Annotated in this window: 55 protein-coding genes and 1 tRNA gene (2 of these 56 only partly in view); 25 read left to right on the top strand and 31 right to left on the bottom strand. The window is 68.9% G+C overall.

All coding sequences use genetic code 11. The features are described from left to right. From J2W78_RS19255 to J2W78_RS19240, 4 genes are all read right to left on the bottom strand, one after another. On the bottom strand, positions 1 to 667 hold the 5' end (the start) of the coding sequence (locus J2W78_RS19255; protein WP_253373127.1) for a type I polyketide synthase. The gene continues 6,740 nt to the left of window position 1, outside the view; only the first 667 of its 7,407 coding nucleotides appear in the window; its start codon is at positions 665 to 667; the stop codon falls past the left edge of the window. 520 nt (positions 668 to 1,187) lie between these two features. Then, on the bottom strand, positions 1,188 to 2,492 hold the full coding sequence (locus J2W78_RS19250; RefSeq protein ID WP_253373126.1) for a UDP-glucose dehydrogenase family protein: 1,305 nt from the start codon (positions 2,490 to 2,492) through the stop codon (positions 1,188 to 1,190). A 99-nt stretch (positions 2,493 to 2,591) separates the two neighbouring features. After that, positions 2,592 to 4,745 carry a glycosyltransferase family 2 protein gene (locus J2W78_RS19245; protein WP_253373125.1) on the bottom strand — a complete coding sequence of 718 codons (2,154 nt, stop codon included), beginning with the start codon at positions 4,743 to 4,745 and terminating at the stop codon, positions 2,592 to 2,594. A gap of 6 nt (positions 4,746 to 4,751) precedes the next feature. Further along, positions 4,752 to 5,798, bottom strand: a complete 1,047-nt coding sequence (locus tag J2W78_RS19240; protein ID WP_253373123.1) for a hypothetical protein — start codon at positions 5,796 to 5,798, stop codon at positions 4,752 to 4,754. Between the two features lie 238 nt (positions 5,799 to 6,036). Here J2W78_RS19240 and J2W78_RS19235 point away from each other — a divergent pair. Beyond that, positions 6,037 to 6,111: transfer RNA gene (locus tag J2W78_RS19235), tRNA-Val, on the top strand. Positions 6,112 to 6,295: 184 nt separating this feature from the next. Here the strand turns inward: J2W78_RS19235 and oxlT are convergent. Continuing rightward, a complete protein-coding gene (gene oxlT, locus J2W78_RS19230; RefSeq protein ID WP_301288615.1) occupies positions 6,296 to 7,594 on the bottom strand; it encodes an oxalate/formate MFS antiporter in 1,299 nt (432 codons plus the stop codon). A 622-nt stretch (positions 7,595 to 8,216) separates the two neighbouring features. On the opposite strand from oxlT, the gene J2W78_RS19225 reads away from it, so the two are divergent. The 4 genes from J2W78_RS19225 to J2W78_RS19210 all read left to right on the top strand — a co-directional run bounded on the left by J2W78_RS19225 (position 8,217) and on the right by J2W78_RS19210 (position 13,428). Then, positions 8,217 to 9,599, top strand: a complete 1,383-nt coding sequence (locus J2W78_RS19225; protein WP_253373121.1) for an ethanolamine ammonia-lyase subunit EutB — start codon at positions 8,217 to 8,219, stop codon at positions 9,597 to 9,599. After that, positions 9,596 to 10,378 carry an ethanolamine ammonia-lyase subunit EutC gene (gene eutC / locus J2W78_RS19220; RefSeq protein ID WP_253373118.1) on the top strand — a complete coding sequence of 261 codons (783 nt, stop codon included), beginning with the start codon at positions 9,596 to 9,598 and terminating at the stop codon, positions 10,376 to 10,378. Before J2W78_RS19225 ends, eutC begins: the two co-directional genes overlap by 4 nt. Before the next feature lie 445 nt (positions 10,379 to 10,823). Further along, positions 10,824 to 12,554 (top strand): dihydroxy-acid dehydratase, encoded by a 1,731-nt coding sequence (ilvD, locus tag J2W78_RS19215; protein ID WP_253373116.1) that lies wholly within the window; start codon positions 10,824 to 10,826, stop codon positions 12,552 to 12,554. Next, positions 12,541 to 13,428, top strand: a complete 888-nt coding sequence (locus J2W78_RS19210) for a tetratricopeptide repeat protein (RefSeq protein ID WP_253373114.1) — start codon at positions 12,541 to 12,543, stop codon at positions 13,426 to 13,428. Before ilvD ends, J2W78_RS19210 begins: the two co-directional genes overlap by 14 nt. A 41-nt stretch (positions 13,429 to 13,469) precedes the next feature. On the opposite strand, the gene xth is transcribed toward J2W78_RS19210, so the two are convergent. After that, positions 13,470 to 14,264, bottom strand: a complete 795-nt coding sequence (xth, locus tag J2W78_RS19205) for an exodeoxyribonuclease III (RefSeq protein WP_253373112.1) — start codon at positions 14,262 to 14,264, stop codon at positions 13,470 to 13,472. 85 nt (positions 14,265 to 14,349) lie between these two features. Here xth and J2W78_RS19200 point away from each other — a divergent pair, with 85 nt between their 5' ends. Then, a complete protein-coding gene (locus J2W78_RS19200) occupies positions 14,350 to 15,009 on the top strand; it encodes a ceramidase domain-containing protein (protein ID WP_253373110.1) in 660 nt (219 codons plus the stop codon). 128 nt (positions 15,010 to 15,137) lie between these two features. On the opposite strand, the gene J2W78_RS19195 is transcribed toward J2W78_RS19200, so the two are convergent. After that, a complete protein-coding gene (locus J2W78_RS19195; RefSeq protein ID WP_253373108.1) occupies positions 15,138 to 17,069 on the bottom strand; it encodes a propionyl-CoA synthetase in 1,932 nt (643 codons plus the stop codon). A 217-nt stretch (positions 17,070 to 17,286) separates the two neighbouring features. Then, a complete protein-coding gene (locus tag J2W78_RS19190) occupies positions 17,287 to 17,463 on the bottom strand; it encodes a YdcH family protein (RefSeq protein WP_003603176.1) in 177 nt (58 codons plus the stop codon). Between the two features lie 251 nt (positions 17,464 to 17,714). Between J2W78_RS19190 and J2W78_RS19185 the strand changes: the two genes are divergently transcribed. Beyond that, positions 17,715 to 17,936: a YdcH family protein gene (locus tag J2W78_RS19185; protein WP_003603178.1), complete on the top strand. Its 222-nt coding sequence runs from the start codon at positions 17,715 to 17,717 to the stop codon at positions 17,934 to 17,936. A 69-nt stretch (positions 17,937 to 18,005) separates the two neighbouring features. On the opposite strand, the gene J2W78_RS19180 is transcribed toward J2W78_RS19185, so the two are convergent. Further along, on the bottom strand, positions 18,006 to 18,182 hold the full coding sequence (locus J2W78_RS19180) for a DUF3606 domain-containing protein (RefSeq protein WP_082482298.1): 177 nt from the start codon (positions 18,180 to 18,182) through the stop codon (positions 18,006 to 18,008). 289 nt (positions 18,183 to 18,471) lie between these two features. Here J2W78_RS19180 and purE point away from each other — a divergent pair, with 289 nt between their 5' ends. The 4 genes from purE to J2W78_RS19160 all read left to right on the top strand — a co-directional run bounded on the left by purE (position 18,472) and on the right by J2W78_RS19160 (position 22,171). Beyond that, positions 18,472 to 18,969, top strand: coding sequence for a 5-(carboxyamino)imidazole ribonucleotide mutase (gene purE / locus J2W78_RS19175; protein WP_253373106.1), 498 nt, complete (start codon positions 18,472 to 18,474; stop codon positions 18,967 to 18,969). Between the two features lie 17 nt (positions 18,970 to 18,986). Further along, positions 18,987 to 20,099: a 5-(carboxyamino)imidazole ribonucleotide synthase gene (locus J2W78_RS19170; RefSeq protein WP_253373104.1), complete on the top strand. Its 1,113-nt coding sequence runs from the start codon at positions 18,987 to 18,989 to the stop codon at positions 20,097 to 20,099. 377 nt (positions 20,100 to 20,476) lie between these two features. Then, positions 20,477 to 21,337, top strand: coding sequence for a tetratricopeptide repeat protein (locus J2W78_RS19165; protein WP_253373102.1), 861 nt, complete (start codon positions 20,477 to 20,479; stop codon positions 21,335 to 21,337). Between the two features lie 453 nt (positions 21,338 to 21,790). Further along, entirely contained in the window at positions 21,791 to 22,171 is a 381-nt protein-coding gene (locus J2W78_RS19160) for a response regulator (protein ID WP_253373100.1), read from the top strand. A gap of 59 nt (positions 22,172 to 22,230) precedes the next feature. Here J2W78_RS19160 and glpX read toward each other — a convergent pair whose 3' ends face one another. Continuing rightward, positions 22,231 to 23,226, bottom strand: a complete 996-nt coding sequence (gene glpX, locus J2W78_RS19155) for a class II fructose-bisphosphatase (protein ID WP_253374088.1) — start codon at positions 23,224 to 23,226, stop codon at positions 22,231 to 22,233. Positions 23,227 to 23,402: 176 nt separating this feature from the next. Beyond that, positions 23,403 to 24,725 (bottom strand): homoserine dehydrogenase, encoded by a 1,323-nt coding sequence (locus J2W78_RS19150; RefSeq protein ID WP_253373098.1) that lies wholly within the window; start codon positions 24,723 to 24,725, stop codon positions 23,403 to 23,405. A 367-nt stretch (positions 24,726 to 25,092) separates the two neighbouring features. Here J2W78_RS19150 and J2W78_RS19145 point away from each other — a divergent pair, with 367 nt between their 5' ends. Further along, complete coding sequence (locus J2W78_RS19145) at positions 25,093 to 25,392, top strand: hypothetical protein (RefSeq protein ID WP_253373096.1); 300 nt, start codon at positions 25,093 to 25,095, stop codon at positions 25,390 to 25,392. A gap of 39 nt (positions 25,393 to 25,431) precedes the next feature. Here the strand turns inward: J2W78_RS19145 and J2W78_RS19140 are convergent, their stop codons facing one another. The 6 genes from J2W78_RS19140 to J2W78_RS19115 all read right to left on the bottom strand — a co-directional run bounded on the left by J2W78_RS19140 (position 25,432) and on the right by J2W78_RS19115 (position 30,457). Next, on the bottom strand, positions 25,432 to 26,415 hold the full coding sequence (locus tag J2W78_RS19140; protein ID WP_253373095.1) for a hypothetical protein: 984 nt from the start codon (positions 26,413 to 26,415) through the stop codon (positions 25,432 to 25,434). Positions 26,416 to 26,522: 107 nt separating this feature from the next. Continuing rightward, a complete protein-coding gene (locus J2W78_RS19135; RefSeq protein WP_253373093.1) occupies positions 26,523 to 26,849 on the bottom strand; it encodes a hypothetical protein in 327 nt (108 codons plus the stop codon). 75 nt (positions 26,850 to 26,924) lie between these two features. After that, on the bottom strand, positions 26,925 to 28,175 hold the full coding sequence (locus J2W78_RS19130) for a NupC/NupG family nucleoside CNT transporter (RefSeq protein ID WP_253373091.1): 1,251 nt from the start codon (positions 28,173 to 28,175) through the stop codon (positions 26,925 to 26,927). Between the two features lie 78 nt (positions 28,176 to 28,253). After that, positions 28,254 to 28,904 carry a class I SAM-dependent methyltransferase gene (locus J2W78_RS19125; RefSeq protein ID WP_253373089.1) on the bottom strand — a complete coding sequence of 217 codons (651 nt, stop codon included), beginning with the start codon at positions 28,902 to 28,904 and terminating at the stop codon, positions 28,254 to 28,256. A 64-nt stretch (positions 28,905 to 28,968) separates the two neighbouring features. Next, positions 28,969 to 29,277 carry a hypothetical protein gene (locus tag J2W78_RS19120; protein WP_253373087.1) on the bottom strand — a complete coding sequence of 103 codons (309 nt, stop codon included), beginning with the start codon at positions 29,275 to 29,277 and terminating at the stop codon, positions 28,969 to 28,971. 31 nt (positions 29,278 to 29,308) lie between these two features. Next, the gene (locus J2W78_RS19115) at positions 29,309 to 30,457 is read right to left on the bottom strand and encodes a glycosyltransferase family 4 protein (protein ID WP_253373085.1); all 1,149 of its coding nucleotides are present in this window, start codon (positions 30,455 to 30,457) and stop codon (positions 29,309 to 29,311) included. 83 nt (positions 30,458 to 30,540) lie between these two features. Between J2W78_RS19115 and J2W78_RS19110 the strand changes: the two genes are divergently transcribed. After that, positions 30,541 to 31,743 (top strand): DNA topoisomerase IB, encoded by a 1,203-nt coding sequence (locus J2W78_RS19110; RefSeq protein WP_253373083.1) that lies wholly within the window; start codon positions 30,541 to 30,543, stop codon positions 31,741 to 31,743. A 7-nt stretch (positions 31,744 to 31,750) separates the two neighbouring features. Here J2W78_RS19110 and J2W78_RS19105 read toward each other — a convergent pair whose 3' ends face one another. Beyond that, the gene (locus J2W78_RS19105) at positions 31,751 to 32,209 is read right to left on the bottom strand and encodes a hypothetical protein (protein ID WP_253373080.1); all 459 of its coding nucleotides are present in this window, start codon (positions 32,207 to 32,209) and stop codon (positions 31,751 to 31,753) included. Positions 32,210 to 32,376: 167 nt separating this feature from the next. On the opposite strand from J2W78_RS19105, the gene J2W78_RS19100 reads away from it, so the two are divergent. Then, positions 32,377 to 33,792, top strand: coding sequence for a cytochrome ubiquinol oxidase subunit I (locus tag J2W78_RS19100; RefSeq protein WP_253373078.1), 1,416 nt, complete (start codon positions 32,377 to 32,379; stop codon positions 33,790 to 33,792). Between the two features lie 60 nt (positions 33,793 to 33,852). On the opposite strand, the gene J2W78_RS19095 is transcribed toward J2W78_RS19100, so the two are convergent. From J2W78_RS19095 to J2W78_RS19080, 4 genes are all read right to left on the bottom strand, one after another. Then, complete coding sequence (locus J2W78_RS19095) at positions 33,853 to 34,548, bottom strand: response regulator transcription factor (RefSeq protein WP_253373076.1); 696 nt, start codon at positions 34,546 to 34,548, stop codon at positions 33,853 to 33,855. 194 nt (positions 34,549 to 34,742) lie between these two features. Beyond that, positions 34,743 to 35,639 (bottom strand): GGDEF domain-containing response regulator, encoded by an 897-nt coding sequence (locus tag J2W78_RS19090; protein WP_253373074.1) that lies wholly within the window; start codon positions 35,637 to 35,639, stop codon positions 34,743 to 34,745. Between the two features lie 105 nt (positions 35,640 to 35,744). Continuing rightward, positions 35,745 to 36,182, bottom strand: a complete 438-nt coding sequence (locus tag J2W78_RS19085) for a hypothetical protein (RefSeq protein ID WP_253373073.1) — start codon at positions 36,180 to 36,182, stop codon at positions 35,745 to 35,747. 171 nt (positions 36,183 to 36,353) lie between these two features. Next, a complete protein-coding gene (locus J2W78_RS19080) occupies positions 36,354 to 36,599 on the bottom strand; it encodes a hypothetical protein (protein WP_253373071.1) in 246 nt (81 codons plus the stop codon). 453 nt (positions 36,600 to 37,052) lie between these two features. Here J2W78_RS19080 and J2W78_RS19075 point away from each other — a divergent pair, with 453 nt between their 5' ends. Next, complete coding sequence (locus J2W78_RS19075) at positions 37,053 to 37,883, top strand: FTR1 family iron permease (protein ID WP_253373069.1); 831 nt, start codon at positions 37,053 to 37,055, stop codon at positions 37,881 to 37,883. Between the two features lie 200 nt (positions 37,884 to 38,083). Here the strand turns inward: J2W78_RS19075 and J2W78_RS19070 are convergent, their stop codons facing one another. The 4 genes from J2W78_RS19070 to J2W78_RS19055 form a co-directional block, all read right to left on the bottom strand. Further along, positions 38,084 to 38,557 (bottom strand): low molecular weight phosphatase family protein, encoded by a 474-nt coding sequence (locus tag J2W78_RS19070; RefSeq protein WP_253373067.1) that lies wholly within the window; start codon positions 38,555 to 38,557, stop codon positions 38,084 to 38,086. Positions 38,558 to 38,864: 307 nt separating this feature from the next. Beyond that, on the bottom strand, positions 38,865 to 39,389 hold the full coding sequence (locus J2W78_RS19065) for a UPF0262 family protein (RefSeq protein ID WP_253373065.1): 525 nt from the start codon (positions 39,387 to 39,389) through the stop codon (positions 38,865 to 38,867). 170 nt (positions 39,390 to 39,559) lie between these two features. Then, on the bottom strand, positions 39,560 to 40,855 hold the full coding sequence (gene hisD, locus J2W78_RS19060; protein ID WP_253373063.1) for a histidinol dehydrogenase: 1,296 nt from the start codon (positions 40,853 to 40,855) through the stop codon (positions 39,560 to 39,562). A gap of 31 nt (positions 40,856 to 40,886) precedes the next feature. Then, positions 40,887 to 41,342, bottom strand: coding sequence for a DUF2948 family protein (locus J2W78_RS19055; RefSeq protein WP_253374087.1), 456 nt, complete (start codon positions 41,340 to 41,342; stop codon positions 40,887 to 40,889). Positions 41,343 to 41,647: 305 nt separating this feature from the next. Between J2W78_RS19055 and J2W78_RS19050 the strand changes: the two genes are divergently transcribed. Continuing rightward, positions 41,648 to 42,028 (top strand): hypothetical protein, encoded by a 381-nt coding sequence (locus J2W78_RS19050; protein WP_253373061.1) that lies wholly within the window; start codon positions 41,648 to 41,650, stop codon positions 42,026 to 42,028. Between the two features lie 93 nt (positions 42,029 to 42,121). Here J2W78_RS19050 and murA read toward each other — a convergent pair whose 3' ends face one another. Together murA and J2W78_RS19040 are read right to left on the bottom strand one after the other, a co-directional pair. Then, complete coding sequence (gene murA, locus J2W78_RS19045; RefSeq protein ID WP_253373059.1) at positions 42,122 to 43,411, bottom strand: UDP-N-acetylglucosamine 1-carboxyvinyltransferase; 1,290 nt, start codon at positions 43,409 to 43,411, stop codon at positions 42,122 to 42,124. A gap of 317 nt (positions 43,412 to 43,728) precedes the next feature. After that, positions 43,729 to 43,878, bottom strand: coding sequence for a hypothetical protein (locus tag J2W78_RS19040; protein ID WP_253373058.1), 150 nt, complete (start codon positions 43,876 to 43,878; stop codon positions 43,729 to 43,731). 573 nt (positions 43,879 to 44,451) lie between these two features. Here J2W78_RS19040 and hemA point away from each other — a divergent pair. The 3 genes from hemA to J2W78_RS19025 are packed head-to-tail and all read left to right on the top strand — an operon-like array spanning position 44,452 to position 46,910. Beyond that, positions 44,452 to 45,840, top strand: a complete 1,389-nt coding sequence (gene hemA / locus J2W78_RS19035; protein ID WP_253373056.1) for a 5-aminolevulinate synthase — start codon at positions 44,452 to 44,454, stop codon at positions 45,838 to 45,840. A gap of 39 nt (positions 45,841 to 45,879) precedes the next feature. Then, positions 45,880 to 46,446, top strand: coding sequence for a hypothetical protein (locus J2W78_RS19030; RefSeq protein WP_253373054.1), 567 nt, complete (start codon positions 45,880 to 45,882; stop codon positions 46,444 to 46,446). After that, a complete protein-coding gene (locus J2W78_RS19025) occupies positions 46,443 to 46,910 on the top strand; it encodes a hypothetical protein (protein ID WP_253373053.1) in 468 nt (155 codons plus the stop codon). Before J2W78_RS19030 ends, J2W78_RS19025 begins: the two co-directional genes overlap by 4 nt. Before the next feature lie 6 nt (positions 46,911 to 46,916). On the opposite strand, the gene J2W78_RS19020 is transcribed toward J2W78_RS19025, so the two are convergent. Next, on the bottom strand, positions 46,917 to 47,471 hold the full coding sequence (locus tag J2W78_RS19020; RefSeq protein WP_253373051.1) for a DUF2059 domain-containing protein: 555 nt from the start codon (positions 47,469 to 47,471) through the stop codon (positions 46,917 to 46,919). A 205-nt stretch (positions 47,472 to 47,676) separates the two neighbouring features. Between J2W78_RS19020 and J2W78_RS19015 the strand changes: the two genes are divergently transcribed. Then, positions 47,677 to 47,985 carry an alkylphosphonate utilization protein gene (locus J2W78_RS19015; RefSeq protein WP_253373049.1) on the top strand — a complete coding sequence of 103 codons (309 nt, stop codon included), beginning with the start codon at positions 47,677 to 47,679 and terminating at the stop codon, positions 47,983 to 47,985. Between the two features lie 25 nt (positions 47,986 to 48,010). Here J2W78_RS19015 and J2W78_RS19010 read toward each other — a convergent pair whose 3' ends face one another. Next, entirely contained in the window at positions 48,011 to 48,742 is a 732-nt protein-coding gene (locus J2W78_RS19010; RefSeq protein WP_253373047.1) for an MBL fold metallo-hydrolase, read from the bottom strand. 380 nt (positions 48,743 to 49,122) lie between these two features. On the opposite strand from J2W78_RS19010, the gene J2W78_RS19005 reads away from it, so the two are divergent. From J2W78_RS19005 to J2W78_RS18995, 3 genes are all read left to right on the top strand, one after another. Beyond that, entirely contained in the window at positions 49,123 to 50,286 is a 1,164-nt protein-coding gene (locus tag J2W78_RS19005) for a helix-turn-helix transcriptional regulator (RefSeq protein WP_253373045.1), read from the top strand. Between the two features lie 137 nt (positions 50,287 to 50,423). Beyond that, entirely contained in the window at positions 50,424 to 51,806 is a 1,383-nt protein-coding gene (locus J2W78_RS19000; protein ID WP_253373043.1) for a class II 3-deoxy-7-phosphoheptulonate synthase, read from the top strand. A 282-nt stretch (positions 51,807 to 52,088) separates the two neighbouring features. Continuing rightward, positions 52,089 to 52,238 (top strand): hypothetical protein, encoded by a 150-nt coding sequence (locus J2W78_RS18995; RefSeq protein ID WP_253373041.1) that lies wholly within the window; start codon positions 52,089 to 52,091, stop codon positions 52,236 to 52,238. 109 nt (positions 52,239 to 52,347) lie between these two features. On the opposite strand, the gene J2W78_RS18990 is transcribed toward J2W78_RS18995, so the two are convergent. Beyond that, positions 52,348 to 52,893 carry a hypothetical protein gene (locus J2W78_RS18990; RefSeq protein WP_253373039.1) on the bottom strand — a complete coding sequence of 182 codons (546 nt, stop codon included), beginning with the start codon at positions 52,891 to 52,893 and terminating at the stop codon, positions 52,348 to 52,350. A 382-nt stretch (positions 52,894 to 53,275) separates the two neighbouring features. Between J2W78_RS18990 and J2W78_RS18985 the strand changes: the two genes are divergently transcribed. Beyond that, a complete protein-coding gene (locus tag J2W78_RS18985) occupies positions 53,276 to 54,166 on the top strand; it encodes a YicC/YloC family endoribonuclease (RefSeq protein ID WP_253373037.1) in 891 nt (296 codons plus the stop codon). Positions 54,167 to 54,200: 34 nt separating this feature from the next. Continuing rightward, positions 54,201 to 54,380 carry the 5' portion of a guanylate kinase gene (gene gmk, locus J2W78_RS18980; protein ID WP_253373035.1) on the top strand. The gene runs 492 nt beyond the window's last position, so 180 of the gene's 672 nt are visible here — the first part of the coding sequence; the start codon lies at positions 54,201 to 54,203; its stop codon lies beyond the right edge, outside the window.

The following is a 54,380-nucleotide window of genomic DNA, read 5'->3' as shown; positions in this document are numbered from 1 at the left end:
TGCGCGACAGCATCTGCGCGTTGGAGAAGGAGATGAAGTTGAACGGGCTCGCCAGGATGTTGGCACCCGCCACCACGGCGGTGTCGACCTGCCCCGCCTCGATCGCCGCGATCGCCGCGTTGAGCGCGACCAGCGACGACGAGCAGGCGGTGTCGAGGGTGAAGCTCGGGCCCTTCAGGTCGTAGATGTAGGAGATGCGGTTCGAGATGATCGAGAGCGTGTTGCCGGTGGCGGCGTAGGCGTCGCCCGAGGACGGGTCGAGGATGCGCAGGTTGCCGTAATCGAGCGCCGAGGCGCCGACGAACACGCCGATATGGCTGCCGGCCACCGCGGAGGGACGCAGGCCCGCATCCTCGAACGCCTCCCAGGTCAGTTCCAGCAGCATGCGCTGCTGCGGGTCCATCTGCTCGGCCTCGCGCGGCGAGATGCCGAACACGCCCGGATCGAACGACCAGATGTCGTCGAGCACGCCGGCGGCCCAGGTGTAGCTCTTGCCCCGCTCCTGCGCGCGCGGATGCCCGAAGGCCAGCAGCGACCAGCGGTCCTCGGGAATGCGCGAGACGGCGCAGCGCCCCTCCGTCAGGAGCTGCCACAGCCCCTCGACGTTCTGAGCCCCGGGCAGGCGGCAGGCGCGGCCGACGATCGCGATGTTCTTGCGGTTTGTCACGTCGATCCGTTTATGCTCGTGAAGCAGGGACCGGGGGTCCGTCCGGCGAAGGCGTTTCACCCCCACCGCGAATGTCTCTTGAAACCTCGGCTTCACCGTGGCGCCCCGAGAAAAAGCGGCCGACGACCAGAGGTTTTAAGAGGCATCCTTTAATCTGACCGTCAGGACCGTCCAACCCGCTTGGCTGCAACCTCTCCCTTAATCATGAGAGATTGGGAGATTGTGTGGCACGTATTCATCAGTGAATCGTTGACCGCGAAAAATCTGCGAGGTGCCGTGGCCAACAAATATCAGTACGGGCGCCGAGGTAAGTTTAAAAATTGCCATCACTCTGCCGCGCTTGTGGCAAAGATCATGCGAATATTGCAGTGAGCCTTCAATAATCGTTCTCGCACGGCTTGTATGATCGATCCCTTTGGCTACTGCTGGATTGCTGCGCTTGTAAGTTGCAGCCTTCCTGTTCGGCAGATGAGATCGGTTCGAAAGTCCGCCCGGACCGGTGACGGGCCGGAAGCCGTGATCAGGCAACGCCGATGCCAGAATAGGCGAAGCCGTGTTGTTCGGCATCCGCCGATGCGTAGACGTTGCGGAGATCGACGAGGACCGGGGCGCGCATCAGAGCTTTCAGCCGCGCGAGGTCCAGCGCCCGGAACGCGTTCCACTCGGTGACGATCACCAGGGCATCCGCGCCTTCCGCGCAGGCATAGGCGTCCTCGGCATAAGCGACGCCCTGCAGCAGCGGCCGGGCCTGCTCCATCCCCTCCGGATCGTAGGCGACGATCTGTGCACCCGCATCCTGCAACCCGGCGATGATCGACAGCGAGGGCGCGTCGCGCATGTCGTCGGTGTTCGGCTTGAACGTCAAACCCAACAGTGCCACCCGCTTGCCCCGGACGCTCCCGCCGCAGGCCGCGATCACCTTGCGCGCCATCGCCCGCTTCCGCTGGTCGTTGACCGCCACCACCGTCTCGACGATCCGAACCGGCCTGCCGTAATCCTGCGCCGTCTTCACCAGCGCCAGCGTGTCCTTCGGGAAGCACGAGCCGCCATAGCCCGGCCCGGCATGCAGGAACTTGCTACCGATGCGGTTGTCGAGGCCGATGCCGCGGGCGACCTCCTGCACGTTGGCGCCGACCTGCTCGCACAGATCCGCGATCTCGTTGATGAAGGTGATCTTCGTGGCCAGGAACGCGTTGGCGGCGTACTTCGTCAGCTCGGCCGTGCGCCGCCCGGTGAGCAGGATCGGCGCGGCGTTGAGGTAGAGCGGGCGGTAGACCTCCTGCATCACGGCGGCCACTCGGTTGTCCTCGGCGCCGATGACGATGCGGTCGGGCCGCTTGAAGTCGTCGATCGCGGCGCCCTCGCGCAGGAATTCGGGGTTGGAGGCCACACCCACGTCGAGGTCGGGCCGGGCCTCGCGAATGATGCGCTCGACCTCGTCGCCGGTGCCGACGGGGACGGTCGATTTGGTGACGATCACGGTGTAGCCGGTGAGCGCCTCGGCGATCTCGCGGGCCGCGGCGGTGACGTAGGAGAGGTCGGCAAAGCCGTCGCCGCGGCGGGACGGGGTGCCGACCGCGATGAACACGGCCTGGGCGCTCGCTACGGCGGGTCTGAGGTCGGTGGAGAAGGTGAGGCGTTTGGCGCGGACGTTCTCGGCGACGAGGGTGTCGAGGCCGGGCTCGTAGATCGGCATGCGGCCCTCGTTGAGGGCGGCGATCTTGGCCGGATCCTTGTCGATGCAGACGACCTCGTGGCCGAAATCGGCGAGGCAGGCGCCCGACACGAGGCCGACATAGCCCGAGCCAATCATCGCGATGCGCATCGATGTCTCCGCCGGGCCGGCCGGAACGCATCCGGCGTGTTGCAGTGCGGTGTTTAGCCCGGTTCGGGACCGGCGCAAACCGTCGCTCGCGCCGCCAGCCTACAGGCGGTAATGCGCCGCCGCTCGCGAAAGGTTCGGGTTGTAGTAGGGGTCGGCCCGCAGCACAGGCTCCCAGCGCTCGCGCATCACCCGTGATTCGGCCTCGAAGCGGGCGCGCTTCTCCGGCGTGTCCTCGGCGCCCCGGCTCTTCGATTCGTGGTGGACGAGGCGGGCCTGCGGCGTCCAGACGATGCGGTAGCCGGCGGCGCGAATCCGCAGGCACAGATCGACGTCGTTGAAGGCCACGGCGAGATGCGCGGCATCGAAGCCGCCAACCTCGGAAAAGACCGCTGCGCGCATGGCGAGGCAGGCGCCGGTCACCGCCGAGACCTCCTGCGACAACTGCATCCGCGCGAAGTAGCCGGGCTCGCTGCCCGGCAGGCCGAGATGGCTGTGTCCGGCAATCCCGCCGATCCCGAGCACGATCCCCCCATGCTGGATCGTGCCGTCGGGATAGAGGAGCTTTGCACCGACCGCGCCGATCTCGGGGTCGCTCGCGATCGAGGCGAGTTCGGTGAGCCAGCCCGGCTCCAGCACCTCGATGTCGTTGTTGAGGAACAACAGGATCGGGCCTCGCGCCGCGGCCGCTCCCTGGTTCGACAACTCCGAGAAGTTGAACGGACCCGGTGCCGGCAGCACGCGCAGGCGCGGCTCGGACGCATAGCGCGCGAAGAGATCCCGCGTCGCCGGCTCGGTGCTACCGTTATCGACGACGACGACCTCCACGGCCGGATAGTCGGTGCGCGCGAAGAGCCCGTCGAGGACGACGCCGAGCAGTTCCGCCCGGTCGCGGGTCGGGATGACGACCGAGACGAGAGGCGCCGGCTCCGGCAGGGGGCGGACCAGCCGGTTGAACCCCTGCGGTCCTCGCTCGGCCCGGGCGCCCCTGCGCGCGGCCACCTCGGCAAGCGCCCGCAGGCGCGCCGCCTCGGCCCGCGCCAGGGCCCGGTCCGAGAAGGTGCCGGAGCCGGCCGCCGCCCGCCAGTGATAGAGCACCTTCGGGATGTGGCGCACCCGCTCCGCGGCCAGTCCCTCGGTCAGGCGCAGCAGCAGATCGTGATCCTGGCTGCCCTCGAAACCGGGCCTGAGGCCGCCGAGCCGGCGCAGCGTGTCGGTGCGGACCACGCAGAGATGGTTCACGTAGTTCTGGGCCCACAGCAATTCGCGGTCGTAGCCCGACTTGAAATGCGGCTCGAAGCGGCGGTCGCGTCCATCAACCTTGTCCTCGTCACTGTAGATCAGCTCCAGATCCGGATCGGTCCGGATGGCTCCGGCGACCTCGAACAGGGCGTTTTCCGAGAGGAGGTCGTCGTGGTCGAGGAAGGCGGTGTAGGCGCCGCTCGCCAGCGTCAGGGCGTCGTTGGTCGCGCGGGCGATGTGGCCGTTCTGCGATCGGCGCACGGTGCGGATGCGCGGCTCCTCGGCCGCGTGACGGGCGATGAGCCGCGGAATGCGCGGGTCGGTCGAAGCGTCGTCGGCGATGCAGAGTTCCCAGGCCGGGTAGAGCTGGTTCCGCACCGAGCGGATCGCCGCCTCCAGCACGCGCGGATCGGGATCGTGCACCGGCATCAGGACGGAGATCAGCGGCGGCGCCTCCCACTCCGCGATCTCGGCGCGGATGCGCGCCCGCTCCGTCGCCGTGAGACGGTCGAACCGAGCGATCCAGGCCGCGTAGCCGGTCTCGGCCCGGTGGGAGAGGGCCCGCGCGATCAGCCCGCGGGCGCGGACCTTCAAGCCGAGGATACGCCAGTAGACCGCCTGCGCCGTGAGGCCGGGCTGGCGCGTGCCCGCCCGCGCCACGATCCCGAGGCGACCGCGGCGGCGGATGGCGAGGTCCTGCAGCACGAACGGATTGGTCCGCGACAGGGTGCTCAGTCGCAGAGCCGCGACGCCCGGCGGCAACCGGCCGGTCCAGGCGAAGGCGTCGCCGCCCAGCGGCTCCTCGGCCAGCGCCACGTTTCCGCCATCGCCCGAGACCGCGCTGACGAGGGCGCGGGCGATGCCGCCGCTGCCGGCATCGCGCCACGTCACGCTCACCCAGGCACCGCCGAGACCGGCGCCGGAGAGGTCGATGCGTAGCTCGGCCCCGTCCGCACCCGTCACCGGCAGCGCCCGACCCGCGAGCGACGCTATGGCCCCAGCCTGAGCCGCCATCGCCGCTCAGCTCTCCCAGCTCTTCGAGACGGAGGCCCGCACGGCGTCGCTGAGCACGGTGTCATAGACCACCATGTCGCGGGCAAAGCGCATGCCGCGCAGCAGTTCGGCGAGCGCCAGCGTCTCGTTGGGGATCGGCAGGGGGAGCGGTAGCGGCGCCTCGATCCCGATATGGTGGAACGCGGAGGCCATGAACGCCTCGAAGTAGTCGCGGTGGCCGACGACGTCGATGCGGGACAGCACCTCGACCGCGATGATGGAACTGCCCGGCATCAGCCGGTCCTCGGGCACGTGGGTGCTGAGCTGGCGGGTCAGGGGGTTGTAGAGCAGGTGATAGGCCGGCTCCGGCATCATCCGGAACAGCCGCTTCAGGCTCTTCACGTCGGTGAAGTCGTAATCGAGGGTGAAGGCCGCCGCCTCGACGAGATTGCCGAGACGCCAGTGCTGCTCGGCGTTGGCGGCAAGGCTGGCCCGCTCGCGCAGCCAGTACAGGCGGCTCGCCAGTTCCACGAAGGGGTCGTGGATCATCAGCATGGTGAGCGCGCCGCTCTGGACGAAGTGCCCCTCGTAGCGCGGGAAGATGATCGAGCCGGCCATCAGGCAGGAATCGAGGGTGACGGTGTCGAACATCGCCCGCAGAATCTCGTCCGGAAAGCGGCCGATGCCGAAATACGACTGCCGGAAAGAGGGATACAGCGCGGTCTGGATCACCGTTTCCGGGCGGATATGCCCGTTGAGCAGGATGACCTTCTTGTCGGTGAGGCCCGTCCGCGGCAGCCGCCGGTAGATCAACACATTGGTGTCGACATCGTAGATCTCGAGCCGCTCGATGCCGGGAAGGCCCGGCACGTCGGTCTCGCGGACCTCGAAATGGCACTGCCCGGTCGCGTGCCAGCCGAATCGGACGAAGTTCGGGTCGGCGTGGATCGCAGAGACCTCCGCCACGCGGCGCCCCTCGATGCAGATGGAGACCCGGCTGATCGCCTGCGGGTTGTCCGGCACCACCCAGCCCCGGATCACGTCGCCCTCGTCGGACGAAAGGAGAAACCGCATCCCTAGCTCGCCGTCCTCGGCCCCGTGCTGATCGGGCCGCGCGTCCCGCGGCGCACTCTTAGCCGATTTTTGCCGCTTGCGTGCAATGGGCCGCGACGGGCCCCCGGCATCCACGAGACGGCGGCGGGTGTTTCGACGGCGGGCAAACGATTCCGCCAACGTCCCGCTTGCGGAGCCGCGCGGCACCGGCTATAGCCGCGGCCTCGCAGGACACCGGGGCCACCCGGACGGCTTGCAGGGGCGCGTAGCTCAGCGGGAGAGCACTACCTTGACATGGTAGGGGTCACAGGTTCGATCCCTGTCGCGCCCACCATCCCCCCTCCAGGGGATGATCGAGTAGACCAAGGCTCCGGAGACGGGGCCTTTTTCTTTGGCTCGAACCTTCGGCGGATTTTTGCGGGTGCGGGCCTTGGCGCCGGTTCCGCTCGAACGAAAAAACCCCGCCGTCTCCGGCGGGGCTTTCTCACTCTGGTTTCCGATCCCGAGGGAGCGAAGGTTCAGGCGTGGGCGAGGGCCGCGTTCGGCACCGCCGCGTTGTTGTTGAGGTGGTGCTGCTTCAGCATCGGCCGCAGCACGGCGATGGCGAGCGCCGCCGCGATCAGGTCCATCACCGCCACGGTGTAGAGCACCGTCGACCACGTGCCCGTCGCCTGCATGATCAGGTTCCCGACCGGCACGAACAGCGCGGCAAAGCCCTTGGCGCAGTAGAGGACGCCGTAGATCTTGCCGATATGCTTCGAGCCGAAGGTGTCGGCGGCCGTGGCGCTGAACAGCGAGTAGACCTCGCCCCAGGCAAGGAACACGATGCCCGACAGGATCACGAAGGCCCAGGGGTTCGAGCCGAAGTAGCCCAGCGCCACGATGCCGATGCCCTCCATCGAGAAGGCGATGAACATCGTCTTCTCACGGCCGATCCGGTCGGAGATGAAGCCGAACAGCGGACGCGAGATGCCGTTCATGACGCGGTCGAGCATCAGGGCGAAGGGCAGCGCGGCCATGGCGAAGAAGTACAGGTTGACCTGGAAGTTCTTCACGCCGAGGTCGGTCGCGATGACGCCGAGCTGCGCCACCGCCATCAGGCCGCCGGTGACCGTGCAGGTGAACATCAGCAGCATGACGTAGAAGACCGGTGTGCGCAGGGCCTCGCCGAGGGTGTAGTCGCGGCGGGTCTGCAGCACCTTGGTCGAGAACTTCACTTCGTCCTTGGCCGGCGAGCGCATGAACAGCGAGGCCAGGATGATGACCGAACCCTGGATCAGGCCGAAGGTGAAGAACGCCTGGGCGTAGCTGCCGGCATCGATCATCTTGGCGATCGGGATGATCGTCAGGGCCGAGCCCGCGCCGTAGCCGCCCGCAGTGAGGCCGACGGCGAGGCCGCGCTTGTCCGGGAACCACTTCAGGGCGTTGTTGATGCAGGTGGCGTAGACGCAGCCGACGCCGATGCCGCCGAGGACCGAGCCGATGTAGAAGCCGGTCAGCGAGGTGGCGTAGGAGTTCATCACCCAGGCCGCGCCCGTCATCAGGCCGCCGAACATCACGACCCGGCTCGGGCCGTACTTATCGATGAAGTAACCCTCGATCGGCGTCAGCCAGGTCTGGACGACGACGAAGATCGTGAAGGCCACCTGGATCGCGGCGCGATCCCAGCCGAAGGTCTTCTGGATTTCGGGAACGAACAGAGTCCAGGCGTACTGAATGTTGGCTGCAGCCACCATGCAGACGACGCCGAAGATGATTTGCAGCCATCGGTTCGAAGACGGTACCGGCCGATCCGGGGCAATGGACGACAATGCCATGAGCGTGCTCCCTCGTTCCTGCACAGACGTGAAGGCCTGTTGCGTAGGTTTGGCGTGATGGGCTTGAGAGGTGTCGGTGCAGGTTGTTGCGATTCCTCGGTCTGCCCGATGAATTCGAGGGGCTATCTCGTCCCGGGCAGTGGTATGCATTATTTGGTATACCAGCCATGCAGGCAAGCGAAATAATGCGCAATCTGACACGAAAGTGACGGCGCGGAAGGATGAAAAGCCGAGGCTCAACCGGAAACGCGCGCGGCGGCTCGCGAGAATGGCGCTTCACTGCCCGTGAAATGCCGGATCTAAAGCGATCCGGCGCCTATTCCGTGAGCAGTCGCGGCCTATGGACGAGGGTGAGGGCCGAATCGTTGAGGGGCCAACTCTTCGATTCGTCTTGGCGAAGACCGTTCCGGTGGGGCCGTCGCCTCCCTCGTTACGCTGGTGTCGGTTCGCAATAGACAGATCGTTCGGAGCGGCCTGCGCTCGACCTCGAAGGGTCTCGCGCGGGCGCCGTTCTTGCTTGAGGGCGCGGGCGGAGCGGGCCGGGTGCTCATGACCGCACGAAACCACCTCGACAGGCCGCGCGATCCTTGCATCCTGTCGAGCGAGGCCAAGGAACCCGTCGATGCCCTATCGCCACACCGTCGGCCCCCGCACCCACGTCTTCGCCGATCTGGCGACGCTGATGGCCAAGGCGACGCCGGTGCGCTCCGGCGATTGCCTCGCGGGCATTGCCGCCGAATCGGCCGAAGAGAACATGGCCGCCCGCTGGTGCCTCGCCGAGGTGCCGCTCAAGGAGATCCTGGCCCGTCCGCTGATCCCCTACGAGGAGGACGACGTCACCCGCCTGATTCTCGACGACCACGACGAGGCGGCGTTCGCCGAGATCGCGGGTCTGACAGTCGGGGATTTCCGCGAGTTCCTGCTCACCGCCTCCTCCGGGACGCTGGCGCGGATCGCGCCGGGCGTCACGCCGGAGATCGCCGCCGCGGTCTGCAAGATCATGCGCAATCAGGATCTGATCCTGGTCGCGAAGAAGTGCCGCGTGGTCACCCGCTTCCGCAACACGATCGGCCTACCCGGCACCCTCGCGGTGCGGCTCCAGCCCAACCACCCGACCGACGATCCGGCGGGCGTCACCGCCTCGATCCTCGACGGCCTCTCCTACGGTTGTGGTGACGCGGTGATCGGCATCAACCCGGTCTCCGACTCGATCCAGACGATGGGGACGCTGCTGAGCCTGTTCGATGGCATCATCGACCGGTTGGAGATCCCGACGCAGGCCTGCGTGCTCACTCACGTCACGACGACCCTCGACGCGATGAACCGCGGCCTGCCGGTCGATCTCGTGTTCCAGTCGATCGCCGGCACGCAGCGGGCCAATGCCAGCTTCGGCGTCACGCTGCCGATCCTGCAGGAGGCGCATGAGGCGGCGCTCGCGCTCAAGCGCGGCACGCTCGGCGACAACGTGATGTATTTCGAGACCGGCCAGGGTTCGGCCCTCTCGGCGGACGCCCATCACGGCATCGACCAGCAGACGCTGGAGGCGCGCGCCTACGCGGTCGCCCGCCGCTACCGGCCGCTCCTCGTCAACACGGTGGTCGGCTTCATCGGGCCGGAATACCTCTACAACGGCAAGGAGATCATCCGCGCCGGGCTGGAGGACCATTTCTGCGGCAAGCTGATGGGCGTGCCGCTCGGTGTGGACGTCTGCTACACCAATCACGCCGAGGCCGATCAGGACGACATGGACACGCTGCTGACCCTGCTGGGCGCGGCGGGCTGCACCTACGTGATGGGCATTCCCGGCGCCGACGACGTGATGCTGAACTACCAATCCACCTCGTTCCACGACCAGCTTTACATCCGCGAGGTGCTCGGCCTGAGGCGCGCACCGGAATTCGAGGAATGGCTCGCCCGCATCGGCCTCACCGACGCGGACGGCGCGCTCCTGCCCGGCGGGGCCGACGCCCGCCTGCTCACCGCCGCGCCGGGGCTGGCCGCATGAACGCCGCGAGCGACGACCTTTGGCAGCGGCTGGCCCGCCTCACCCCCGCTCGGATCGGTCTCGGCCGCGCAGGCGCCGGCCTGCCGACCCGCGAAGTGCTGAAATTCGGCCTCGCCCACGCCCAGGCGCGCGACGCCGTGCATACGCCGATGGACGCCGCCGCGATCGCCGAGGCCATCGAAGCGCTGGGCCTGCCGACCGTGACCGTGACCTCCGGTGCGGAGGATCGCGCGACCTACCTGCGCCGCCCCGATTACGGGCGCCGCCTCTCCCCGGAGAGCCGGAAGGCCCTGTCCGGCTCCGCATCCGAGCCCGTCGATCTCGCGATCGTGGTGGCAGACGGTCTGTCGGCACGCGCGGTCCACGAGGGTGCCGCCGCGCTGCTCGCCGCCTTCAAGCCCCACGCGGAGGCGGCCGGCTGGCGCCTTGCCCCGGTGACCATCGCGACCCAGGCGCGCGTCGCGCTGGGGGACGCGGCCGGCGCAGCGCTGCGAGCCCGCGCGGTGGTGGTGGTGATCGGCGAACGTCCCGGCCTGTCCTCGCCCGACAGCCTCGGCCTCTACGTCACCTTCGATCCGAAGCCCGGACGCTCGGATGCGGAACGAAATTGCATCTCGAACGTCCGGCCCGCCGGCCTGAGTTTCGAGCTTGCCGCGTTCAAGCTGAACTGGCTCCTGAGTCAGGCCTACTCTCGCGGGCTGACGGGCGTGAATCTCAAGGACGAGAGCGATCGGTTGCTTGAGGCTGCCGCGCCGGATCCTGCCATCGGCGGACGCTGAGTGATTTCATCGGAGATTTGGGCGGCGCCCCGCGAAAGGGTCGTCGGCTTTCAAGAGAAGACAAGTGTCGGCACTGTCGAGGTTGTTCGCGAAGCCTGAATTGCACGCGCCGATGCCGCTAAAATTTTATCTGAAAATAGCCCTTTTGCAGGACCGCGCGAGGGTGTGCGCGCGTTGATTTCGCGAAGTCTTCCCAGAGCCGACGCAAGCTCGGCTGTTGCGGCCCTGACACACCGCGAAAGCAACCTGACTTTGCCTTGAGCTGTGCCTTTGAGCGCCGCAATCCCACCATAAACCGGGACGACTTCCGGGGTCGCGGTAAACGCTGTCGCTCCAACGCCTTACCGCAGAGTTTCGAGGACGTCGAAGGACGTTTTTCCACGCTGGACCGTAACGGTCCGCGCGGACCTCGGGGGCGTAACGGGACCGGGGCACGAGATCAGCGATGGACGCGCGTCAGACCGACAAGTCGAAGCTGCCGAGCCGGCACGTGACGGAGGGGCCCGAGCGGGCGCCGCACCGCTCGTATCTCTATGCTATGGGCCTGACCACCGAGCAGATCCACCAGCCGCTCGTCGGCGTGGCCTCGTGCTGGAACGAGGCGGCGCCCTGCAACATCTCGCTGATGCGCCAGGCTCAGGCCGTGAAGAAGGGCGTGGCCGCCGCCAAGGGCACCCCGCGCGAGTTCTGCACCATCACCGTCACCGATGGCATCGCTATGGGACACGGCGGCATGCGCGCCTCGCTGCCGTCGCGCGAGGTCATCGCCGACTCGGTCGAGCTGACGATCCGCGGCCATTCCTACGATGCGCTCGTGGGGTTGGCCGGCTGCGACAAGTCCCTGCCCGGCATGATGATGGCCATGGTGCGCCTCAACGTGCCCTCGATCTTCATCTATGGCGGCTCGATCCTGCCGGGCTCCTTCCGCGGCCGGCCGGTGACCGTGCAGGACCTGTTTGAGGCGGTCGGCAAGGTCGCCGTCGGCGACATGAGCCTCGACGACCTCGACGAGTTGGAGCGGGTCGCCTGTCCCTCGGCCGGCGCCTGCGGCGCGCAGTTCACCGCCAACACCATGGCGACCGTCTCGGAAGCCATCGGCCTCGCGCTGCCCTACTCGGCCGGCGCCCCCGCGCCCTACGAGATCCGCGACCAATTCTGCGCCGCCGCCGGCGAGAAGGTCATGGAGCTGATCGCCAAGAACATCCGCCCGCGCGACATCGTCACCCGCAAGGCGCTCGAGAACGCCGCCGCGACGGTCGCGGCCTCGGGCGGCTCGACCAACGCGGCGCTGCACCTGCCGGCGATCGCGCATGAATGCGGCATCGAGTTCACCCTGTTCGACGTCGCCGAGATCTTCCGCAAGACGCCCTACATCGCCGACCTGAAGCCCGGCGGGCGCTATGTCGCCAAGGACATGTTCGAGGTCGGCGGCATCCCGCTGCTGATGAAAACGCTGCTCGATCACGGTTTTCTGCACGGCGATTGCCTGACGGTGACCGGCCGCACCATCGCGGAGAACCTCGCCAAGGTCGCCTGGAACCCCGATCAGGACGTGGTGTACCCGGCCGACAAGCCCATCACCGTCACCGGCGGCGTGGTGGGCCTTCGCGGCAACCTCGCGCCCGAGGGCGCGATCGTGAAGGTCGCCGGCATGCCGGCCGAAGCCCAGGTCTTCACCGGCCCCGCCCGCGTCTTCGACGGCGAAGAGGCCTGTTTCGAAGCGGTGCAGAACCGCGCCTACAAGCCCGGCGAGGTTCTGGTCATCCGGTACGAGGGCCCGAAGGGAGGCCCCGGGATGCGCGAAATGCTCTCGACCACGGCCGCCCTCTACGGCCAGGGCATGGGTGACAAGGTGGCGCTGATCACCGACGGGCGCTTCTCCGGCGCAACCCGCGGCTTCTGCGTCGGCCATGTCGGCCCCGAGGCTGCCATCGGCGGGCCGATCGGCCTCCTGCGCGACGGCGACATCATCACGCTGGACGCGATTCATGGCACGCTGGACGTGGCGCTCTCCGACGAGGAGTTCGCTCAGCGCCGCGCGGAATGGACGCCGCGGGGCAATGCCGCGACCTCCGGCTATCTCTGGAAGTACGCGCAGACCGTCGGGCCTGCGGTGAACGGCGCCGTCACCCATCCGGGCGGCGCGGGGGAGACGAACGTCTATGCCGATATCTAGAACCGTCCCTCTCCGGCCCACGCGGCCGGCCGGGGTCGATCTAGGTCGGCTCCGCGCGGGTCTGCTCGCCGGCTTCCTCGGCTTCGCGCTGACGCTCGCCGCCGTCGATCCCGGCACCGCGCTCGACGCGACCGCCCGCACTCCGGTGCCCGAGAAGGGTTTTCGCTCGGGTCGCGATGCCTTGAGATCAGGCGTGCGCGACTACAACGCGGGCGACAAGCAGGGCGCCGTGCGGGCGCTGGAATACGCCGCCGATCAAGGCCAGACCCTGGCTTTGTGGAAGCTCGGCCGCATGTATGCGGACGGTGACGGCGTGCCCCACGACGACCTCAAGGCGTTCGAGTATTTCTCGCGCATCGCCGACGACAACACCGACGATTCGCCCGACACCCCGAATTCGGGCGTGGTGGCGAGCGCCTTCAACGCGCTCGGCACCTACTTCCTGGAGGGAATCAAGGGCACCTACGTGCGCCCGAGCGCCGAGCGCGCCTACGACATGTTCAACTACGCGGCGTCGTATTTCGGCGACCCCAACGCGCAGTACAACCTCGCCCGGCTCTATCTCGACGGCACCGGCGTCGAGCAGGATCCGCGCAAGGCCGCGCGCTGGTTCAACCTCGCCGCCGAGAAGGGCCACCGCCCGGCCCAGGCGCTGCTCGGCGACATGCTCGTCAACGGCACCGGTGTGCAGCGCCAGCCCGTGAAGGGCCTGACCTGGCTCGCCATCGCCCGCGGCGGGGCGCAGGGCGCGGCGGACACCTGGATCGTCAATCTCTACGACAAGGCCTGGACCTCGGCGAGCGAGGCCGACCGGGCGGATGCGATGACCCAGGCGCAGTCGCTGTCGACGGGCTCGACCCGGCGGCGGCGGTAACCGCTAACCCTCCCTCTTCTGCGGGAGGGCTTACGGCGGCCTCAGTCGTCCCTCAGTTCCACCGTCACCGGCACGTGGTCCGACGGCTTCTCCAGCCCGCGCAGGTGGCGCTGCACCGAGGCCGAGACGAGGCGGTCGGCGGCTTGCGGCGAGAGCAGCAGGTGGTCGATGCGGATGCCCTGGTTCCGCGGCCAGCAGCCGGCCTGATAGTCCCAGAAGGTGTAGAGGCCGGCGCTCGGCTCGCAGGCTCTCAGGCCATCCGTAAAACCTTCCGCCAGGAGCGCGCGGAAGGCGCGGCGGGTCTCGGGCAGGAACAGCGCGTCCTGCGTCCAGGCGGTGGGGTCGGCGGCGTCCTCGGGCTCGGGGATGACGTTGAAGTCGCCCGCCAGCACCAGCGCCTCCTCCGTCGTCATCAGGGCGCGGGCATGCGCCCGCAGGCGGGCCATGAAGGCGAGCTTGTAGCTGTATTTCGGCCCCGGCGCCGGGTTGCCGTTCGGCAGGTAGATCGAGGCGACACGCACCGGCGCCACGCCCTCGCCGTGTACCAGCGCCTCGATATAGCGGGCCTGCTCGTCCTCGGCGTCGCCCGGCAGGCCGCGCAGCAACTGAGTGTGTTGCAGCGGGGCGCGCACCAAGAGGGCGACGCCGTTATAGGCCTTCTGCCCCAGTGTCTCGACCGCGTAGCCCGCCGCCTCGATCTCCTCGCGGGGGAAGGACGCGTCCTGGCATTTCAGCTCTTGCAGGCAGACCACGTCGGGCTTGGCCTCGTCGAGGAAGCCCAGCAGGTGGCCGACCCGCTGCTTGATCGAATTGACGTTCCAGGTGGTGATCCGCATGGGGCTCGGAGGAGGCTCGGCCGGAGGGGCTCCCGTCATCGGGCCTTCGCGCGGCCCTGGCAAGGCGATCGCGAGGAGAGACTCCATGGATGCGTCGTGGTTCGAGCCGGTGCGGGCTTATTGCGAGCGCGGCGATACCGGCTTCTGGGCCGAGCCGGTCAATGCCCTGACGAACGCGGCCTTCCTGATCGCGGCCTGGCTCGCGGCGCGGCGCGCCCGCGGCGACGGGCCGGTTCTGGCGCTGGCCGCCGTGACCTTCGTGGTGGGGATCGGCTCGTTCCTGTTCCACACCCTGGCCAACCGCTGGTCGATGCTGGCCGACGTGATCCCGATCGCCGTCTTCATCTACGGCTACTTCGCGCTGGCCATGGCCCGCTTCTTCGGCCTCCGGCCGGTGGCGGCGACCGCCCTCACGCTGGCGTTTGCCGCCCTCGGCTTCGGCCTGACGCCGGCCCTCGATGCGTTGACCGGGCGCCCGGTCTCGGACCTGACCAACGGCTCGGTCGATTACGCCCCGGCGATCCTGGCACTCCTCGGCGTCGGCCTCGCCCTCCTGAAGCGGGCACCCGGCACCGCCCGCTCGGTGCTCGTGACCGCCGGGATCTTCCTCGTGTCGCTGACCTTCCGCACGGTCGATGTCGGCGTCTGCGCGCGCCTGCCGCTCGGCACGCATTTCCTCTGGCACGCGCTCAACGCGGTGGTGCTCTACCGCCTGCTGATCGCGGCGACCCGGTTCAGAGACTGAGGCTCAAGTTCCGGGATCGCAAGGGATCATTCCTTTGCCGGGGGATCGGGGCGGCGCCCTGATCCCCTTTCACCAGGGCTCTGCCCTGGACCCGCGAAAGGACTTGTCCTTTCGAAACCTGGGTTTCTTCAGCCGCCGATCCCACGAGCCTTCAGGCTGTCGCCGATCTCCTCCAGGGCGGCCGGGTCCTCGATGGTCGGCGGCATCGCGTAATCCTCGCCGTCGGCGATGCGCTTCATCGTGCCGCGCAGGATCTTGCCCGAGCGAGTCTTCGGCAGGCGTCCCACGGTGAGCGCCAGCTTGAAGGCGGCTACGGGGCCGATCTCCTCGCGCACCCGGGCGACGAGTTCGCGCTCGACCGTCTCGGCGTCCTTGGCGACGCCGGATTTGAGCACCACGAAGCCGCAGGGCGCCTCTCCTTTCAGCGCGTCGCGGATGCCGATCACTGCGCATTCGGCGACATCCGGATGCGCGGCGAGCACCGCCTCCATGCCGCCGGTGGAGAGGCGGTGGCCGGCGACGTTGATGATGTCGTCGGTCCGGCCCAGCACCGTGAAGTAGCCGTCCTCATCCACCACGCCCGCATCCGAGGTGTCGTAGAAGCCGGGGAAGGTGGAGAGGTAGCTCTGGCGGAAGCGCTCGTCCGAGCCCCAAAGGGTCGGTAGACAGCCCGGCGGCAGCGGGAGCTTCACGGCGATGGTGCCCATCGTGCCGGAGGGAACCGGCTTGCCCGATTCGTCCAGCACGTGGAGGTCGTAGCCCGGCATCGGCTTGGCGGTGGAGCCGTACTTCACCGGCAATCGCTCGATGCCGACCGGGTTGCCGGCGATCGCCCAGCCGGTCTCGGTCTGCCACCAATGGTCGATCACCGGCCGGTCCAGCGCCCGCTCGGCCCAGGCCACCGAGTCCGGGTCGGCCCGTTCGCCGGCCAGGAACAGGGCGCGGAACTTGGACAGATCGTAGCCGGCGATCCGTTCGGCCCGCGGGTCTTCCTTCTTGATCGCGCGCAGGGCCGTGGGGGCCGTGAACAAGGTCGCGGCGCCGTGCTCGGCGGTGACCCGCCAGAAGGCGCCGGCATCCGGCGTGCCGACCGGCTTGCCCTCGTAGAGCACCGTGGTGCAACCGTGCAGCAGCGGCGCGTAGACGATGTAGGAGTGGCCCACCACCCAGCCGATGTCGGAGGCGCAGAAATAGACCTCGCCGGGCGCGACGCCGTAGAGATTCGTCATCGACCACGCCAGCGCGACGCAATAGCCGCCGCTGTCGCGCACCACGCCCTTGGGGCGCCCGGTCGTGCCGGAGGTGTAGAGGATATAGAGCGGGTCGGTCGCCGCGACCGGCACCGGATCGGCCCGCCGCCCGGCCGCGCGCGCCCGCGCGACGGTCTCCGCCCAGTCCCGGTCGCGGCCCTCGACGAGGCCCGCCTCGCCTTGCGGGCGCTGCAGGATCAGGCAGGCGTCGGGCTTGTGGGCCGAGCGGGCGATCGCCGCATCGAGCAGGGGCTTGTAGGCGACGACGCGGGCCGGCTCGATGCCGCAGGAGGCGGCCAGGATCACCTTGGGCGCCGCATCCTCGATGCGGGCGGCAAGTTCGTTGGCGGCAAACCCGCCGAACACCACCGAATGGATCGCCCCGATCCGGGCGCAGGCCAGCATCCCGAACAGGGCTTCGGGCACCATCGGCATGTAGATCACCACCCGGTCGCCCTTGGTCACGCCGAGGTCGGCGAGGATGCCGGCGAGCACCGCCACCTCGTCGTGAAGCTCCCCGTAAGTGATGCGGCGCTTGGTGCCGGTGACGGGCGAATCGTGGATGATCGCGGGCTGGTCGGCGCGCCCTCCCTCCGCGTGCCGATCGACGGCGTTGCGGCAGACATTGAGCTGCGCATCCGGAAACCAGCGGCCGTAGACGCCCTGCTCGGCATCGAAGGCGCGGGTCGGGGCGACGTCCCAATCGATCGCCGCCGCAGCCTTCAACCAGAAGCCGTTCCGATCCGCGAGCGAGGCGGCGTGGACGGCGGCGTAGGCGCCCTCGGGGGCGGACGACGTGGCGGCGGACATCGGCGGTTCCTCGCGCGGCCTGTTGATCGGCCTGTTCGAGGGCGATGATAGCGCGGTTTTGGCCGTAGCGCGCCCAACGGCGCTGTCTCAGAGACGTGTACCCCCGCAAAGCAGAACCGCCGCGCTGGTGGCCCAGGCGGCGGTGACGGTTGTGTCCGAGGTGGGAGAAGAGTCGGAGCCGGCGGCGCCTCCCGGTGCGAAGCCGGCCGGGGCGTCGCTAGTGGAGGGTATCCCCGCGCAGGCGCTCGATTTCGTCCTTGAGGTGCAGTTTCTTACGCTTGAGTTCGGCGATGCGCAGATCGTCGCTGGCAAGGGATTGCATCGCGTGGTGAAGCTCGCGCTCGAGGGCTTCGTGCTTGGCGGCGAGCTGGCTCAAATGCGTCTGCAAGGACATGAGGGATCGCTCCTGTCACAGTTTCCGACCGCGGTAGACTGGCACAGGATGGAGCGCGTGTCGAAGCCATTCGACGGCAAAGTGGATGCACCGCTAACAAGGTGATTTCAAATCTTTCGGAGTGGGACGGCAGGCTGACCTTGACCGTTTCAAGCTCCGACGAGACGGGAGAACCGGGCTCCACGCCTTGCTCCGGCGGGAAGCTTGGCGCATGGTCGCGCCCGGTCAAGGCCGGTGGTGTGTTTCGAGCGATGATGGCGGACGAGATTGCCAACGACGCGGTCGCGGATCCGGCCGGCGAGCTGACGCGGTTGCGCGAAGAGCACCGGGATCTCGACGAGGCGATCGAGGCTTTGAAGGTCAGCGTCGCCGTCGATCAGCTTCAGTTGCAGAGGCTCAAGAAGCGCAAGCTGGTCTTGCGCGACCGGATCACGCATCTGGAAGACCAGATCACGCCGGACATCATCGCGTAACGCGCAACGCCAGGAAGGGCAGGGCCTTCCTGGCGAAGTTTTCGTCGATCTGCTGACTAAATGACTAAATTACTTGGCGAGGTAGGCCGAGACGCTCGACACCCGGGTTCCGACGAGGCGAACCGCCTTGCGCAGGCGCTCGTCGGAGACCTGAAGCAGGTCGGCCCAGTGCTTCCGGGTGGTGCTGTCGTGGATATCGATATGGGTTGCAGTGCGGGCGCGCGTGGTCTGGTCCGCGGAGGACATTTGAGAGCTCGCTGAGGTAAGGGGCCCGGCCGCTGATGGCCGTTTCCTGCACAACGCGGTCGGTCGATTTCGGCTCCGCCCGGTTCGGCGAGAATCGGGGGATTTTCACAGGGCGTCGCCGGTATCTCCGCCCCACTGCAAAGGCGCGGCAGGGGCGAAGCTTGCTCCCTGTGGCCGGCCGGCATTTCAAGCGTTTGCGCGGTCTCGCCTTGCCGGGGTGCGGGCCCCCCTGTTATTCGGCGTTCTCGCGGGCCGACGGGCCCGCTTCCTCGTAATGGGCCAGACGACGATGCTGGGATCGCCCCCGGTCGCGATCATCATGGGAAGCCAGTCGGACTGGGCGACCATGCGCAACGCCGCCGAGACGCTGGACGCGCTCGGCGTCGCCTACGATGCCCGCATCGTCTCGGCCCACCGCACCCCGGACCGGCTCGTCGCTTTCGCCAAGGGCGCGCGGGAGGCCGGCTTCAAGGTGGTGATCGCGGGCGCGGGCGGCGCGGCGCATCTGCCGGGCATGACGGCGGCGATGACCTCGCTGCCGGTCTTCGGCGTTCCGGTCGAGTCGAAGGCGCTCTCGGGGCAGGACAGCCTGCTTTCCATCGTGCAGATGCCCGCCGGCATTCCCGTCGGCACCCTGGCGATCGGCCGGGCCGGAGCCGTCAACGCCGCCCTGCTCGCCGCCGCCGTGCTGGCGCTCACCGATGCCGATCTCGCCGAACGGCTCGAAGCGTGGCGCGCCCGCCAGACCGAGTCCGTCGCCGAACGGCCGGATTCCTCTCAAGCCTGACAACGACACGAAGCGCCATGGCCTCTCCCACCTCCTCGCCGCAGATCCGGCCCGGCGGCACCCTCGGCATCGTCGGCGGCGGCCAGCTCGGCCGCATGATCGCGCTCGCGGCGGCCCATTACGGCCTCAAGGTCCACATCTACGCCCCCGACGCCGACAGTCCGGCCTTCGACGTGGCCCATGCCCACACCCTGGCGCCCTACGACGACGCGGCGGCGCTCGCCGCCTTCGCCGATGCCTGCGACGTGGTCACCTACGAGTTCGAGAACATCCCCCACGCCACCGCCGCGGTGCTGGCCGAGCACGCGACCCTGCGCCCCAGCGCAACGGCTTTGCTCACGACCCAGGACCGTCTCTCCGAGAAGGACTTCGTGACGGGTCTCGGCATCCCGACCGCGCCCTACCGGGCGGTCGATACGGTCGAGGATCTCGTGCGGGCCCTGGAGGCGCTCGGCCGCCCCGCCGTTCTGAAGACCCGGCGCTTCGGCTACGACGGCAAGGGCCAGCGGATGATCCGCGAGGGCGACGACCCGGCCGCCCTCCTCGCCGACTTCAAGGGTGCGCCCTGCATCCTCGAAGGGTTCGTGCCGTTCGAGCGCGAAATCTCCGTGGTCGCCGCCCGCGGGCCGGACGGGACGTTCGCGGCCTACGACCCCTGCGCCAACGACCACCGCGACCATATCCTCGCGCTCACCCGCGTGCCCGCGCCCGGCCTGACCCGGACGACGGGTGACGCGGCGGTCGCCATCGCCCGCGCCATCGCCGAGGCGCTGGACTATGTCGGCGTGCTCGCCGTCGAGATGTTCGAGATCGCCGGGCCGGACGGGGCCGCCCGCCTCGTCGTCAACGAGATCGCGCCCCGCGTGCACAATTCCGGGCATTGGACCATCGAAGGCGCCCTGACCTCGCAATTTGCCCAGACCGTCCGCGCGGTCTGCGGCTGGCCGCTCGGCGACACCGCGCGCACCGGCGGCATGGCGGTGGAAATGGAAAACCTCATCGGCGCCGAGGCCGATGCCTGGGTCGCCCTGCTCGCGGAGCCGGGCGCCCATCTCCACCTCTACGGCAAGGCCGAGGCCCGTCCCGGCCGCAAGATGGGGCACGTCACCCGGCTCAAGCCTCTCGACTAAAGCTTGACCATTCAATCTGTCGCCTCTCGGCAACAGAAAACCACAGTCGAGCCCGCTTCGAAGCATTCGGCGAAAGCGTGAAGACGCGGGCCACACCTTCGCCACATCCCGAGGTTTCAGCGGAAGGTACGGGGCGTCCGCGGAAGCATCGTGCGTGTTCTCCGGTCTACGGCCGGAGGGGCCCGCCTGTTCTTCCCGGGTTCGTTTCGCAAAACCTCCGCTCCACGGCGCGGGCCGCATCGGCGATGCGGATGTTTTGCGGGATCGTTTAAGCGCCCATTCACCGTGTTGCGGCAGCGTGCGCGCGACGGGATGATCCGGGCCCTCACGGGCCGCTGCGGAGATCCGGGCAAGCGGGCGCGGGGGAGAACGGGACAATGATCGGGATGACGCTGGACGGACGCAAGGCGAGGCTGATCGGTGCCCTCGCGCTGACGGCCGCGGCGCTGGCCGGCTGCGAGACCTATGGCAGCGCGACGGCTCCGCGCCAATTCGCGGTGCTGGAGACCGACACGACGGGCGCCACCAACGTCAACATCGCCTCGCTCAGCGACGTGATTTCGCGCAACCCGTCGGATGCCGGCGCCTACAACACCCGCGGCGCGGCCTATGCCCGCGCGGGCCAGTTCGGCGAGGCGATCACCGACTTCTCGAAGGCGGTCCAACTCGATCCGAACTCGGCCTCGGCCTACAACAACCGGGCGCTGGCCTACCGCCAGACCGGCCGCGCCGACGCGGCGATGCAGGACTTCTCGAAGGCGATCGCCAACGATCCGAATTTTTCCGCCGCCTATATCGGCCGGGCGAACCTCGAGCGTGCCCAGGGTGACCTCGACGGAGCGTTGAACGACCTCAACGCCGCGATCCGTCTCGCTCCGGAATCGGCCGAGGCCTACCACGCCCGCGGCCTCGTGCGGCAGAAGCAGAACCACAACCCGGAGGCGATCGGCGACTTCGCGGCGGCCATCGACCGCAACCCCTTCGTCGCCGCCCCCTACGCCGCCCGCGGCCAGAGCCTGATCTCGCTGGGCCAGTACGACAAGGCGATCGAGGACTTCAACGCGGCGCTGAACGTGAACGCGAAGGACGCTGGATCCTGGGCCTATCGTGGGCTGGCCTACGAGAAGACGAACCGCCGCAAAGAGGCGAACGAGAGCTACCAGCAGGCCGCGCGCCTCGATCCTAACAACGCCGTGGCCAAGCAGGGCGTCGGCCGCATGCAGGGCGGCCTGTTCTAGAGCATCGCTCCGAAAGGTGGTTGCCGGCTTTCGGAAAAAGACGATGCGCTAGGGTGCGTTCCAATAGGCAGGACACGGGTTCGTTGAGAGACACGGGTCCGAGCGGCTCGGAGCGGCCGGCCGATCGAGGGCCGGCGGCATCCTAATTGCCACGGCGAAGACCCGAGGAGCCCGCTCGATCCATCGTGACCGGGCGCTTCTCTCGGGCCGCCTGCCGACCAGAGCTTGCTGAACCGGCGACGCGAAGCGTAAGCACTTTGACCCGTGCGACCCAGTGCCTTCTGCGATCCGGACGACCGTCAGACGGGTGGAGCTGGGAACGGACGCAACCTCGCCAGGGTTGCAGGTAGCTTGAAATCTGTGGGTGGAGCTCTCCGAAGCGAAGTCCATAGTTTATGCTTCCGCATCGAACGCGATCTTGAGCGTATCGAGAGAGCGTGGAGGGTGAGACCGATGCCGGATGGAGCCGAACTGTTCAAAGGAAGGCACGTCCTCGTCGTCGAGGACGAGTATTTCATCGCCGAAGACATACGGCGTGCGTTCGAAGAGCGGGGCGCCCAAGTGGTCGGCCCGGTGGGGAACGTCGATGACGCTCTGGCGATGATCGAGCAATGCCCGCGCATCGACGGTGCGGTGCTCGATATCAACCTGCGTGAGGTCATGGTCTTTCCGGTGGCCGACGCACTCAGGGCGCGCGGCGTCCCGTTCGTCTTCGCCACCGGCTACGAGGAGAATGCCGTCCCGACGCGCCTGCGGGACGCGATTCATTGCGAGAAGCCGATCGATCCCGCGCGTCTGGCCAAGGCGCTGTTCGGCCAAGCCACGGTCGGCTGAGTCCAGCGTCGGGCCGGGGCCGATCCCGGCCCGGCCGCGGTCCCCGCCGGGGGACGCGATCAGCCCGGCGCGCTCTCCAGCCGGCGGTGTTCGCAGGCGATGCGGCGGACGGTGCCGGTGTTCGAGCGGTAGACCACCGTCTCCGTCTCGATGAGGCCGGGGCTGAACCGCACGCCCGCAAGCAGGGCCCCGGTGGTCACGCCCGTGGCCGCGACGATGACGTCGCCCCGGGCCATGTCGTGCATGTCGTATTTCCGGTTCGGGTCCGTGATGCCCATCTTGACCGCCCGTGCCCGCTTGTCGGCGGAATCGAGGATGAGCCGACCCTGCATCTGGCCGCCGATGCAGCGGAGCGCGCTGGCGGCGATCACGCCCTCCGGCGCGGCGCCGGTGCCCATGTAGATGTCGACGCCGGTCTCGTCGGGCTTGGTGCAGTGGATGATCGCGGCGATGTCGCCGTCCGAAATCAGGCGGATGCTGGCGCCGGTGTCGCGCACGGCGGCGATCAGGTCCATGTGGCGCGGCCGGTCGAGGATGATCGCGGTGATGCCGGCGGTCTCCACGCCCTTGGCGCGGGCGAGCGAGGCGATGTTGCGGGCCGGGCTCCAGTCGAGATCGACCGTGCCGAGGGGGTAGCCGGGGCCGATGGCGATCTTCTGCATGTAGACGTCGGGGGCGGCGAGCAGCGAGCCGCGCTCGGCCAGGGCCATCACGGCGATGGCACCCGGCATGTCCTTGGCGCAGAGCGTCGTGCCCTCCAGCGGATCGACCGCGATGTCCACGGACGGGCCGTTGCCGGTGCCGACGGCCTCGCCGATGAACAGCATCGGCGCCTCGTCGCGCTCGCCCTCGCCGATCACCACGCGGCCCTCGATCGGCAGCACCATCAACTCGGCGCGCATGGCATCGACGGCGGCTTGGTCGGCTTCCCTCTCGCGGCCGTGTCCCCGCAGGCGGGCCGCGGCGATGGCCGCCGCCTCCGTCACCCGCACCAGTTCGAGAGTCAGGCCCCGCGCCGTGGGATCGCTGAAGATCCCGGTATTGGCCGCCGACATCGCCCTACGTTCCTTATCCCCAAGGCCCGGTCTGTTCATCGCCCGGTGCCGATTGTCGTCCTCGTTCCGGCCGTAGACGAGAGCGGGCAGGACGCGACGCGACGTCATGATGTTTCGTTCTTAGGCCGGATGTTGTCTCCGGCAACATTTCGCCGGAATCGCGGCCGGCGTCTCGCCTATTCGCGCTCGATGCGGATCAATTGCGGCGCCTCGGCGAGCAGGCCATCGCGGTCGATCGCGGCCAGCGCCTCGCGGACATTGCCCTCGGTCGCCGCGTAGGTGATCAGCACCAGCGGCACCGGCTGACCGGAGAGACCTTGCGGATCGCTGGAGGCGGCCTTGGCCGAGCGGCGCTGGACGATGCTCTCGATCGAGATGTTGGCCTCCGCCATGCGGGTGGCGACGCCGGCCGCAACGCCGGTGCGGTCGTGCACGGTGAGGCGGATGTAGTAGCCGCCCTCGTGGCGCTGCATCTCGACCCGGCGCGGCGGCGCGAGGCTCGCGATCGGCCCGCCGAAGGTCGGGCGCACGAGCCCGAGCGCGACATCGGTAATGTCGGCCACGACCGCGGAGGCCGTGGCGGCCCCGCCCGCGCCGGGGCCGATCAGGGTCAGTTCGCCGACCGCGTCGGCATCGACGGTGACGGCGTTGGTCACGCCCATCACCTGGGCAATGGCCGAGGCCTTGGCCACCATGGTCGGGTGGACCCGCTGCTCGATCCCCGCCTCCGTCGCCTGCGCGACGCCCAGCAGCTTGATGCGGTAGCCGAGTTCGTCGGCCATGGTGAGGTCGAGGGGCTGGATCGCCGAGATGCCCTCCACCGAGACGCCCTCGGCGTCGATCTCCACGCCGAAGGCGAGGCTGGTGAGGATGGCGAGCTTGTGGGCGGTGTCGAAGCCCTCGACGTCGAAGGTCGGGTCAGCCTCGGCGTAGCCGAGCGCCTGCGCGTCCTTGAGGCAGGCCTCGAAGGTCAGCCCCTCCGCCTCCATCCGGCTGAGGATGTAGTTGCAGGTGCCGTTGAGGATTCCGTAGACGCGGGAGACCGCGTTGCCGGACAGCCCCTCGCGGATCGCCTTGATGACCGGGATGCCGCCTGCCACCGACGCCTCGTAGGCCAGCGCAACGCCGTTCTCCTCGGCCAGACGGGCGAGCGCCGCGCCGTGGTGGGCGAGCAGCGCCTTGTTGGCGGTCACCACATGCTTGCCGGCCCCGAGCGCCGCCTCGACCGCCGCCTTGGCCGTCCCTTCCGAGCCGCCGACGAGTTCGACGAACACGTCGATCTCGCCTGAGCGCGCGAGCGCCACCGGATCGTCGAACCAGTGCAGGCCCGACAGGTCGACGCCGCGGTCGCGGCTCCGGTCGCGGGCGGAGACGGCGGTGACGGTGATCGTACGGCCGGTCGCGGCGGTGAGCGCCTCGGCGCGGCGGGCGACCATGCGCAGGACGGAGGCACCGACCGTGCCGAGCCCCGCAATGCCGAGGCGAAGGGTCTGCGTCATGGAAGTTCGCACCGTAATCGACGTTGGCACCGGACCTGTTCCGGATTGCCGCCCGACGGCCGCGGCTCGCTCGAAGGATCGCCTGGGCGGCGGTCCGGTGAGGGCGCGGAAGACGTCCGGGACGGCGCGCACTTCTGCAACGATTTGGGGCCGGTGCGCAAGGAAACGGGACGGGAAGGGTTTGGCGGGCACTCATGAGAGGGGCGGGGCCCGGTGCGCCGCGCGGGTTCCGGCTTGCCGAAGATTGGCCTCAAACCGGGGCTCTTCTCCTCACTCGGCAGCGTCACGCTCGAGCCGCAGGTTCCGGCCGCGCTGCCGGGCAGCAACGCGATGGCGCCGCTGGGCGCGATTCTGAGGAGTTTCGACGATGAGGGGCATCCTTCTCGGGGGCGTGGTGGCGGGCGCCCTGGCGCTCGGCACGGCACCCGCCGCCCAGGCGCGGGACGGCATCGGTGCGGGTGGCGCGGCGGCGCTCGGCGTGCTCGGCGGCCTTGCCGTCGGCGGTGCGATCGCAGGCGCCAGCGACCCTTATTATCCCGGCCAGCCGGTCTACCGGGCGCCCCCGCGGCCGGTCTATGTCGAGGGCCCGATCTGTCACTTCGAGCGCCGTGAGACCATCGACCCCTACGGCGACATCTACGTCCGGCGCGTGCGCGTCTGCGAGTGAGGTGGATCCGCTCCTCTTCCTGGCGGGGAGGAGCGGATTTCAACGCAGTTGCAGGCTGTCCACCACTTGGCGGAACAGGGGCAGCATCTGCTCGCGCTGGTCGGCGCGGGTGACGCCGACGGCGCGGATGTAGCCGTCCGGGTTGAAGCGGATCGTCTGCGAGACCACCACCGGCTGGCTCGAGGGGATGTCGAGGGCACGCGCCACGATCTCGTGCCAATCGATGCCGTTCTGGCGGTAGCTCTGCGAGCGCTCGATGACGAAGTCCTTCATCGTCTGGTTGGCGTAGAGCGAGGCGCGGGCGAAGCCGTCGCGCTGCTCCTGGGGCGTCGGTTGCTGCACCGCCTGGGCGACCACGAGGATCGGTTGTTCCAGGTTGGTGACCTGATCGCGCGGGCCGAGGGTCAGCAGCACGGAATTGCCGGCCAGCGCCCGCACCGGGCGAAAGCCCGCGAGGTCGCTGAGGCGAAAGGGCAGGGCGGCGATCTGCTGGTCGAGGGACAGCGCCCCGCGGATGCGCAGGCCCGTGAGCATGCCGCGCATCGACTCGTCGGTCTCCGCATCGACGGCGGCCTGGGCGATGATGATGCCGGTCACCTCCGGGGCGCCGACGATCAGCAGCCACTTGCGCGCGGCGGGCGTGCCCTGCCCGTCGGGAGCCGTCTGCTCACCGGTGAACAGCACGCCCTCGGCCCCGCCATCGAGGGTCACCGGCTCGCGGGTCTGGACGACGAGGCCCTGCGTCTTGAGGTTCTCGTCGGTGAAGCTCTGCTTGAGTTCCGGATAGGCACCGGCCGGCAGTTCCACCACGGAGAGCATCGCCCCGCCGCCGAGCCGTTCGAAGCCGGTGAAGCGCTTCGAGATCGTCATGTCCGATGGGGGCTTGAAGCCGAACCGTGAACTCGGTGGAAAAATCGCGTCCTCGGCACGCGCCGGCGACACGGGGGCGGAGGCGGCCCCCGCCAGCACGGTCGCCGCAAGGAATGCGGCGGCGAACCCGCGGGAGAACAGACGCAACGGCATCACAAGTTGTCTCCGAAGAGCCCTTCTCGGCTGAGGCCCATCCGCGATGGGTCGTCCGCCGCGGATATCCTGTCAAGCGCGGCAGAACGCCGAGGCAGAAGCAGGGATTATTTCCCGCGCCAGCGCCGCCATTGCCGTTCGATCCAGCGGGCGGATTTCTCCATCGGCACCTTGAGGCCGGGCACGTCCTGGGCCAGCAGCGCGAGGCCGAGCGGCAGCATCCACAGGCCCAGCACCGGCAGGATCGAGAAGATGCCGCCGAGGATCAGCAGGATCGCGGCGAGCAGCCGCACCGGAAAGCGCGCCGGCTCGCGCAGCCACGCCACCCCGCGCTGCACCCGCTCGGGAAGCTTCCGGCTGGCGCGGTCGACCCGCTCGTCCCAATCCCGCGCCGTGACTTGCGCCGGGTTCGGCGTGGCTCGGGCCTGTTCCATGTCGTGCGCGTTCTCCATCCTCTCAGAATGACGGGGCAGGCCGAAAGGTTCGCCGGATATCGCCGGCCCGGCGTTTCACCCGGTGATGAACAGTCCGGCGATGGCGGCGCTGGTGAGGTTCGAGAGCGTGCCCGCCAGGATCGCCCGCAGGCCGAACCGGGCGATCTCGGGCCGGCGCTCGGGGGCGAGACTGGTGAAGCTCGCGAGCTGGATCGCCACCGAGGCGAGGTTGGCAAAGCCGCAGAGCGCGAAGCACAGGATCGCGCTCGTGCGCGGGTCGAGGGTGCCGGCCTTCAGCGTTGGCGACAGGCTGGCATAGGCCAGGAACTCGTTGAAGGCGATCTTCTGGCCGATGGCGCCGCCGACGAGCGTCGCCTGCTCCCACGGCACGCCGAGAAGCCAGGCGAGCGGCGCCAGCACGACGCCGAGAATGCCCTCGATCGAGAGGCCGGCGAACCCGAACACGCCGCCGGCCCAGCCGATGGCGGCGTTCACGAGCGCGATCAGCCCGACGAAGGCGATCAGCATGGCGCCGACCGCGACGGCGACGCCGAGACCCTTCTGCGTGCCGTCGGCGGCGGCCTCGATCACGTTGGCTGCGCGCGCCTCGCCGAACTCGACCCGCGTCGTGAGGATGCGCGTCGGCTCGGTCGAGGGCACGAGGATCTTGGCGTAAAGCAGCCCGCCGGGAATCGCCATGAACGAGGCGGCCAGCAGATATGGCATCGGCACGCCGAGTGCCGCGTATCCGGCGAGGATCGAGCCGGCGGTGGAGGCCGCCCCGCTCGTCATCACCGCGAACAGCTCGGCCCCGGTCAGCGCCGCGAGGAAGGGGCGCAGGGCCACCGCGATCTCGCTCTGCCCGATGAAGATGGTGACGACCGCCGAGAAGGATTCGATGGCCGAGGTGCCGAGCAGCTTTCGCAACCCCGCGCCGAGGACGCGTGCCAGCGCCTGCATCACTCCGAGATGGTAGAGCACGCCGATCAGGGCCGAGACGTAGAGGATCTGCGGCAGCACCCGCAGGGCCAGGATGAAGCCCGAGCCGCCGAACAGCTCGAACATTCGCGGCTCGACGAGGCCGCCGAACAGGAAGGCGGTGCCCCTGTCGCCGAAGGAAAGCACGGTGGTGACGACATCCGCCACCACGCCGAGCGCTCGCTGCCCGGCGGGCACGAGCAGAATCAGCGCGCCGATCCCGACCTGAAGCGCCAGGGCGGCGAGCACCACCCGCGGCCGGATCGCCCGCCGGTTCACCGAGAACAGCCACGCCACGGCCAGCAGCAGGGCAACGCTCGCGCCGGCATGGAACAACCTGTCGAGCATTTTTCGAACCGGGCGGGGAGAGAATGAGGGCTTTCCAGCGGATGCGCGATCCGGGCCAGCGCAGCAAGCGGTGCCGTATCAGGCGAAGCGCCAGACCGAGGATCGCTTGATCTCGGCATCCTCCAGCGACCGCGTGACGGGAACCTCGTAGGTCACGAGCGGCATGAGCCGCTCGCGGGGCAGGTAGCTGCGGCCGGGATCGCCGATGAGGACCGTGCGTCCTCGCCCATGCAGGTCGCCGAGCCAGCCGCCGACCGCGGCGGCGAGGTCGCGCTCGTAGAAGATGTCGGCGGCCAGCACGCAGGCCGCATCCGTGCCGATGAGGTCGCTGCCGTCCGCCGTAATGCGGTCCGCCACCCCGTTGGCCGCCGCGTTGAGCGGGATCGCGTGGAGCGCGAAGGGGTCGAGGTCGCTCGCGGTGACGTGGGCCGCGCCGGCCATCGCGGCGGCGATGGCAACGAGCCCGGAGCCCGAGGCGAAATCGACCACCCGCCGCCCCGCCACGGTGGCGGGGTTGTCGAGGATGTAGCGGGCGAGCGCCTGTCCCCCGGCCCAGGCGAAGGCCCAGAATGGCGGCGGCAAGCCGATCGCCTCCAACTCGTCCTCGGTCTTCTGCCACAGCGCGGTCGCCTCGTCGGCGACGTGCAGGACGATCTCGGGGGCATGCGGCACCGGGCGCAGGGCCGTGTGTTCGCGGATGAAGCGGACGGGATCGCGAACGGGCGTCACGGAATCGACCCAGTGGGAAGAGGCCTGGAACGGCACGGGAAAAGCGAGGGGAGGCCGATCCGCATCAGTCCGCAAGCTCGGACTTGAGGCGCCAGACCTCGTCGATCGGCACGGCCCGGCGGCTGACGCCGCTGCCGGCCTCCGCCGACCAGGGGAAGGGATAGAAGGAAAAGGCCTCATCGAAGCCGGGGAAGGGGCGCTCGTCCCAGCGGCACAACTCAGAGAAGTCGGCGTAGAAGGCGCGCGTGTCGCCGAGGAAGCAGCGGCTCGGCTTGGCGTCAGGATCGGCCGCCCAGGACAGGACGGGCGGCCAAGCCGGAGCGTCGCGCGCGATGAGCTGGTCGAGGCTGCGCCGGCCGGCGGGTTCGGTCATCGAAGCCTCCCTGTCCCGCTCTCTCCGATGTCTATCGCAGCAGCTCCGCGTAGAGCCCGGCCACCGTCCCGGCGACGGCGGCTTCCGTGTAGCCGCCCTCAAAGATGCGCGACCGCGCCGCCGCACCCATCCGCGCGACGAGCGCAGGGTCGGCGGCGAGCCGGGTCAGTGCCGCGGCGAGCGCGGCGGCGTCGCCCGGCGGAACGAGCAGGCCCTCGACACCGTCGCGCACGAGGTCGCGGCAGCCCGGCACATCGGTGGTGAGGATGGCCCGGCCGCACGCACCCGCTTCCAGCAGCGTGCGCGGCAACCCCTCGCCGCCGCGGGAGGGCAGGGCGCCGACATGGTGGGCGGCGAACACGCCGGCCACGTCCCCGGTCGGTCCGTGCCACGTCACGCCGTCGCGCGACCAGTCCCGCAAGGTGGCCTCGGGGATCGCCCGGCGGTTCGACGGGTCGGGTGCGCCGTAGAGCGAGAGTTCCACCGCCGCACCCCCGGCGCGGGCTCGGCGCACCGCCTCGACCGCGACATCGATCCCCTTCGACCACAGCATCCGCGCGACGATGGCGACCTTCAGCGGCGAAGGCGGCGGGAGCGGGCGCGGCGCGAAGGCGTCTGGATCGACGCCCGCACCGCCGATCAGTGTCACGGCGGTGTCGGACGGGTCGAGGCCGAGCGCGCGGGCGTCGTCCGCGTTCTCGAACAGGAAGCGGGTCTGCCGGCTCGCCAGCGGGCCGCGGATCAGCCCTTTCAGGGCAAGCCGCGACAGCCGCCCGGTCGCGTCCGCGCGGGCGCCGAGCAGGCCGAGTCCGGTCAGCGCGAAGACACGGCGCGGGATGCCGGCCATCGCCGCGGCGGTGCCGCCGACGAGGATGCCGCGCAGCGCGACGCAGTGGACGATATCGGCCTTGAGTGCCTTCAGGATGCCCGCGAGTTGGCCCGCGGCGTAGCCCGCCGTCATCGGGTTGAGGCTGGAGCGCTCCGCTTCGAGCGGAACGACGCGGATGCCGGCGGCCTCGATCACGGCGCGGTGCGCGCGCACCCGCGTCACCACCGCGACCGAGAGTCCCATCTGCCGGGCAGCGCGGGCCATCGGCAGGAAGTGCGAGGCGAAGAACCAGTCCTCGGTGACGACGAAGACGAGGCTTTTGCCGGCGTAAGAGGCTGTTGAGGTGGTCATCGTGCGTGGCCATAGCACGGCCCCCGCTCCGGAACAGCGCCGCCTTCCACCCCGTTGTCGCCCTACAAATGAGGGAGGGCGTCATGCTGTCGGACGAGGCCGGAGGTGGCGTGGTCGATCCCCGCGAGGCCGCGCGGGATGCGGGCCTGCGCTACGTGGACGATTCGAAGCCCGGCCTGCGGCGCAAGCGCAACGGCAAGGGCTTCCGCTACATCGACCCGAAGGGGGCCGCGATCCGCGACGCGGAGGAGATCGCCCGGCTGAAAAGCCTCGCGATCCCGCCGGCCTACACGGAGGTGTGGATCTGCCCGCACCCGAACGGCCACATCCAGGCGACCGGGCGCGACGAGAAGGGGCGCAAGCAGTACCGCTACCATCCCCGCTTCCGCGAGGCGCGGGAGGCCTCGAAGTTCCACCGCATCATGGCCTTCGCCGAGGCGCTGCCGGGCATCCGCGCGCGGATCGACGCCGATATGGGCAAGCGCGGCCTACCCCGCGAGAAGGTGCTCGCCACCGTGGTCCACCTCTTGGAGACCACGCTGATCCGCGTCGGCAACGACGATTACGCCCGCTCGAACAAGAGCTACGGCCTCACCACCCTGCGCGATCCGCACGTGAAGGTGGCGGGCTCCGAGATGCGCTTCCGCTTCAAGGGCAAGAGCGGCAAGGAATGGTCGGTCTCGGTGCGCGACCGGCGCGTCGCCAAGATCGTCAAGGCCTGCCAGGATCTGCCCGGCCAGGAGCTGTTCCAGTATCTCGACGAAGAGGGCGAGCGGCGCGACGTCACCTCCTCGGATGTGAACGCGTATCTTCGCGAGATCACGGGCGAGGATTTCACGGCCAAGGATTTCCGCACCTGGGCGGGCACCGTGCTCGCGGCCCTGGCACTGCGGGAGTTCGAGGCATTCGACAGCGCGGCGGGGGCCAAGAAGAACCTGCGCGCTGCGATCGAGTCCGTGGCCGGGCGGCTCGGCAACACGCCGACCATCTGCCGCAAGTGCTACATCCACCCGCAGATCCTCGACTGCTACCTCGAAGGCGGGATGCTGTTGCAGGTCAAGGACGCGGTCGAGGGCGAACTCAAGAACAGTCTCGGCGTGCTGCGCCCGGAGGAGGCGGCCGTGCTGAGCCTGCTGCGGGGGCGGCTGGAACAGGCGACGAAGGCCGCCTCCAAGGGCAAGAAGATCGAGAGCACGACAAAGATCGAGCCGCCGCGCCAGACCGGAGGCCGCAAGGCGAGGGCGACCGGCACGAAGCGCACGTCCGGAGGCCGACGGGCGGCGTGAGACGTCTTCAGGTGCCGCTCTGGACGATGGCTCCGTACCAGCCAAGCCCGCGATAGGTCTCGTAGCCCGGCGTGCGGTTGAAGGCCGTGACGGTGCCGGACCGGGCATCGCGGACGATGCCGCTCTCCCGCCCGTTCAGGTCCACGTCGAGCGTCTCGGTGAGGACGCCCTTGCCGTCGGAGGCGGCGAGGATGCGACGTTGTGCATCGACGAGCACCACGCGGGTGCGTGCCCGATCCTCCCCGGCGATCCGCACGCCTTCGACGATGGACTTCGCTTGCGCATCCCAATCGAAGTGGATCGACAGCACACCGCAGGCCGGCCCACCGCCCGACTCGTAGATCCCGGCGGCATAGGTCGCGACCTGCCCACCGCCGAGCTGCGCCTCGCACCGAATCTCGCCCGGAACGTAGTCGTCGCCGCCGGCCAAGCGGATCGCATTCCGGAACCAGGGTTCGCTCGCCACGCTGCGCCCGCGCAGATTCGGGTATCGCTCGATCCGCCCAATCGATGCGTGCGGAGAACCGGCCTCCTCCGAGACCGGTTGATGGATGAATTGGCGCAGCTCGCCGTACGGCACGACAGCCGCCGCCCCGCGAGCCGCGGTGACGCCACGGTCAGGAAGGTGACGCGATGGAACTCGACGCCCTGATGCTCTCGCGCATCCAGTTCGGCTTCACGATGGCCTTCCACATCATCTTCCCGGCTTTCACCATCGGTCTCGCCGCCTTCCTCGTGCGGCTCGAAGCGCAGTGGCTGTGGACGAGGAACCCGATGTACCGGATGCTCTACCGGTTCTGGGTGAAGGCCTTCGCGGTCTCGTTCGGCCTCGGTGTCGTCTCGGGCATCGTGATGAGCTACCAGCTCGGCACGAACTGGTCGCGCTATTCCGATTTCACCGGCAACGTGCTGGGCCCGCTGATCCAGTACGAGGTCATCACCGCCTTCTTCCTGGAGGCCGGCTTCCTCGGGATCATGCTGTTCGGCTGGGACCGCGTCGGTGACCGGCTGCACTTCCTGGCGACCTGCATGGTCTCGCTCGGCACGCTGATCTCCGCCTTCTGGATCCTCTCGGCCAATTCCTGGATGCAGACGCCGGCGGGCTTCACGATCGAGAACGGCCGTGCGGTGGCCACCGACTGGTGGCAGGTGATCTTCAACCCGAGCTTCCCGATCCGCTACGCGCACATGGTGCTCGGCTGCTTCCTCACCACCGCCTTTGCGGTCTCGGGCATGGCGGCCTGGATGATCCTGCGCGCCCGCAAGGAGCCGCCGGCCAAGGTTCAGGGGGCCCGGGTCTCGCTCTCCATGGCCCTGTGGTTCGCGCTGATCTTCACGCCGATCCAGATCTTTGTCGGCGACACCCACGGCCTCGGCGTGCTCAAGCACCAGCCGACCAAGCTCGCGGCGATCGAGGCGAACTGGGACACCCAGGCCAACATGCCGCTGCTGCTGTTCGCGATCCCGAACATGGAGGCCGAGCGCAACGACTTCGAGATCGGCATCCCGCGCCTCGGCTCGTTCATCCTCACCCACGACTTCTCCGGCGTGGTGCCGGGCCTGAAAGACGTGACGCCGGACAAGCGCCCGCCGGTCTGGCCGGTGTTCTATGCCTTCCGCGCCATGGTCGCGATCGGCATGGCGATGCTCCTCCTCAGCCTGTGGAGCCTGTATCTGCGCTGGAAGGGTACGCTGTTCACGAACCGCGTCTTCCTCACCTGCGCCATGCTGATGACGCCCTCGGGCTTCGGCGCGGTGATCTTCGGCTGGTTCACCGCCGAGATCGGGCGACAGCCCTACATCGTCTACGGTCAGCTCAAGACGGCGGATGCCCACTCGCCGCTGACGGCCCAGGCGGTGACGACCTCGCTCATCGCCTTCGTCGTCGCCTACGCGATCATCTTCGGCTTCGGCAGCTACTATCTCGCGAAGCTGCTGCGCAAAGGCCCCGAGCCGTTCGAGCCCTCGGTGCGCGGCGAAGATGTCGGCCGCAAGCCGAAGCGTCCCCTCTCGGCGCTGGACGAGAAGCTGGAGCCGCGCTCGATCTAGAGCGCATTCCCATCAAAGGCCGGCCGGCGCTTCGGAAAATGGTGCGTCGGACCTGGGCCTTCAGGCTCGGGCGGCGTGGGCGGTGTGGCGTGTCGGGCTGCGCGGCGTCTCGGTGTCGAGCACCGGGGCGAGACCGAGCTGGCGTGCGAGGGTGACGAGATCCTTGAGGCGACCGGTCTGCGTCTTGCGGCGCAGGTTCAGCCGGTGGGTCTCGACCGTCCGGACGCTCAGCGAGAGCCGCCGGGCGACTTCCTTGTTGCTGAAGCCGGCGCTGAGGAAGCGTAGAACCTCCGCCTCGCGCGGGGTGAGCCCGATGGCCGAATCCTCGGCGGCCGGGCGGGCGGACGACGACGCGGGCGATGTGCCCTTCGCGAGGGCGAGCACGCTGGCGCAGACCTCGTCCGCCGGGGTTCCGCAGCCGATGAAAGCGTCGGCGCCGGCGGCGATCAGCCGGTTCATCGCCGGCGCGTCGAGGGTCCGGAACACCGCGAGCACCCGCAGCCAGGGCCGCCCGTCGCGCAAGGCCGCGATCCGCGCGCAGCCGGCCTCCGCTTGCGCCCCGTCCACCGGGACCAGCGCCACGGCCGGCACCGGACCGCCGCGGGCCAGATCGTCCTCGCCGATGGTCCGTAGGGCCGGCGCATGCTCCAGCTCGGCGCGCATCCGTTCGTCGAGCCCCGACGGCTCATCGACGATCAAAAGCTCGACAGCCCGGCCCGCCGTGTGGCTGGCGGTGTGCTTGACGGCCTGACTCATGCCGCTCCCCTCTCGTCCCGCCGCAGAACGGTGCGGCTTGTGCGGATGGAGAAGAACAAGAGTCGTTCCAGCGGTTTAGGGGGCTTTACTGCCCCGAAACGTTCCCTCGCGGAGCCGTCCGGCGATCACCGTCCCGCTTCGGGACGAAGCGGTCACCTTACCCGCGGCGGCCAGGCCGCCGGGCTGCGAACGTCTCACGCCGTCCGGGAGAGGATGAGGTCGGACATCGCCGAGACCACGCGATCGCGGCCCGTCGTCTTGGCTTCGTACAGGGCGATGTCGGCCCGCTTCAGAAGGCCCTCGACCGTCTCGCCCTCGGACCATTCGCTGACGCCGAAGCTGCAGGTGAGGCGCACCGGCCCCTTGGTCGAGCGGATGCGGAGATCCGATGTCTTGAGGCGCAGGCGGGAGGCGATCGCTTCGGCCTCCGCGAGGCGCTGACCGGCGAGCACCACCGCGAACTCCTCCCCGCCCAGGCGCCCGGCAATGCCCTCCGCCTCGATCAGTCCCGCCACCGCTTTAATCGCCGCGTCGCCGACATCGTGGCCGTGCTCGTCGTTGATGCGCTTGAAATGGTCGATGTCGAGGATCACGGCGCAGAGATGCCCGAACGACCCGGCCTTCTGGGCGGCCTCGCGCGTGCGCCGGAGGAAGGCGCGGCGGTTGAGCAGGCCGGTGAGCGAATCGGTCTCGGCAAGCCGGATCAGGTCGCTCTGGAGCGTGGTGAGGCGCTCGGCCGCCCGCAGCCGCGCCTGCAATTCCTCGGCGCCCGGCGGCTTGTCGATGAAGTCGTCGGCGCCGCTGTCGAGAGCCTCGGCGAGGTTGCGGGCGTTTCGGGCCGAGGACATGGCGATGATCGAGAGCGGACGGCTCGATTCGGACAGCAGGCGGGCCGACCAGCACAGCTCCAATCCACTCAGCGGACGGACTTCCAGGCTGGTGATCAGGGCACGGACCTTCGGATTGTCGGTGATGTAGGTCAGCGCCTCACCGGAATCCGTGAACTGTGTCACCACATGCCCCCGCGGTTCGAGCATGCCGGCCACGATCCGCAGGACGACGCGGCTCGAATCCACGATGACGATGTGCACGGCTCTACCCCCGCTGACCGGCGGAGATTGTGCGCAAGACAGGTTAAAGGGCCGTCTAGACTCCGTAGCGCGCTGAGGAAGGGAGGCGCTGCTCCGGGAAAGGCCCTACCGGGTACGGGTCGGCAACCGGACCGACACCACCTGGGCGCCGCTCTCCTCGACCTCGGAGCGGGGTGCCGGATCGGTCCAGACGCCCTTGGAATCCTTCGAGAGGACGCGGGCGCCGTGTCTCCGGGCTGCGGGGCGGAGACGGGTGGGAGCGGGCCGCTCGATCACGGTCAGGATCGGGCGCGCGGCGGGGGCGTCGCGGATGCCGGCGGCGGTGGGGATGCCGTAGGTGCCGTAGCCCCAGGCCGGCGGCACGAGTCGGCTCGTGCTGGGCAGGCGCGTGAACGGCGCGCCGAGATAGGCGCCCTCGATCGCCGGACCGGCGAAGCGGTATCCGCCACCGCCATACCCGTAGACGTAGGGGTCGGCGGCAGCGCCCGAGGCGGCGCCGAGGGCGAACAGAGTAGCGAGACCGGCGGCGAGGGCTGGGCGCATGGGGCGAGGCTTCTCCGGTGGCGCATTGGCGAAACAGGCGCGATTCATGAAACCAAATCGGCGGCGCCTATGCTCGTTCCGCTCCCCCTCGTCCCGCCAGCCGATGCAGAATGCTGAGACGGGCGCTCCGCCGGCCGATGGCGTTCGCGCGCGTCGTCGTCGTTTCGGTGCTCAGCGGCAGATCGTGACGCGGCGGACGATCCAGCCTTCGCCCTCGATCCACAGGCGGCGGCGCTGCTTGTTGCAGTTGGCGCTCTCCTCGTCGCTCTCCGATGTCGCGGCCGCCTGGGAGACCTGCGCGGCCTCGGCGACCTGGGTGGTGCTGCGGCCCGTGCCGGGTGCAGCGAGGCTCGGCATCGCGGTCAAGCCGATCAGGGCGAGGCCGAGGACGGCCGCGGCGGTGGAGTGCGCGTTCATGATATCCTGCCCGCGCGCCGCGGCGGGCGCGCTTCAACGGTTCGGTCGGGGCGGCCGGTCTCCCGCCGTGCAGGCGCCGCCGCATATTGAATCAACAATCCACAACGTGGCCGTTGGGTTTCGCGTGACCTTCCGGAAAGCGGCAAAAATTTGTCTCCGTCTCCATGCGTTGTCCGTGCTGTTGCCTGCGGCGACGGAGCGCGATCCCGTGTGCCCGGTGCGATGCTTGCGAGAATGGTGCAAACGGTTGTACTGGCACGCGAAGCGAAACATCGGGCTTCGTCGTCCGAAACTGGGCCGCTCTTCTTGTTAGGAACGTTTCCAAACTGCGTTTTGCATCAGAACATCATTGTAATGTGACAAGTATTGGCGATGCCGCGCGGCGCGGCCTCGCCGTTGAGGCAGACAATTCGCCGGGACGCGCGTTCCGCCGATCGAAACGGGAGCAATCGGATGACGGACGGATCAACGTTCGTGCAGGCTTTCATCATCCTGTTCCGTGAGGGATTGGAAGCTCTGCTGGTGATCGCGGCGCTCGTTGCCTTCCTTCGCCGTGCGAATGCGGCGGAGCGGATCGCGCCGGTCTACATGGGCGCGCTCGCGGCGATCGTCGCCAGCATCGTCATGGCGTGGGTGTTCGCGACCTTCTACGACGGCAACCACAGCGACCTGTTCGAGGCCGTCGTGATGCTCGCGGCCGCGGTGCTGCTGTTCTACATGAGCGGCTGGATGTTCGTCCGCCAGGATCCGAAGGCGTGGCAGGCGGATCTCAACCGGTTGGCCGAGCGGGCGCTCGGCGCGGGCACCATGCTCTCGCTCGCCGGCATCGCCTTCCTGGCGGTGTTCCGCGAGGGCGCCGAAACGATCCTGTTCGTCCACACCCTGGCCAAGACCGCCAACGGCTTCGATGCCGCGTTGCTGGGCGGGCTCGCGACGGCGACCCTGGCGCTGGTGGCGATGTTCGTGGCGATGCAGTGGCTGGCGCTGCGCCTGCCGCTGCGCCCGATGTTCGTGGTGACCTCGGCCTTCCTGTTCTTCATGGGCCTGCGGATGGTCGGCCAAGCGTTCCAGGAGCTTCAGGAGCAGGCGCTGATCCCCTTCACCACGGACGGCGTACCCGCCTTCGTCTCGGAATGGGGCCTGAGCAACGGCAGTTGGGAGGCGCTCGGCACCCAGCTCGCGATCCTGGCCGTGGCCGCTGCGGCGGCCCTCGTCAGCCTCCGGCGCAAGGGCGGCGGCGGCAACGAGGCGCGCGAGGGGCGGCCGGTCTCGGCCGCGTCCTGATCCCGGCGATAGGGCTCCTCGCTCGGGGAGCCCTTTTGCTTTCACGCAGCCGCCATTGGCGGTGTTCTCGTTTCAGGGCCCCGTCAAAGGCCCCTCATACCAGATCCGGTTGATCCCTTCGGAATGGCGGATTTGGGCTTCGCTCAGGCGCCGCGCGGGCTTGCTGATCCGGTCCCCGCTTGGATCAAGCGGAAACCGTATCACACCTTCAGCCGGGACTTGATCCGGTAGGTCAGTCCGTCGCGTACATCGCGGTAGCCGTCGAGGCGCTGCTCGCGCGTGCCATCCTGCACCAGGGTCGGGTCCGGCGTCGGCCAGTATTCGACATCCGCCGCCAGGGTGTGCGTCAGTTTCAGCGCCCGGTGGTGCGCCTCCGGCGAGAGGGTGATGATCAGGTCGAAGTTCAGCCCCTCCCAATCCTCGAGCTGCTCTATGGTGCGCGGCTTGTGGCGGGAGGCGTCGATGCCAATCTCGTCCAAAGCTGCGACCATGAAGGGATCGCTCGGCTCGCCCGTGCGCACGCCGGCGGACTGCACGTAGGTGGATTTGCCGAAGTAATGGCGCGCGATCGCCTCCGCCGCCAGCGAGCGCACCGCATTGAAGTTGCACATGAACAGGACGGACTGAACCCGCCGCTTCTTGGGTCCGGTCCCGGGAATCGTGTCGTCCGTCATGCCCCGCCCGGGTGCTTCCCACGAAACCCCCGCCGCGCCGTCAGGCCCGCAGAAGAGCGATCGACGGCCGCAAACCCCGTGGAGCGCTCAGAGCGCATCGTCCCGAACGGGCGCCGGCTTGTCGGAAAAGACGATGCAAACACCGTGACCCCTCGCGAAACGCCCACGCCGACTTGCGCCGATGCACCACGGATCGGGCGTTTCATGAGGTGCTCGCGCACACGCTGATATAGATCCGCCCCGGAATTCCCGAAAGCGGATCGTTCTGCCGGGCGCTCCACCTTCGGGCAGGATAAAGCCGCGATCGTCAGCCCTTCCAGTGAAGGGCGAAGATCAGGGTGAACAGGCGCCGCGCCGTATCATGGTCGAGATCGACCTTGCCTTCGAGGCGCTGCCGCAGCAGCTCGGACGCTTCGTTGTGCAGGCCCCGCCGCCCCATGTCGATCGCCTCGATCTGCGTCGGCGAGGCGGTGCGGATCGCGCTGTAATAGCTCTCGCAGATCATCTCGTAATCGCGGATGACCCGGCGGAAGGGAGTGAGCGAGAGCAGGTGGGTCATCACCGGCTCGCCCGCCTCGGTCGCGATCGCGAAGGACAGCTTGTTCTCGACGAGGCCGAGGTCCAGCCCGTACGGGCCCTCGTCGCGCTCGGGGATCGTGAAGGAGTTCTCCTCCAGAATGTCGTAGATGGCGATGGCGCGCTCGTGCTCCTGGTCCGGGTTGCCCCGGCCGATCGAGCCCTCGTCGAGACGCACTGCCGCGAGCCGATTTCGCGGCTTCGCCGGTGCCTCGCCCTGCGCGTCTTGCGCCCCCTGGTTCGCTTCGGCCTTCATCGCCGGCGCCTTCTCGCGTCGGCACCCGAATCCGGGCGCCCTGTTTCCGTCACATGAGCCGAAAGCCGGGCCCGCACGCAAGCTCTCCGGGCGATCGATCCGAAACGTGGTTCCCGCCGACCCCTCGTGTATCGTCCCGAAAGCCGGCAACCACCTTTCGGGACGATCCTCTAGAGGTTGAGCCGGATCGACACGGAGCGGGCATGCCCGTCGAGACCCTCGGACTCGCCCAGGGCGATCGCGGCGGGCCCGAGCGCCCGCAGCGCGGCCGGATCGCAGCGCAGGATCGAGGTGCGCTTCATGAAGTCGAGCACCCCGAGTCCCGAGGAGAACCGCGCCGAACGGGCCGTCGGCAGCACGTGGTTCGGCCCGCCGACATAATCGCCGATGGCTTCGGGCGTGTGCGCGCCGAGGAAGATCGCCCCCGCGTTCCGGATTTTGAGCGACAACGCCTCGGCGTCCTCCGTCTCGATCTCGAGATGCTCGGGCGCGATGGCATCGACCAGCGGCACCGCCTCGTCGAAATCCCGGACGCGGATGATCGCGCCGTAATCGCGCCAGCTGGCGCGGGCGATCTCGGCGCGCTTCAGGGTCGCCAGCGCACGCTCGACCGCGGCCTCGGTCGCGTCGGCGAGTTCGTCCGAATCGGTGACGAGCACCGCCTGCGCCGCGGTGTCGTGCTCGGCCTGGGCCAGCAGGTCGGCGGCGATCCAATCGGGGTTGGCGTGACGGTCGGCCAGGATCAGCACTTCGGAAGGGCCGGCGATCATGTCGATGCCGACCTGCCCGAACACCCGGCGCTTGGCCGCCGCGACCCAGGCATTGCCGGGGCCGACGATCTTGGCCACCGGCGCGATGGTTTCCGTGCCGTAGGCGAGCGCGGCCACCGCCTGCGCCCCGCCGACGCGGTAGATCTCGTTGACGCCGGAGAGCGATGCTGCGGCCAGCACCAGCGGGTTGAGCTGCCCCTCGGGCGTCGGCACCACCATGACGATGCGTGGCACGCCCGCGACGCGGGCCGGCACCGCGTTCATCAGCACCGAGGAAGGATAGCTTGCGGTGCCGCCGGGCACGTAGAGCCCGACCGACTCGATCGCGGTCCAGCGCCAGCCGGCGGTGACGCCGAGATCGTCGGTGGAGAGGTGGTCCTCGGGGATCTGGCGGCGGTGATAGGCCTCGATCCGCTCGGCCGCGAGAGCCAGGGCGGCGCGGGCCTCAGGGGGGCAGGCGGCCACCGCCGCTTCCACTTCCTCGGCGGTGATGCGCAGGGAGGCCGGCGAGAAATCCTGGCCGAGCCGGTCGAAGCGGCGGGTGTAATCGACGAGCGCCGCGTCGCCGCCGGAGACGACCCCCGCGATGATCCCGCGCACGGTCTCGTCCACATCCTCGGAGATCTCGCGCTTGAGGCCAAGCAAGCGCTTGAACGCCTCCGCGAAATCGGGAGAGCGGCTGTCGAGACGGATCATCGGGCGATATCGGCGGTTCGGGGGCGGGGGGTCACGGGCGGTTCTCGACGAGGTTGCGCACGGCCTCGTGGTCGGGGCGGCCATCGGCCTCCCAGACGGGGCCGAGATCCTTCAGGCGCACCTCGACGCATTCGAGTTCGAGCCGGATCGCGGCCCCGCCGGAAAAGACCAGGGTGGCGATGCCGGAGGGTGCCTCGGTTTCCTCGAAGGTGATCGCGAGAAGGCTCAGGGGATCGCCGGAGGTCGCCCCCGGCGTGATGCCCTTGGCCTTCACGGAGAGCACGCGCTCGAAATGCAGGCCCGAGAGGCGGCGCCGAGGCGGCTGGCCCGGCGACACCGACCAGTCGAAACGGCGCGCCGCCAGGGCGAAGCGGTGCTCGCCCGGCAGCCATGCGAGATCCTCCGCCCGCAGGATCGCGTCCTGAAGGTGGGCGGAGATGACGGCAAGATCCTCGGCATCGAGGGCGGCGAGCTTGAGAAGCTCCATCATTGACGCTCCGGGCTCCCCGACCGAACGCGCGGGAAGCGGATTTCGAGGCGTAGGTAGCGACGCGACCCGCCTGCGGCAACCGGCAGCCGGACGGGTCACAGCGCGCTTCCGCGACCGGGAGGCCGGCTCGGCACCCGAGAGAGCACCCCGGACGGGACCGCGTGCCGTGCCCGATGCGCCACCGAGCGCCGTGTTCGAGGGTGGATTGCGGGGGCGCGGCTCTTTTGGGCTCATCGTGCGTTCATGAGCGCATGGCTACGGTCAGCGTGACTTTTCCAAGTCATCCGGAGGGGATGCGGACGATGCAAAACGGAGTTCTGGCCATGGGGCGCACCTTGGGGGTCGTTCTGGCCCTCGGGTTCGTGGCGAGCCCGGCGAGCGCCCAGTATTATCGCGACGGCTATGACGGTCCGCGCCGCTACGATGACGGCTACAGCCGCCGCTCCCGTGGCGACGACGAGGGGTACGGTCGGCGCCGCTACGGCGACGATGACGGCCGTCGCCGCCGCTTCGACGATGACGACGACGGTCCGCGCTTCCGGGGTCCGCCCCGCGGCGGACGCGGCGGCAGCGTCTGCATCACCGCCCGCGGCAGCTGCGCGACGGGCTTCGCGCCGCCGAACGCGCCCTGCGCCTGCGATATCCCCGGCTTCGGCGTGAAGCGCGGCGCCATCGCTCGCTGACCCCTCGGGGATCGTCCGAACAGGATCGGCCTGCACCGTGCGGTGCAGGCCGTTTTCTTTTGGAGCCGAGCGGAAGATCGGCGCCGGGCGCCTTCAGGCCCGCACGCGCTCGATCTGCGCGCCGCAGCGGGCGAGCTTGGCCTCCAGGGCCTCGAAGCCGCGGTCGAGGTGGTAGACGCGGTTGATCTGCGTCTCGCCCTCCGCCGCGAGGGCGCCGATCACCAGTGAGACCGAGGCGCGCAGGTCAGTGGCCATGACGGGCGCACCTTTCAGGCGCTCCACGCCCTCGACGATGGCGAGATCGCCGTCGAGGCGGATCCGCGCGCCGAGGCGGGCCAACTCCTGCACGTGCATGAAGCGGTTCTCGAAGATCGTCTCGCGGATGCGCGACTGGCCCTTGGCCAGCGTCATCAGCGCCATGAACTGGGCCTGGAGATCGGTCGGGAAGCCGGGGAACGGATCGGTCGTCACGTCCGCCGGGCTGATCCCGCCGCCGTTCCGGCGCACCCGGATTCCGTCGGGCAGGGCCGTGATCTCGGTGCCGGTGGAGGCCAGGGTCTCGAGAGCCGAGGCCAGCAGGTCGGTCCGGGTGTTGACGAGGGAGACGTCGCCCCCGGTCATCGCCACCGCCATGGCGTAGGTGCCGGTCTCGATCCGGTCGGGCAGCACCTCGTGGCGGGTGCCGCCGAGGCGTGCCACGCCCTCCACAACGATGCGGGAGGTGCCCGCACCCTCGATCCGCGCACCCATCTTGATCAGGCACTCGGCGAGATCGACGACTTCCGGCTCGCGGGCGGCGTTGTCGATCACCGTGGTGCCGTAGGCCAGGGCCGCCGCCATCAGGGCGACGTGGGTGCCGCCGACCGTGACCTTGGGGAAGTCGATCTCGGCGCCGCGCAGCCCGTTCTTCGTCTTCGCAACCACGTAGCCGCCGTCGATCTCGATCTCGGCGCCGAGCTTCTCCAGGGCCATGAGCAGCAGGTCGACCGGCCGGGTGCCGATGGCGCAGCCGCCGGGCAGCGATACCTTGGCCTCGCCGAAGCGGGCGAGCAGCGGCGCAATCACCCAGAAGCTCGCCCGCATGGTCGAGACGAGTTCGTAGGGCGCGGTGGTGTCGATGACGTTCGAGGCGGTGAGCCGGACGGTCTGGCCGGTCTCGGCGGTCTGCCCCGGCCGCTTGCCGACGACCATGTGATCGACGCCGTGATTGCCGAGAATGCGCGTCAGCGCCGCGATGTCGGCGAGCCGCGGCACGTTGATGAGTTCCAGCGTCTCCCCGGTGAGAAGGCTCGCGATCATCAGCGGCAGCGCCGCGTTCTTGGCGCCCGAAATCGGGATCGTGCCGTTGAGCGGCGTGCCGCCGGTGATGTGGATGCGGTCCATCGGGATCCTCGGAGCACCCCCGTTCCGATCGCGGAGGTCGCCTTGCGTGCCGGGCGCGCAGGCGCCCCTTGTTCAGGGTGGAGGTATAGGCGGTATCCGGCAAAAAGAAGAAGCGTGGCCGTTCGGTTCCATTCCGCGCCCGGAGCATCGCTCCCTCGATGGGTGCAAGAGCGGCAGGCTGGCGGCAGACTGGGCGGCAGGCCGGGCGACGGGCGCGAAATCATCGTCCTGGATATCGGATCCGGGCCGATACTCGAGCCTTCTATTTTTGCATCGTCTTTTTTCGAAAGCCGGGGACCACCTTTTGGGACGATGCGCTAACTCTTCTCGGCCGGTTCGGTCGGCTGCGTCTTCGTGGGTTCGGGGGCGTCGTCGGCCCGGCTCCGGGCCTGTGCCTTGCGGCGGCGCAGGTTGTCGCGCAGGGCCGCTTTGAGGCGGGCGGCGCGCTCCTCGTCCTTGGTCGCCATCTCGCGTTCCGAAACGATTTCACCCGGCGGAGCGCCCGTCATGCCGGTGCGCGTTCGGCCGTTATGGGCAAAGGCCGTATCCCGATTTCGTCCCCTTCGCCAGCGCATCGGCCGCCCCGCACGGGCCTTGCTCCGCGCCGCGACCCATCGTCACCCAAGCCGAATCAGCGGGCATCGGTTCTCGCAAGCGATGCACAAAGCCGCGCCAGGACGGCATCCTCAGGGCGAACATTCCATGTTGGCGCCTGGATACGGGCAAGATCGCAGGTCCCTTCGAGCCTGTGCAAAGCAGGAATGTCTCGAACTCACCTTGAACCAGTTCGAAATAACCTCCTATCTTGCGCTCACGGCAGCATCGGCGCGGGACTCGTCCCGGACGGGATGCGAAAGCCGCCGGTCGGACGATGACGCACGGCGAAGGCCGTGCCGCTCCCTGGGGGCTGAACCTCGGGAGACCACCGCCCCGGCCGCGAACGGTTCGGCCACGCTCTCCGGGGTAGGGCTCGGACCCGAATTCTTTGAACCGAGGCGTCCCAAGAAGAACGCCCGGCCAGCCGAAAGCGTCGAGGACGGATGCCCGTGAACCTGATGCCTGTGAACGCGGCCGACAGCGCCACCCTGCCCGACGAGTCGATCGTCGGCGGTGATGGCGGCGTGGACGAGGCCGGTGCTAGCAATGGCCGGGCCAAATTCGAGCGGTCGCCGGTCCGCCCCGCCGGCCCGCGCACGGATTACGACGGCCATTTCCGTGCTGCCCTCGACCGGCTGCACAGCGAGCGCCGCTACCGCGTCTTCGCCGACATCGAGCGGATCTCCGGCCGCTTTCCGCAAGCCACCTGGCGGCGCCCGGAGGGCGGCAACCGCGAGATCACGGTGTGGTGCTCCAACGACTATCTCGGCATGGGTCAGCACCCCGAGGTCGTCGCGGCCCTGACCGACACGGCCGCCCGCTGCGGCGTCGGCGCCGGCGGTACCCGTAACATCGCCGGCAACAACTCGCCGCTGGTCGATCTGGAGCGCGAACTCGCCGACCTGCACGGCAAGGAGGCGGGCCTCGTCTTCACCTCGGGCTACGTCTCGAATCAGGCCGGCATCTCGACCATTGCCAAGCTGCTGCCGAACTGCCTGATCCTGTCGGACGCCTTCAACCACAATTCGATGATCGAGGGCGTGCGCCATTCCGGTTGCGAGAAGCGCGTCTTCCGCCACAACGACCTCGAGCATCTCGAGCAACTGCTCGCCGAGGCCGGCGACCGGCCCAAGCTGATCGCCTTCGAGTCGGTCTACTCGATGGACGGCGACATCGCGCCGATCGCCGCGATCTGCGACCTCGCCGATGCCTACGGCGCCATGACCTATCTCGACGAGGTCCACGCGGTCGGCCTCTACGGCGAGCGCGGCGCCGGCATCGCCGAGCGTGACGGGGTGATGGACCGGGTCGATGTGATCGAGGGGACGCTCGCCAAGGGCTTCGGCTGCGTCGGCGGCTACATCACCGGTTCGGCGACCCTGTGTGACGCGGTCCGCAGCCACGCGGCCGGCTTTATCTTCACCACCGCCCTGCCGCCGGCTGTGGCCGCCGCGGCGCGCGCCTCGGTGCGCTACCTCAAGCGCTCGAAGCTCGAGCGCGAGGCGCATCAGCGCCAGGCCGCCCGCACCAAGGCGGCCCTGGAGACCGCCGGCCTGCCGGTGCTGCACACCGAAACCCACATCGTGCCGCTGATGGTGGGCGACGCCGAGCTGTGCAAGGCGGCTGCCGACCACCTGCTGGAGCATCACGGCATCTACATTCAGCCGATCAACTACCCCACCGTCCCGCGCGGCACCGAGCGCTTGCGGATCACGCCCTCGCCCTTCCACGACGACGAGCGGATCGGTGCGCTGACGGCCGCGCTGGTGGAAACCTGGGATACGCTGGATCTGCCGCGGGCCGGCACGGTGTTCGCCGCCGCTGCGGAGTAGCCTTTTCACGAAGGCCGCGGCATCGGCTACACTGTCTGCATGGCCCCAGCCTTCGATCGTACCCGCCTCCTCCAGGCCTTCGAACGGCTCGGCGCGGATCTGTCCGCGCGGGGGCTGTTCGTCGAACTGGCCGTGTACGGCGGCGGGGCGCTGATGCTGCAATTCGCGTGGCGGCGCGGCACCGACGATGTGGATGCGGTGGTGCGCGAAGGCTTCGACGAGGCGGCTCTGGCGCCCTCGGTCGCGCGCGTGGCGCAAGAACTCGGGTTGCAGCCCGATTGGCTCAACAATGCGGTCGGCATGTTCACGCCGCTGGATGAGGACGAGGCCCTGTTCACGGCCGCCGGCCTCTATCCGGCCGACGGGACACCGGGTCTGCGCACCTTTCTCGCCGCGCCGCGCTACCTTCTCGCCATGAAGCTGCACGCCCTGCAGAATCTCGATCGCGGCGAACGCGACCTGCGGGATGCGCAGGCCCTGGCCGCCCATCTCGGCATCGGCGAGGTGGCCGCGCTGCATGACCTCTACGTGTCCGTCTACGACGAGGCGCCCCCGGACGAGGCGAGCCTGCGCTTCCGGTCGGTGCTTCAGGATGGCCCGCAATGAGGCCCGTCACCTTGCGCGCGGTGGTCGAGAGGGCGCGCGCGGATGGCGACTGGGATCACCACCTGCAGAACTTCCTCGATGCCTTCTACGCGCTCGACGGCGACACCGCCGCCCAGGGGGCGATGATCGCCGAGGATCCGGGCTTTCTGGGAGACGCGCGGCCCGATGCCTTCCTCGGCGGGGTCGGCGAGCACCTCGCCCGGCGCTGGCGGTTGCCGTTCATTCCGCCTTGGGTGCGGCACGAGGCCCGCTACCTCGACAAGGCCATGTTCGTGCCCGACGAGCGCAACCTGCGCAATTACCTGCTCTGCGTCAGCCCGGTCTCGTTCCGACCGCGGCTGATCTTTACCGGGCCGGACCCGCTCCAGCGCGCCCGCTTCCCCTATCACCGCGGCGTGGTCCGGATGCCCCTGACCTTTCCGCAGGGGCCCGCAGCCACGGCCTTGTTCGAGCCGGAGCGGTGAGGGGTCTCAGCGCCGCTTGACCTCGTTCGACCAGCCATGCGCCGCGGCGGCCTTCTCGACCTTCTCCTTGAGCTGCGGCAGCAGCGTGCCCATCCATTGCTGCATGCCCGTCAGCATCGCCTGGCTCAGTTGCGGCTGCGCCTTGACGAGGTTCTTGCCCGCCGGCGTGGCGTAGAAGCTGGCCACCGCCTTCAGATCCTCCTTCGAGAGGACGGAGGCGAAGGAGAGGGCCTGGATCGCCAGCAGGTCGTCGTAATTCTCCGAGAGCGTGGGCATGACGACCTCGTCCACCATCACCTGGGCCTTCTTCGGGTCCGTGAGACCCATCTGCTGCATCACCCCGGCCATCGGTGCCTTCATCGCCGCGAGCACCGCGGCCCGGTCTCCCTGCGACGCGGCGACGACCTCGCGGGCGGCGGCCAAGCGCTCCGGATCGGCGGTGACGGCCGGGGCGGCGGGTTTGGCGGGCGCCTGCGCCGCGGCAGGAACGGTGCCGGCGACGAGGGCCGGCGTGCAGAGCAGGCCGAGGCCCAGCAATCCGGAGAGCATTTTCTGGCGCATGGTCGGAGTGTTTCCGGTCGTGAGCATGGGGTCGGGCTGTCGAGCCGAGCGGGACGACGCGCAGGCAACGGTGATCCTTGGAGCACCCGGCGCCAACTCCCGCAACGGTAGTCGGTTCGGAGCCATGCCCGCAACGCGCTTGTCGGCCGGCCTGAGGCACCGCTATGGCCGCGCTCACGGCGGCGTGACCGCGGGGAGCCAGACGATGCCGGATACGGACGATACCTACATCTACGACGAAGCGCTCGGCGAATGGCGCCCCGCCGGCGCGGCGGCGGCGGCCGAGACGCCGGATGCGCGGGCGGCCGTCCGCGACGCCGCAGGCAACATCCTGGCCGACGGCGATGCGGTCACCCTGATCAAGGATCTCAAGGTCAAGGGCGCGAACCAGACCCTGAAGCAGGGCACCGTCATCCGGTCGATCCGCCTCACGGACGATCCGGAGGAGATCGATTGCCGCCACGACAGCATCAAGGGCCTCGTCCTGCGCACGGAATTCGTGCGCAAGCGCTGATCGCGCGGAGCGAAACGGGGCGGGCTCAAAGCGTGACGACGAGCCCGTCCTCGGCCGCGATGTAGCCGTCCGGCGGGTGCGCGATCATCTCCGGGCTCATATGCGTGAGCATCAGCCGCTTCGGGGCGATCTCGGGCAGGCGCCGCTTCAGCGTCGCCCAATCGAGGTGGAATTTGACCGGACGCTCCACGGTGTAGCCCTCGGCGATCATCAGGTCCGCCCCGCGTCCCGCCGCGACGATGTCCTCCACCCACTCGGTGTCGCCGGTATAGCTGACGACCTTGCCCGCCGCCTCGATCCGCAGGGCGTGCGCGGGTGCGCCGGAGGGGTGGCACATGGTGAAGGCGGTGGCACGCGCGCCCCCGGTCTCGACCGGGCGCCCGGCTTCCATCTCCACGACCTCGACGGAGAACCGGCGCTCGGCCGTGCTGGAGCCGGGAAACAGCACCTCCATCGCCGCCGGAAGGCGCGTCGCCGTGCCCGGTGGCCCGACCACGGTCAACGGCTCCATGCGGCCGCTGACGAGCTGCCCGTCGAGGATCAGCCAGGGCAGGCCGCCGAAATGGTCGCCGTGGAGATGGGTGAGGAACACCGTGCGGATGCGGTTCGGCTCGACGCCGAAGCGCCGGATCGCGATGAGCGCGGAAGCGCCGCAATCGATGAGGAAGGCGCCGCCGGACGCATCGACGTGGAAGCAGGTGTTGAAGCGCCCGCCCGAGCCGAACGCGTCTCCGCAACCGAGAACTTGGAGCCGCATGGTTCACTCTCCCTGCTTTCGATCCCGGCAGGGATCTCGGTCACTGGGCGCCGCGATCAATCATCTCCGGTCGACATTGATCGCGCTCATTCATCGGCGGGCGTCTCCCGCGTCTCGGTGAGAGGCAGGTGTACTGTCCCGAGAGCCCGGTTTCGTTTCATTTGTTAATCTGCTGGAAAAGGACAAATTCGGCGTTCCATACTGAGTTTCGCGTTCCGGCAGGGTGTGGATGCTGCCGCTGTGCGGCATGGAATTGCTTCTCTGGAAACAACATCCGGAAAAATACTAGTCCAGTGAGCCGGGCGCAGTATCCCGTGGCTTGCGGAGGTGCCAAATTCAGGCCGCGCGATCGCGTTCGTTCCGTTGTTCTCGCCGGCTTCATGACGATCCATTCCCACCCCTTTCCCGCTGCCATCCGCTCGGCCGCGATCGAGCCGGCCGCCATTCTGTCGGACGAGGGCGCAGCCCTGATCGACCGGATCTACGAGGCGGCGGCCCTGCCCGAGCTGTGGCGCGAGGTTCTGATCGAACTCGCCCGCTTCGCCGGCGCGCCGGAGGCGGTGATGATTGTTTCGACCGGGACGCACTATCGCGACTTCGTGACGACCTCGCCCGAGTTCGACGCCGTGGTGAACGAACATCTGCGTTTTCCCGGCAACGTCCGCACGGAGCGGCTTCTGGCGTTGCGCCATCCCGGTTTTCTCACCGACCTCGACGTCGTGACGGAGGAGGAGATCGCGACGCTGCCGCTCTATCAGGACTTCCTGATCCCACGGGGTTACGGTGCGGGCACCGCGACGACCGTCCTCGTGCCGAGCGGCGACAGCGTGATCGTCCATTGCGAGCGCGCCCGCGCCGAGGGCGATTTCGGCCCGCAGGTGCTTTCCGCCCTCAACGGCCTGCGCCCCCATCTCGCACGGGCCGCCCTGCTCTCCGCGCGCCTGGAAATGGAAAGGGTGACCACCACGACCCGGACGCTCGAAGCGCTCGGCCTGCCGGCGGCCGTGCTCGGAAGCGGCGGGCGGGTCATCGACGCCAATCCCTCCCTGGTGGCGATGATGCCCCACACCCTGAGCGACCAGCCCTTGCGGCTCGCCGTGGTCGATCCGGCCGCCGACCGGCTGCTGCGTGAAGCCGTGGCACAATCCGCTCAGCCGCAGGCGATGCCGGTGCGCTCGATCCCGATCGCCGCCAGCGGCGAGCGTCCCCCGGTGATCCTGCATCTTGTGCCGATCCGCGGCGCGGCCCACGACGTGTTCGTCCGCGCTCGCTTCGTGCTGATCGCCACGCCCGTCGTGGCGCAGGACGTGCCGAGCGCGGACGTGGTCCAGGGGCTGTTCGACCTGACCCCGGCCGAGGCCCGGCTCGCCGCCCTGATCGGGGCAGGCGATGCCCCGGCGCCGGCCGCGGCCAAGCTCGGGATCACCCCCAGCACCGCCCGTTCCGTGCTCAGGCGCATCTTTCAGAAGACCGGCGTGTCGCGCCAAGCCGAGCTCGTCGGCCTCCTCGCCGGCCGGGGCGCCGGGTCGGGATTGCACGAATAACGGCCGATGCGCCGGTCGATACTCAGCTATGGCGTCGGCCAACTCGCAACTTCTGAAAAACCGCTCTATAAGCCCGGCTTCGCGCGAGGCGGGAGGGCCCGCGCGCATCACCCGATCGGGTGAGCGGAGAGAGTATCATGGCCGAGCGGTGGACCCCCAAAACCTGGCGCAACCTGCCGATCCAGCAGGTCCCGTCCTATCCGGATGCGTCCGCGCTCCAGGCCGTCGAGGCGCAACTCGCGAGCTTTCCGCCGCTCGTTTTTGCCGGTGAGGCGCGCAAGCTGAAGGCGGCCCTGGCGCGCGTCGGGGCGGGCGAGGCATTCCTGCTGCAAGGCGGCGATTGCGCCGAGAGCTTCGACGAGCACTCGGCCGACAATATCCGCGACTTCTTCCGCGTCTTCCTGCAGATGGCGATGGTGCTCACCTTCGCGGGCGGCTCGCCCGTGGTGAAGGTTGGCCGCATTGCCGGGCAGTTCGCCAAGCCGCGTTCCTCACCGACCGAGACGCTCGACGGTGTGGCGCTGCCGAGCTACCGCGGCGACATCATCAACGGCCTGACCTTCAACGAGGAGGCACGGATCCCCGATCCGCGCCGCCAGCTCGAAGCCTACCGGCAGTCGGCGGCGACGCTGAACCTCCTGCGCGCCTTCGCCACCGGCGGCTACGCCAACCTCGAGAACGCGCATCGCTGGATGCTGGGCTTCGTGAAGGACAGCCCGCAATCCTCGCGCTACCGCGATGTGGCCGAGCGGATGTCGGATGCGCTCGACTTCATGCGCGCCATCGGCATCAACCCGGAGACGCATCAGGAGGTCCGCACCACGGACTTCTACACCAGCCACGAGGCGCTGCTGCTCGGCTACGAGGAGTCGCTGACCCGCGTCGATTCGACGAGCGGGGACTGGTACGCCACCTCGGGCCACATGCTCTGGATCGGCGACCGCACCCGCCAGCCGGACCACGCCCACGTGGAATATGCCCGCGGCATCAAGAACCCGATCGGCCTCAAATGCGGGCCCTCGACCACGGCCGAGGGGCTGATCCGCCTGATCGATCTCCTCAACCCGGAGAACGAGGCCGGCCGCCTCAGCCTGATCTGCCGCTTCGGCGCGGACAAGGTCGGTGACCACCTGCCGGGGCTGATCCGCACGGTGCAGCGCGAGGGCCGCAACGTCGTGTGGGTGTGCGATCCGATGCACGGCAACACCATCGCCGCCGGCCGCTACAAGACCCGGCCGTTCGAGCGGGTGATGCAGGAGATCGAAGGCTTCTTCGGCGTGCACCGCGCGGAAGGCACGATCGCCGGCGGCATCCATCTGGAGATGACCGGTAAGGACGTGACCGAATGCACCGGCGGCGCCCGTGCGCTGACAGCCGACGACCTACAGGACCGCTACCACACCTACTGCGACCCGCGCCTCAACGCGGAGCAGGCGCTGGAGGTGGCGTTCCTGACCGCCGAACTGGTGAAGCGTGAGCGCGCCGAGATCGAGCACCCGCGCCTCGACGCGGCGGAGTAGCCTCGGTCCGATCGGAATGCGAAAAGGGCGGGTGCGATCGTGCAGGATCGTGCCCGCCCTTTTCGTTGTGCGCATCCATGTGCAGCGAAGGCCCCTGCGCCCCGACCCGCAGCCGACAAAAGATTTCGGCGAAGCACCACATCGGCGCGCGTCAAGAATGTTTCTCGCGCCCGAGCTTGGTTATCATCCTCTTAAGCAATCGGCTTCGGAGGCGGCATGGCGGTATCGGCGACCAGGAAGACTTCTCGCATTCGCAGTCTCTGGCCGAGTTTGAATCCGAGAGTGCCATCCGCCGCGGCGCCTCTGCTGGACCGGCGCTCGATCGACCTGAGCCCGATCGAGGCCGAGGTGCGACGGCCGCCACATGACCTCACGGCCAACGAACTCATCGCCATGGCCCGTGCCGCCCGGGCGCGCCGCCTTGATCCGTGAGCGGACGCTCCACCGCTCGGTGACGGCGAAGTCCTGATGCTTTGGCCTTTTGTTTGTATCACCCCGAAAGCCGGCAACCCGCTTTCGGGGTGATGCACGAGGCGGGCGCCTACTGTACCAGCGCCAGACGGCCGCGTGCCTCGGTCGCCCCCGTGCGGATCGGAGGCTCGCTGTGACCGGCGAAAAAGTCCTCGACCATCTCGCGCAGGATCTCGGCCAGGTCGCCGCCGCGATCCGCCTCGACATGCACGTCGCTGCCGATGCAGCGGCCGAGGCCCGGCGTCGTGTTGCTCGCCAGGCTGAGGAGCCGCTCGTTGTACTCGGCGCCGAGTCCGTTCACCGCGATGAAGTTTCGCCCACCCAACACGGGGCCGTACTTCACGGTGATCCGGTGCTCCTGATCGGTATCGTTCTGCAGCGTGGCGGTGAAGCCGACGAAATCGTCGCGATCCACCTCCGGGGCGGGGCAGGTGATCCGGCCGTGCTCGATACCGTCCTCTTCCAGCACCTCGGCCATCAGGTTCAAGGCCTCGGTGATCGGAGCCAGCGCCCGAACGCCGTCCTGAAGAAGCTGGGCCTGGATCCGATGCTTCTGCGCGTCGGCCGCACGCAGGCGAGCCCGGAAGCGGTTCTTGATGTCGAAGGGGTTCGTCATGGATGGGTCCCCGCTCGGATGTTCGGCGCCCTTTGATCGACTTGGAAGTTAGGAAGACAGGCAGTACACGTCAAGCTGATGCACAGTATTCATGCCTGCTTGGACGCTGGGCTCTTGCTTCATTATGTGACGTGGACATTTTTTGTGCAGAATAGGGCGGTGCGGTATTGGTGCGGTGCACGCGCGCAGCGCCGGGCCGGCCTTCCGCCCGCCCCTGCATTGCGCTCCCTCACGGAAAGCGCGTATCCGACAAACCGACCTTTTCCGGAGTCGTTCCCCGCCATCAGCGGCCGAGCACCGACGGAGGACGAGCGGGAGCGACGCGCTTTTGGCCAACACCAGCCAAGACACGACTGATCAGGACACGACCAGCCAAGTCACGATGAGCGAAGGCACGACCCTCGCGAGCATGACCGGGTTTGCCCGCTCCGCCGGCACGACTGGCGCGGTACAGTGGTTGTGGGAGATCCGCACCGTGAACGGGCGCGGACTCGACATCCGCGTGCGCGTGCCGAACGGCTTCGAGGCGGCGGGGGAGGGAGCTCGCGCCGCCCTGTCGAAGGCGCTCTCTCGCGGCCAGTGCCAGCTTGGTCTGACCTTGACGCGGCCCGAGGCGGCGGTGCGTGTGCGCATTGACGAGCTCCTGCTGGCGAGCCTCGCCGCGGCGGTCGCCCGCGTGCCGCGCCCCGCCGAGGTCGGCCCTGCGACGCTCGACGGCCTGCTCGCCGTGCGCGGCGTCGTGGAGACCGAAAGCGAAGCCGGGACCGACCCTGAAGCGCTCAATCGGGATCTCGCCGCCGGGATCGAGACCCTCGTGGCCGACCTCGTCTCCGCCCGCCGGGCGGAAGGGGCGCGGCTCCACGCGGTCGTGAGCGGCCAGATCGCGGACATCGCCCGCCTGACCCAGGCCGCCGAGGACTGCCCCGCCCGCCGGCCCGAGGCGGTGCGCGCCCGGCTTGGCGAGGCGGTGGCAGCACTCGTCGGCGCCGGGGGGCTCGACCCCGACCGCCTGCATCAGGAGGCGGTGCTGCTCGCTGCCAAGGCGGATGTGCGCGAGGAACTCGACCGCCTGCGTGCCCACCTCGCGGCCATCGGCGAGCTGCTGGCTCAGGGCGGCGCGATCGGCCGGCGGCTCGATTTCCTGGCCCAGGAACTCGGCCGCGAAGCCAACACGCTGTGTGCCAAGGCGGGCGACATCAGCCTGTCGCGGATCGGACTCGACTTGAAGGCCGTGGTGGAGCAATTCCGCGAGCAGGTGCAGAACGTCGAATGAGAGCGAGAGACATGCGCAGCGGAAGTTTCGCCCGATGACGCAGGACGCCACGCACGGCCGGCCGGACATCGCCCGGCGCGGGCTGATCCTGATCCTGTCCTCGCCCTCGGGCGCGGGCAAGACGACGCTGACCCGCGCCATCGCCCAGCGGCCCGAATGGGGCCTCGACCTGTCGATCTCGGTCACGACGCGCTCGCGCCGCCCCTCGGAGATC

The organism is Methylorubrum extorquens (assembly GCF_024169925.1).
In the GTDB taxonomy this organism is placed as follows: Bacteria; Pseudomonadota; Alphaproteobacteria; order Rhizobiales; family Beijerinckiaceae; genus Methylobacterium; species Methylobacterium extorquens_A.
This window is presented reverse-complemented; position numbering and strand designations above follow the sequence as displayed.

Bases quoted from the DNA above. Each gene is read 5' to 3' on its own strand.
- J2W78_RS18990 (WP_253373039.1), bottom strand. From the start codon at position 52,893: ATGACGAACCCCTTCGACATCAAGAACCGCTTCCGGGCTCGCCTGCGT.
- J2W78_RS19025 (WP_253373053.1), top strand. From the start codon at position 46,443: ATGAGGCCCGTCACCTTGCGCGCGGTGGTCGAGAGGGCGCGCGCGGAT.
- J2W78_RS19120 (WP_253373087.1), bottom strand. From the start codon at position 29,277: ATGACCGAACCCGCCGGCCGGCGCAGCCTCGACCAGCTCATCGCGCGC.
- J2W78_RS19180 (WP_082482298.1), bottom strand. From the start codon at position 18,182: ATGTCCTCCGCGGACCAGACCACGCGCGCCCGCACTGCAACCCATATC.
- J2W78_RS19190 (WP_003603176.1), bottom strand. From the start codon at position 17,463: ATGTCCTTGCAGACGCATTTGAGCCAGCTCGCCGCCAAGCACGAAGCC.
- J2W78_RS19185 (WP_003603178.1), top strand. From the start codon at position 17,715: ATGATGGCGGACGAGATTGCCAACGACGCGGTCGCGGATCCGGCCGGC.
- J2W78_RS19225 (WP_253373121.1), top strand. From the start codon at position 8,217: ATGCCCTATCGCCACACCGTCGGCCCCCGCACCCACGTCTTCGCCGAT.
- J2W78_RS19110 (WP_253373083.1), top strand. From the start codon at position 30,541: ATGCTGTCGGACGAGGCCGGAGGTGGCGTGGTCGATCCCCGCGAGGCC.
- eutC (WP_253373118.1), top strand. From the start codon at position 9,596: ATGAACGCCGCGAGCGACGACCTTTGGCAGCGGCTGGCCCGCCTCACC.
- J2W78_RS19050 (WP_253373061.1), top strand. From the start codon at position 41,648: ATGCAAAACGGAGTTCTGGCCATGGGGCGCACCTTGGGGGTCGTTCTG.
- J2W78_RS19015 (WP_253373049.1), top strand. From the start codon at position 47,677: ATGCCGGATACGGACGATACCTACATCTACGACGAAGCGCTCGGCGAA.
- purE (WP_253373106.1), top strand. From the start codon at position 18,472: ATGCTGGGATCGCCCCCGGTCGCGATCATCATGGGAAGCCAGTCGGAC.
- J2W78_RS19135 (WP_253373093.1), bottom strand. From the start codon at position 26,849: ATGGAACAGGCCCGAGCCACGCCGAACCCGGCGCAAGTCACGGCGCGG.
- J2W78_RS19115 (WP_253373085.1), bottom strand. From the start codon at position 30,457: ATGACCACCTCAACAGCCTCTTACGCCGGCAAAAGCCTCGTCTTCGTC.
- J2W78_RS19250 (WP_253373126.1), bottom strand. From the start codon at position 2,492: ATGCGCATCGCGATGATTGGCTCGGGCTATGTCGGCCTCGTGTCGGGC.
- J2W78_RS19005 (WP_253373045.1), top strand. From the start codon at position 49,123: ATGACGATCCATTCCCACCCCTTTCCCGCTGCCATCCGCTCGGCCGCG.
- J2W78_RS19200 (WP_253373110.1), top strand. From the start codon at position 14,350: ATGGATGCGTCGTGGTTCGAGCCGGTGCGGGCTTATTGCGAGCGCGGC.
- J2W78_RS19170 (WP_253373104.1), top strand. From the start codon at position 18,987: ATGGCCTCTCCCACCTCCTCGCCGCAGATCCGGCCCGGCGGCACCCTC.
- J2W78_RS19055 (WP_253374087.1), bottom strand. From the start codon at position 41,342: ATGGAGCTTCTCAAGCTCGCCGCCCTCGATGCCGAGGATCTTGCCGTC.
- J2W78_RS19150 (WP_253373098.1), bottom strand. From the start codon at position 24,725: ATGACGCAGACCCTTCGCCTCGGCATTGCGGGGCTCGGCACGGTCGGT.
- J2W78_RS19065 (WP_253373065.1), bottom strand. From the start codon at position 39,389: ATGAAGGCCGAAGCGAACCAGGGGGCGCAAGACGCGCAGGGCGAGGCA.
- J2W78_RS19085 (WP_253373073.1), bottom strand. From the start codon at position 36,182: ATGCGCCCAGCCCTCGCCGCCGGTCTCGCTACTCTGTTCGCCCTCGGC.
- hemA (WP_253373056.1), top strand. From the start codon at position 44,452: ATGCCCGTGAACCTGATGCCTGTGAACGCGGCCGACAGCGCCACCCTG.
- J2W78_RS19210 (WP_253373114.1), top strand. From the start codon at position 12,541: ATGCCGATATCTAGAACCGTCCCTCTCCGGCCCACGCGGCCGGCCGGG.
- glpX (WP_253374088.1), bottom strand. From the start codon at position 23,226: ATGTCGGCGGCCAATACCGGGATCTTCAGCGATCCCACGGCGCGGGGC.
- oxlT (WP_301288615.1), bottom strand. From the start codon at position 7,594: ATGGCATTGTCGTCCATTGCCCCGGATCGGCCGGTACCGTCTTCGAAC.
- J2W78_RS19075 (WP_253373069.1), top strand. From the start codon at position 37,053: ATGACGGACGGATCAACGTTCGTGCAGGCTTTCATCATCCTGTTCCGT.
- J2W78_RS19095 (WP_253373076.1), bottom strand. From the start codon at position 34,548: ATGAGTCAGGCCGTCAAGCACACCGCCAGCCACACGGCGGGCCGGGCT.
- xth (WP_253373112.1), bottom strand. From the start codon at position 14,264: ATGCGGATCACCACCTGGAACGTCAATTCGATCAAGCAGCGGGTCGGC.
- J2W78_RS19245 (WP_253373125.1), bottom strand. From the start codon at position 4,745: ATGGCGGCTCAGGCTGGGGCCATAGCGTCGCTCGCGGGTCGGGCGCTG.
- J2W78_RS19140 (WP_253373095.1), bottom strand. From the start codon at position 26,415: ATGCCGTTGCGTCTGTTCTCCCGCGGGTTCGCCGCCGCATTCCTTGCG.
- J2W78_RS18985 (WP_253373037.1), top strand. From the start codon at position 53,276: ATGAGCGAAGGCACGACCCTCGCGAGCATGACCGGGTTTGCCCGCTCC.
- J2W78_RS19195 (WP_253373108.1), bottom strand. From the start codon at position 17,069: ATGTCCGCCGCCACGTCGTCCGCCCCCGAGGGCGCCTACGCCGCCGTC.
- J2W78_RS19020 (WP_253373051.1), bottom strand. From the start codon at position 47,471: ATGCGCCAGAAAATGCTCTCCGGATTGCTGGGCCTCGGCCTGCTCTGC.
- J2W78_RS19010 (WP_253373047.1), bottom strand. From the start codon at position 48,742: ATGCGGCTCCAAGTTCTCGGTTGCGGAGACGCGTTCGGCTCGGGCGGG.
- J2W78_RS19070 (WP_253373067.1), bottom strand. From the start codon at position 38,557: ATGACGGACGACACGATTCCCGGGACCGGACCCAAGAAGCGGCGGGTT.
- ilvD (WP_253373116.1), top strand. From the start codon at position 10,824: ATGGACGCGCGTCAGACCGACAAGTCGAAGCTGCCGAGCCGGCACGTG.
- J2W78_RS19000 (WP_253373043.1), top strand. From the start codon at position 50,424: ATGGCCGAGCGGTGGACCCCCAAAACCTGGCGCAACCTGCCGATCCAG.
- J2W78_RS19040 (WP_253373058.1), bottom strand. From the start codon at position 43,878: ATGGCGACCAAGGACGAGGAGCGCGCCGCCCGCCTCAAAGCGGCCCTG.
- J2W78_RS19145 (WP_253373096.1), top strand. From the start codon at position 25,093: ATGAGGGGCATCCTTCTCGGGGGCGTGGTGGCGGGCGCCCTGGCGCTC.
- hisD (WP_253373063.1), bottom strand. From the start codon at position 40,855: ATGATCCGTCTCGACAGCCGCTCTCCCGATTTCGCGGAGGCGTTCAAG.
- J2W78_RS19165 (WP_253373102.1), top strand. From the start codon at position 20,477: ATGATCGGGATGACGCTGGACGGACGCAAGGCGAGGCTGATCGGTGCC.
- murA (WP_253373059.1), bottom strand. From the start codon at position 43,411: ATGGACCGCATCCACATCACCGGCGGCACGCCGCTCAACGGCACGATC.
- J2W78_RS19130 (WP_253373091.1), bottom strand. From the start codon at position 28,175: ATGCTCGACAGGTTGTTCCATGCCGGCGCGAGCGTTGCCCTGCTGCTG.
- J2W78_RS19240 (WP_253373123.1), bottom strand. From the start codon at position 5,798: ATGCGGTTTCTCCTTTCGTCCGACGAGGGCGACGTGATCCGGGGCTGG.
- J2W78_RS19030 (WP_253373054.1), top strand. From the start codon at position 45,880: ATGGCCCCAGCCTTCGATCGTACCCGCCTCCTCCAGGCCTTCGAACGG.
- J2W78_RS19080 (WP_253373071.1), bottom strand. From the start codon at position 36,599: ATGAACGCGCACTCCACCGCCGCGGCCGTCCTCGGCCTCGCCCTGATC.
- J2W78_RS19160 (WP_253373100.1), top strand. From the start codon at position 21,791: ATGCCGGATGGAGCCGAACTGTTCAAAGGAAGGCACGTCCTCGTCGTC.
- J2W78_RS19100 (WP_253373078.1), top strand. From the start codon at position 32,377: ATGGAACTCGACGCCCTGATGCTCTCGCGCATCCAGTTCGGCTTCACG.